Source organism: Paenibacillus rhizolycopersici, assembly GCF_014947195.2.
Taxonomy (GTDB): Bacteria; Bacillota; Bacilli; order Paenibacillales; family Paenibacillaceae; genus Fontibacillus; species Fontibacillus rhizolycopersici.
In genome coordinates this window covers 286,709-340,068 of record NZ_JADCNN020000004.1, presented here as the reverse complement: position 1 = coordinate 340,068, position 53,360 = coordinate 286,709, and the positions used below count along the sequence as shown (strand labels likewise).

56 protein-coding genes and 1 other RNA gene (1 of these 57 cut by a window edge) are annotated in these 53,360 nt (G+C 52.2%); 35 read left to right on the top strand and 22 right to left on the bottom strand.

The annotated features are described in order from the left end of the window. The first annotated feature begins 32 nt into the window (after positions 1–32). Complete coding sequence (locus IM700_RS07005) at positions 33–1,427, top strand: MATE family efflux transporter (RefSeq protein ID WP_193415366.1); 1,395 nt, start codon at positions 33–35, stop codon at positions 1,425–1,427. A 240-nt stretch (positions 1,428–1,667) separates the two neighbouring features. Here IM700_RS07005 and IM700_RS07000 read toward each other — a convergent pair whose 3' ends face one another. After that, entirely contained in the window at positions 1,668–5,879 is a 4,212-nt protein-coding gene (locus tag IM700_RS07000) for a 2-hydroxyacyl-CoA dehydratase (RefSeq protein ID WP_193414975.1), read from the bottom strand. Next, entirely contained in the window at positions 5,857–6,330 is a 474-nt protein-coding gene (locus IM700_RS06995) for a MarR family winged helix-turn-helix transcriptional regulator (RefSeq protein ID WP_193414976.1), read from the bottom strand. The genes IM700_RS07000 and IM700_RS06995 overlap by 23 nt, the downstream gene beginning before the upstream one ends. 337 nt (positions 6,331–6,667) lie before the next feature. Between IM700_RS06995 and IM700_RS06990 the strand changes: the two genes are divergently transcribed. The 7 genes from IM700_RS06990 to IM700_RS06960 all read left to right on the top strand — a co-directional run bounded on the left by IM700_RS06990 (position 6,668) and on the right by IM700_RS06960 (position 11,315). Continuing rightward, positions 6,668–7,024, top strand: coding sequence for a DUF1048 domain-containing protein (locus tag IM700_RS06990; RefSeq protein ID WP_193414977.1), 357 nt, complete (start codon positions 6,668–6,670; stop codon positions 7,022–7,024). 1 nt (position 7,025) lies between these two features. Further along, positions 7,026–7,376: a DUF1048 domain-containing protein gene (locus IM700_RS06985; protein WP_193414978.1), complete on the top strand. Its 351-nt coding sequence runs from the start codon at positions 7,026–7,028 to the stop codon at positions 7,374–7,376. Between the two features lie 13 nt (positions 7,377–7,389). Then, entirely contained in the window at positions 7,390–7,710 is a 321-nt protein-coding gene (locus IM700_RS06980) for a PadR family transcriptional regulator (protein WP_193414979.1), read from the top strand. Between the two features lie 69 nt (positions 7,711–7,779). Beyond that, on the top strand, positions 7,780–8,118 hold the full coding sequence (locus IM700_RS06975; protein ID WP_193414980.1) for a DUF1048 domain-containing protein: 339 nt from the start codon (positions 7,780–7,782) through the stop codon (positions 8,116–8,118). 153 nt (positions 8,119–8,271) lie between these two features. Continuing rightward, entirely contained in the window at positions 8,272–9,033 is a 762-nt protein-coding gene (locus tag IM700_RS06970; RefSeq protein WP_193414981.1) for an ABC transporter ATP-binding protein, read from the top strand. Continuing rightward, entirely contained in the window at positions 9,034–9,783 is a 750-nt protein-coding gene (locus tag IM700_RS06965; RefSeq protein WP_155605021.1) for an ABC transporter permease, read from the top strand. 203 nt (positions 9,784–9,986) lie between these two features. Next, complete coding sequence (locus IM700_RS06960) at positions 9,987–11,315, top strand: helix-turn-helix domain-containing protein (protein ID WP_239483667.1); 1,329 nt, start codon at positions 9,987–9,989, stop codon at positions 11,313–11,315. A gap of 380 nt (positions 11,316–11,695) precedes the next feature. Here the strand turns inward: IM700_RS06960 and IM700_RS06955 are convergent, their stop codons facing one another. The 6 genes from IM700_RS06955 to IM700_RS06930 form a co-directional block, all read right to left on the bottom strand. Next, a complete protein-coding gene (locus tag IM700_RS06955; protein ID WP_193414983.1) occupies positions 11,696–12,466 on the bottom strand; it encodes a hypothetical protein in 771 nt (256 codons plus the stop codon). Next, on the bottom strand, positions 12,453–13,490 hold the full coding sequence (locus IM700_RS06950; RefSeq protein ID WP_193414984.1) for a M42 family metallopeptidase: 1,038 nt from the start codon (positions 13,488–13,490) through the stop codon (positions 12,453–12,455). Before IM700_RS06950 ends, IM700_RS06955 begins: the two co-directional genes overlap by 14 nt. A 45-nt stretch (positions 13,491–13,535) precedes the next feature. Further along, on the bottom strand, positions 13,536–13,907 hold the full coding sequence (locus tag IM700_RS06945; RefSeq protein ID WP_193414985.1) for a LapA family protein: 372 nt from the start codon (positions 13,905–13,907) through the stop codon (positions 13,536–13,538). 81 nt (positions 13,908–13,988) lie between these two features. Next, on the bottom strand, positions 13,989–15,779 hold the full coding sequence (pepF, locus tag IM700_RS06940; protein WP_193415367.1) for an oligoendopeptidase F: 1,791 nt from the start codon (positions 15,777–15,779) through the stop codon (positions 13,989–13,991). A gap of 249 nt (positions 15,780–16,028) precedes the next feature. Beyond that, positions 16,029–16,199 (bottom strand): hypothetical protein, encoded by a 171-nt coding sequence (locus IM700_RS06935; protein ID WP_204801126.1) that lies wholly within the window; start codon positions 16,197–16,199, stop codon positions 16,029–16,031. Positions 16,200–16,245: 46 nt separating this feature from the next. After that, positions 16,246–16,479, bottom strand: coding sequence for a hypothetical protein (locus IM700_RS06930; protein WP_193414986.1), 234 nt, complete (start codon positions 16,477–16,479; stop codon positions 16,246–16,248). A 237-nt stretch (positions 16,480–16,716) separates the two neighbouring features. Here IM700_RS06930 and IM700_RS06925 point away from each other — a divergent pair, with 237 nt between their 5' ends. The 4 genes from IM700_RS06925 to IM700_RS06910 all read left to right on the top strand — a co-directional run bounded on the left by IM700_RS06925 (position 16,717) and on the right by IM700_RS06910 (position 19,422). Continuing rightward, positions 16,717–16,914 (top strand): cold shock domain-containing protein, encoded by a 198-nt coding sequence (locus IM700_RS06925; protein ID WP_018750471.1) that lies wholly within the window; start codon positions 16,717–16,719, stop codon positions 16,912–16,914. 167 nt (positions 16,915–17,081) lie between these two features. Further along, entirely contained in the window at positions 17,082–18,101 is a 1,020-nt protein-coding gene (locus tag IM700_RS06920; protein WP_193414987.1) for a helix-turn-helix transcriptional regulator, read from the top strand. After that, a complete protein-coding gene (locus IM700_RS06915; protein WP_193415368.1) occupies positions 18,091–18,513 on the top strand; it encodes a VOC family protein in 423 nt (140 codons plus the stop codon). Before IM700_RS06920 ends, IM700_RS06915 begins: the two co-directional genes overlap by 11 nt. Before the next feature lie 21 nt (positions 18,514–18,534). Then, complete coding sequence (locus IM700_RS06910) at positions 18,535–19,422, top strand: alpha/beta hydrolase family protein (protein WP_193414988.1); 888 nt, start codon at positions 18,535–18,537, stop codon at positions 19,420–19,422. A gap of 62 nt (positions 19,423–19,484) precedes the next feature. Here the strand turns inward: IM700_RS06910 and IM700_RS06905 are convergent, their stop codons facing one another. Then, the gene (locus IM700_RS06905; protein WP_193414989.1) at positions 19,485–20,132 is read right to left on the bottom strand and encodes a nitroreductase family protein; all 648 of its coding nucleotides are present in this window, start codon (positions 20,130–20,132) and stop codon (positions 19,485–19,487) included. 409 nt (positions 20,133–20,541) lie between these two features. Beyond that, the gene (locus IM700_RS06900; protein WP_155605032.1) at positions 20,542–21,735 is read right to left on the bottom strand and encodes an MFS transporter; all 1,194 of its coding nucleotides are present in this window, start codon (positions 21,733–21,735) and stop codon (positions 20,542–20,544) included. 159 nt (positions 21,736–21,894) lie between these two features. On the opposite strand from IM700_RS06900, the gene IM700_RS06895 reads away from it, so the two are divergent. From IM700_RS06895 to IM700_RS06880, 4 genes are all read left to right on the top strand, one after another. Further along, positions 21,895–22,212, top strand: coding sequence for a hypothetical protein (locus tag IM700_RS06895; protein ID WP_155605033.1), 318 nt, complete (start codon positions 21,895–21,897; stop codon positions 22,210–22,212). 92 nt (positions 22,213–22,304) lie between these two features. Beyond that, on the top strand, positions 22,305–23,384 hold the full coding sequence (locus tag IM700_RS06890) for a tetraprenyl-beta-curcumene synthase family protein (RefSeq protein ID WP_193414990.1): 1,080 nt from the start codon (positions 22,305–22,307) through the stop codon (positions 23,382–23,384). A gap of 51 nt (positions 23,385–23,435) precedes the next feature. Further along, positions 23,436–24,407: a 6-phosphofructokinase gene (gene pfkA, locus IM700_RS06885; RefSeq protein ID WP_155605035.1), complete on the top strand. Its 972-nt coding sequence runs from the start codon at positions 23,436–23,438 to the stop codon at positions 24,405–24,407. Between the two features lie 213 nt (positions 24,408–24,620). Next, positions 24,621–24,836 (top strand): DUF3906 family protein, encoded by a 216-nt coding sequence (locus IM700_RS06880; RefSeq protein WP_155605036.1) that lies wholly within the window; start codon positions 24,621–24,623, stop codon positions 24,834–24,836. A 45-nt stretch (positions 24,837–24,881) separates the two neighbouring features. Here IM700_RS06880 and IM700_RS06875 read toward each other — a convergent pair whose 3' ends face one another. The 4 genes from IM700_RS06875 to IM700_RS06860 form a co-directional block, all read right to left on the bottom strand. Beyond that, positions 24,882–26,255 carry an MATE family efflux transporter gene (locus IM700_RS06875; RefSeq protein ID WP_193414991.1) on the bottom strand — a complete coding sequence of 458 codons (1,374 nt, stop codon included), beginning with the start codon at positions 26,253–26,255 and terminating at the stop codon, positions 24,882–24,884. Positions 26,256–26,351: 96 nt separating this feature from the next. Then, a complete protein-coding gene (locus tag IM700_RS06870; protein WP_193414992.1) occupies positions 26,352–27,539 on the bottom strand; it encodes a putative glycoside hydrolase in 1,188 nt (395 codons plus the stop codon). A gap of 181 nt (positions 27,540–27,720) precedes the next feature. Then, entirely contained in the window at positions 27,721–27,915 is a 195-nt protein-coding gene (locus tag IM700_RS06865) for a hypothetical protein (RefSeq protein ID WP_155605250.1), read from the bottom strand. A 183-nt stretch (positions 27,916–28,098) separates the two neighbouring features. After that, a complete protein-coding gene (locus tag IM700_RS06860) occupies positions 28,099–28,926 on the bottom strand; it encodes a YitT family protein (RefSeq protein ID WP_193414993.1) in 828 nt (275 codons plus the stop codon). Between the two features lie 270 nt (positions 28,927–29,196). On the opposite strand from IM700_RS06860, the gene cshA reads away from it, so the two are divergent. Continuing rightward, positions 29,197–30,783, top strand: a complete 1,587-nt coding sequence (gene cshA, locus IM700_RS06855) for a degradosome RNA helicase CshA (protein ID WP_193414994.1) — start codon at positions 29,197–29,199, stop codon at positions 30,781–30,783. Positions 30,784–30,849: 66 nt separating this feature from the next. Here the strand turns inward: cshA and IM700_RS06850 are convergent, their stop codons facing one another. Next, entirely contained in the window at positions 30,850–30,951 is a 102-nt protein-coding gene (locus tag IM700_RS06850) for a sporulation protein YjcZ (protein WP_082691542.1), read from the bottom strand. A gap of 187 nt (positions 30,952–31,138) precedes the next feature. Between IM700_RS06850 and IM700_RS06845 the strand changes: the two genes are divergently transcribed. The 3 genes from IM700_RS06845 to IM700_RS06835 all read left to right on the top strand — a co-directional run bounded on the left by IM700_RS06845 (position 31,139) and on the right by IM700_RS06835 (position 32,789). Beyond that, positions 31,139–31,945, top strand: a complete 807-nt coding sequence (locus tag IM700_RS06845) for a YesL family protein (RefSeq protein WP_155605040.1) — start codon at positions 31,139–31,141, stop codon at positions 31,943–31,945. 76 nt (positions 31,946–32,021) lie between these two features. Further along, positions 32,022–32,211, top strand: a non-coding RNA gene (ssrS, locus tag IM700_RS06840) — 6S RNA. Between the two features lie 179 nt (positions 32,212–32,390). Next, positions 32,391–32,789: a DUF1499 domain-containing protein gene (locus tag IM700_RS06835; protein WP_155605041.1), complete on the top strand. Its 399-nt coding sequence runs from the start codon at positions 32,391–32,393 to the stop codon at positions 32,787–32,789. A gap of 74 nt (positions 32,790–32,863) precedes the next feature. Here IM700_RS06835 and tpx read toward each other — a convergent pair whose 3' ends face one another. After that, entirely contained in the window at positions 32,864–33,385 is a 522-nt protein-coding gene (tpx, locus tag IM700_RS06830) for a thiol peroxidase (protein WP_193414995.1), read from the bottom strand. Positions 33,386–33,492: 107 nt separating this feature from the next. Between tpx and IM700_RS06825 the strand changes: the two genes are divergently transcribed. Further along, positions 33,493–34,107 (top strand): rhomboid family intramembrane serine protease, encoded by a 615-nt coding sequence (locus IM700_RS06825; RefSeq protein WP_155605043.1) that lies wholly within the window; start codon positions 33,493–33,495, stop codon positions 34,105–34,107. A 72-nt stretch (positions 34,108–34,179) separates the two neighbouring features. Continuing rightward, positions 34,180–35,091, top strand: a complete 912-nt coding sequence (locus tag IM700_RS06820) for a LysR family transcriptional regulator (RefSeq protein WP_193414996.1) — start codon at positions 34,180–34,182, stop codon at positions 35,089–35,091. A gap of 108 nt (positions 35,092–35,199) precedes the next feature. Here IM700_RS06820 and IM700_RS06815 read toward each other — a convergent pair whose 3' ends face one another. Both IM700_RS06815 and IM700_RS06810 read right to left on the bottom strand, forming a co-directional pair. Further along, positions 35,200–35,880 (bottom strand): zinc metallopeptidase, encoded by a 681-nt coding sequence (locus IM700_RS06815; protein ID WP_155605045.1) that lies wholly within the window; start codon positions 35,878–35,880, stop codon positions 35,200–35,202. Positions 35,881–35,943: 63 nt separating this feature from the next. Continuing rightward, positions 35,944–36,384, bottom strand: coding sequence for a helix-turn-helix domain-containing protein (locus tag IM700_RS06810; RefSeq protein ID WP_193415369.1), 441 nt, complete (start codon positions 36,382–36,384; stop codon positions 35,944–35,946). A gap of 276 nt (positions 36,385–36,660) precedes the next feature. Between IM700_RS06810 and IM700_RS06805 the strand changes: the two genes are divergently transcribed. Genes IM700_RS06805 through IM700_RS06795 form a run of 3 tightly spaced genes read left to right on the top strand, consistent with a single transcriptional unit; the run spans position 36,661 to position 39,912 of the window. Further along, a complete protein-coding gene (locus IM700_RS06805) occupies positions 36,661–38,061 on the top strand; it encodes an ammonium transporter (RefSeq protein ID WP_155605047.1) in 1,401 nt (466 codons plus the stop codon). A 25-nt stretch (positions 38,062–38,086) separates the two neighbouring features. Further along, positions 38,087–39,178, top strand: a complete 1,092-nt coding sequence (locus IM700_RS06800) for a DUF294 nucleotidyltransferase-like domain-containing protein (RefSeq protein ID WP_193414997.1) — start codon at positions 38,087–38,089, stop codon at positions 39,176–39,178. Next, entirely contained in the window at positions 39,175–39,912 is a 738-nt protein-coding gene (locus IM700_RS06795; RefSeq protein ID WP_193414998.1) for an exonuclease domain-containing protein, read from the top strand. The genes IM700_RS06800 and IM700_RS06795 overlap by 4 nt, the downstream gene beginning before the upstream one ends. Positions 39,913–39,935: 23 nt before the next feature. Here IM700_RS06795 and IM700_RS06790 read toward each other — a convergent pair whose 3' ends face one another. After that, positions 39,936–40,400 (bottom strand): M67 family metallopeptidase, encoded by a 465-nt coding sequence (locus IM700_RS06790; protein WP_193414999.1) that lies wholly within the window; start codon positions 40,398–40,400, stop codon positions 39,936–39,938. A gap of 141 nt (positions 40,401–40,541) precedes the next feature. On the opposite strand from IM700_RS06790, the gene IM700_RS06785 reads away from it, so the two are divergent. Next, positions 40,542–41,120 (top strand): TlpA family protein disulfide reductase, encoded by a 579-nt coding sequence (locus tag IM700_RS06785; protein WP_193415000.1) that lies wholly within the window; start codon positions 40,542–40,544, stop codon positions 41,118–41,120. Positions 41,121–41,191: 71 nt separating this feature from the next. Here the strand turns inward: IM700_RS06785 and cimA are convergent, their stop codons facing one another. Next, a complete protein-coding gene (cimA, locus tag IM700_RS06780) occupies positions 41,192–42,811 on the bottom strand; it encodes a citramalate synthase (protein ID WP_193415001.1) in 1,620 nt (539 codons plus the stop codon). A 199-nt stretch (positions 42,812–43,010) separates the two neighbouring features. Here cimA and IM700_RS06775 point away from each other — a divergent pair, with 199 nt between their 5' ends. From IM700_RS06775 to IM700_RS06765, 3 genes are all read left to right on the top strand, one after another. Then, on the top strand, positions 43,011–44,327 hold the full coding sequence (locus IM700_RS06775; RefSeq protein WP_193415002.1) for a DNA polymerase IV: 1,317 nt from the start codon (positions 43,011–43,013) through the stop codon (positions 44,325–44,327). A 138-nt stretch (positions 44,328–44,465) separates the two neighbouring features. Further along, the gene (locus tag IM700_RS06770) at positions 44,466–44,708 is read left to right on the top strand and encodes a ferredoxin (protein ID WP_155605054.1); all 243 of its coding nucleotides are present in this window, start codon (positions 44,466–44,468) and stop codon (positions 44,706–44,708) included. 141 nt (positions 44,709–44,849) lie between these two features. Beyond that, positions 44,850–45,590 (top strand): Bax inhibitor-1/YccA family protein, encoded by a 741-nt coding sequence (locus IM700_RS06765; protein WP_155605055.1) that lies wholly within the window; start codon positions 44,850–44,852, stop codon positions 45,588–45,590. 400 nt (positions 45,591–45,990) lie between these two features. Here the strand turns inward: IM700_RS06765 and IM700_RS06760 are convergent, their stop codons facing one another. Next, positions 45,991–46,899, bottom strand: coding sequence for a transposase (locus IM700_RS06760; RefSeq protein WP_193415003.1), 909 nt, complete (start codon positions 46,897–46,899; stop codon positions 45,991–45,993). A gap of 378 nt (positions 46,900–47,277) precedes the next feature. On the opposite strand from IM700_RS06760, the gene IM700_RS06755 reads away from it, so the two are divergent. After that, complete coding sequence (locus IM700_RS06755; RefSeq protein ID WP_193415004.1) at positions 47,278–48,717, top strand: L,D-transpeptidase family protein; 1,440 nt, start codon at positions 47,278–47,280, stop codon at positions 48,715–48,717. Between the two features lies 1 nt (position 48,718). Here IM700_RS06755 and IM700_RS23360 read toward each other — a convergent pair whose 3' ends face one another. Continuing rightward, on the bottom strand, positions 48,719–48,850 hold the full coding sequence (locus tag IM700_RS23360; RefSeq protein WP_272491417.1) for a hypothetical protein: 132 nt from the start codon (positions 48,848–48,850) through the stop codon (positions 48,719–48,721). Positions 48,851–49,046: 196 nt separating this feature from the next. Here IM700_RS23360 and IM700_RS06750 point away from each other — a divergent pair, with 196 nt between their 5' ends. The 5 genes from IM700_RS06750 to IM700_RS06730 all read left to right on the top strand — a co-directional run. After that, the gene (locus tag IM700_RS06750; protein WP_193415005.1) at positions 49,047–50,141 is read left to right on the top strand and encodes a quinone-dependent dihydroorotate dehydrogenase; all 1,095 of its coding nucleotides are present in this window, start codon (positions 49,047–49,049) and stop codon (positions 50,139–50,141) included. 49 nt (positions 50,142–50,190) lie between these two features. Beyond that, complete coding sequence (gene yjbM, locus IM700_RS06745) at positions 50,191–51,006, top strand: GTP diphosphokinase (RefSeq protein WP_193415006.1); 816 nt, start codon at positions 50,191–50,193, stop codon at positions 51,004–51,006. Continuing rightward, a complete protein-coding gene (locus tag IM700_RS06740) occupies positions 50,996–51,478 on the top strand; it encodes a DUF309 domain-containing protein (RefSeq protein WP_193415007.1) in 483 nt (160 codons plus the stop codon). The genes yjbM and IM700_RS06740 overlap by 11 nt, the downstream gene beginning before the upstream one ends. Positions 51,479–51,572: 94 nt before the next feature. Beyond that, complete coding sequence (locus IM700_RS06735; RefSeq protein WP_193415008.1) at positions 51,573–53,114, top strand: RsmB/NOP family class I SAM-dependent RNA methyltransferase; 1,542 nt, start codon at positions 51,573–51,575, stop codon at positions 53,112–53,114. Position 53,115: 1 nt separating this feature from the next. Further along, on the top strand, positions 53,116–53,360 hold the 5' portion of the coding sequence (locus IM700_RS06730; RefSeq protein WP_193415009.1) for a pseudouridine synthase. Its footprint extends 529 nt past the window's final position; only the first 245 of its 774 coding nucleotides appear in the window; its start codon is at positions 53,116–53,118; the stop codon falls past the right edge of the window.

Genomic DNA, 53,360 nt, shown 5'->3' with positions numbered 1-53,360 from the left:
TGCATAAATTTAATGAAAAAGAAGTTGATATCATGGTAAGCGCAGCTAGGAAAGCATCAACGCATCGCTTTTTGGATCGGCATTTCTCCGGCCAATCGATAGATTATAGGCAAATTATCGCACTTATTCTCCCAATTTTGATCGACCAGGCGTTTATCATCGGCTTGAACCTGGTGAATACCGCCATGATCAGCTCCTCCGGGGTAGCTGCGGTGAGCGCCGTCAATATGGTCGATTCGCTGAATATTTTCTTGATCAACGTATTTGTCGCCGTGGCCACCGGCGGAACGGTTGTGGTGGCGCAGTACAAGGGGAGCCGCAACGACGCGATGGTATCCAAGGCCTCCTCCGGGTCCGTCTCCTCGGTCGTGCTACTGGCGCTTGCCATCAGCCTGCTGATCATCGCTTTGCATGCGCCCACCTTGAACCTGTTGTTTGGTTCAGCGGAGGCCGAGGTGTTTCAGAACGCCAAATCGTATCTGATCGGCAGCAGCCTGTCGTTTTGCGGGATCGCGATCGTCGAAGCGGTATGCGGGGTGCTGCGGGGGATCGGGAAGTCGCGAGCCTCCTTGATGCTGTCGCTGATCATGAACCTAACCTATGTGGCGCTGAACTTTGTCCTCATCAACTTGGCGGACATGGGCATCATGGGGATGAACATTTCAGTGAACGTCTCCCGATACTTAGCCGCGGCCTGCGCCATTTATTATTTGGTCAAGATGGACGAATCGCTGAGAGTACGTTTGCGGGACATGCTTCAGGTTAATTGGGGGATGCTCAAAAAAATCCTCTCCATCGGCATGCCGTTTGCCGCGGAGCAAATGTTCTTTAACGGCGGCAAAATTCTGACGCAAATCTTCATCGTCAGCCTGGGCACCTACGCCATCGCCGCCAATGCGATCAGCGCTTCGCTGGCGATGGTGATTCAAATTCCGGCCAACGCGTTGTCCATTGCGATCGTAACCGTGGTTGGGCAATGCATCGGCCGCCGGGAGATCGAGGACGCCCGGAAGCTGACGCGCTCGTTTCTGTGGCTCTCCTCGGCGACCTTCGTCGTCATGGGGCTCATCATCCTTCCTTTGTACCATCCGCTCGTATCGCTGTTTCACCCGCCGGCAGAGATTGTGGATGAGATCTTCACCATCGTGTTGATCAATACGATCGCACAAATTCCGTTGTGGGCAATCAGCTTCATCACGCCGTCGGCGCTGCGCGCGGCCGGAGACGCGAAATACACTTCCGTCGTATCGATGTTGTCGATGTGGCTGTTCCGCGTCGTGCTTGGCTATATTTTAGGCGTGGTGCTACCGTTTGGCGTCGTTGGTGTCTGGCTGGCGATGGACATCGAATGGGGAATCCGCGGTCTCATCTTCCTGCGCCGCTTCCGCGGAACGAAGTGGTACCGGCATCGGCTGGTAGAGGACTAACTTGTATTCGATTTTTCGCATACAAATTTTCAATTGCTTCGGGAGATTCGGATTTTATTCGATTTTTCATATAGAAACAGGCACTTGCTCTCTCGGGAGCCTAAATCTGTTCGGAATTTCATATATATGTCGTCAAAAATACCCCAATCGGCGATTTCTATTCGATTTATCGCATAAAAAACCTTTAAGCCTCACACCGGCCCACCTGGGCAGGTCTTGGCTTAAAGGTTTTTTACTTGCTTAGCACAACACGCCGCTGGCTACCGACATCATCAGCTTGATACGGTTGATCTGATTCACCTCGCTGGCGCCGGCGTCGTAATCGATCGCCGCGATATTGGCGTCCGGATATAGCTCCTTCAGCCCTTTGATCATTCCGCGGCCGGTGATGTGGTTCGGTAAGCAGGCGAACGGCTGGATGCAAACGATGTTGTTCACGCCGTGATCGAGCAACTCCATCATTTCCGCCGTAAGGAACCAGCCTTCGCCCATTTGGTTGCCGACCGACAGCAGGCGTCCGGCTTTCTCCGCCAGCGTGTAGATGCTCTCCGGAGGGGTGAGGCAACGGCTGGATTCCAGCGCCTGCTTCACCGGTTTTCGGTACATTTCGATATATCGGATCACTATCGGGTTCAGGAAACCCAACATTTTGCTCTTCCCTAAGTGATCCGCCTTATAAATCGGGTTGTATAAGCAATAGAACATGAAGTCGAGAAAATCGGGCACTACCGCTTCGCCGCCTTCGGCTTCGATCACCTCTACGATCCGGTTATTGGCATCGGGATGGAATTTGATCAGAATTTCACCGACGATACCAACCCGTGGTTTGGTAGCCCCCGTTTGCGGAAGAGCTTCGAACTCCGCAACCATACTTCGGATATTCCCCTTGTATTCCTGAGAAGAGAACTCCCGCAGGGAATGCTTGCATAGTACCATCCATTTGCGGAACAACAGCTCGGTATCGCCAGAGTTGCGCTCGTTTGGCCGGAAGCGGTACAAGAGCCGCATCAGCAAATCGCCGTAGCAGGCTGCCGCAATTAACCGGTTGATCAGCTTTAAATTAAGCTTGAAGCCCGGCTGGCTTTCGATCCCCGTCGCGTTTAACGAAATAACCGGGATTTGCGACATTCCCGCTTCCTTCAGCGCCTTGCGCAGCAAAGCGATATAGTTCGTCGCCCGGCAACCACCCCCGGTTTGGGTCAGAATGACGGCCGTTCGTTCCGGATCGTAGTCGCCGCCGCGCAGCGCCGCCATGATTTGCCCAATCGTCATGATCGCTGGATAGCAGGCGTCGTTGTTTACGAACTTCAGGCCTTCCTCCGTCGAATGCTTGCTGGCCTTCTCCAGCACCTTCAGCCGGTAACCGGCCCCGCGGAATACCGTTTCGAACAGCTCGAAATGGATCGGCGAGAGCTGCGGGGCAAGAATCGTGTATCCGCTTTTCATTTCTTTGGTAAAAGAGGCCGGCGAAACCGGTACGGACACCGTCCGGGCGGTATTCTGCGACGGTTCCCGTTCCTTCATCGCCGCGAGCAGCGAGCGCAGCCGGATCCGTGCCGCCCCTAGGTTGCTGATCTCATCCACCTTAATCAGGGTGAACGTCTTATGGTGACGCTCCAAGATCTCCTGAATCGTATCCGCGGTAATCGCATCGATCCCGCAGCCAAACGAAGTGAGCTGCACCAGCTCCAGGTCGGCCCGACCGCTAACGAAATAAGCCGCGCGGTACATCCGCCCATGGTACGTCCATTGATTGACGACGGGTAGGGGATGCTTGACGCTGCCCAGATGGCACACCGCATCCTCCGTCAACACCGCCAACCCCATCCCGGCAATCAGATCGGCGATACCGTGATTGATCTCGGGATCGCTGTGGTACGGGTGGCCGCAGAGCACGACGCCTTTGGCTCCCGTCTCCTCCAGCAGCTTCAGCGTCGCTTCGCCTTGAGCGCGGATATCGCCGCGAGCCCGCTCTGCTTCTTGCAGCCCCGCGTCAACCGCCGCCTCCAGTTCCTCTGTCGGAATGCGAGGAAACGTGGTTTGCAGTGTTTTTTTCAAAGCCGGCACATGATCGATGTTCAGGAATGGACTTATCAACGGAATGCCTTGCTCCCTCAACCGGTCCATATTGGTCCGGATGACCTCGGGATACGAGGCGACGACCGGACAGTTGAAATGATTGTCGGCCGAGGCGTCTTCCTTCTTCTCATAAATGACCGCAGGATAGAAGATGAAGTCGACTTTGCTGCGAATGAGGCTTTCAATATGGCCGTGCACCAGCTTAGCAGGATAACAGACGGACTCCGACGGAATGGTCTCCATGCCGGTTTCGTACAGTTTTTTCGAGGACTTCGGCGAGAGAACAACCCTGTACCCCAGCTGCGTAAAAAACGTGTGCCAAAACGGGTAGTTTTCGAATAGATTCAGCACCCGCGGTAAGCCGACTGTCCCTCGCGTGGCCTGCTCCGGAGGGAGCGAGGCGTAGCTGAACATCCGCTCGTATTTGGATTCGACGAGATTGGGAAGACCGGTCTTCGACGTCTTTTGCGTCGCGCCGCGTTCGCAGCGGTTGCCGCTGACATGGAAGCTCTTGTCGGGAAACCGATTGATCGTCATGGCACAATAGTTACTGCATAACGAGCAGCGGGCATGCGAGACCTCATAGGTGAACGAATGCAGTTCTTCGCAAGGCAGCAGGCTGCTGCAACCTACTCCGTCATATTGCTCGCGAGCTAGCAGCGCGCAACCATAAGCGCCCATGATGCCGGCGATATCGGGGCGAACGGCTTCCCTGCCCGTGAGTAGTTCAAAGGCGCGCAGCACGGCATCATTGTAGAAGGTTCCGCCCTGCACGACGATGCGCCGTCCGAGCTCCTCAGGATTGCGGATTTTGATTACTTTTTGCAGTGCGTTCTTTACGACAGAATAAGCCAGGCCAGCCGAAAGGTCGGGCAGGGACGCACCTTCCTTCTGCACCTGCTTAACCTTGGAGTTCATAAACACCGTGCACCGCGAGCCGAGATCCACCGGATGGACCGACTCCAGGGCGGCGGAGGCAAACTCTTCGATACCCAGCCCAAGCGCCCCGGCAAAACTCTCGAGAAAAGAACCGCAGCCCGCCGAGCAGGCTTCATTTAGCAGCAAGCTGTCGATTGTACCTCCGCGGATTTTGATACATTTCATATCCTGGCCGCCGATATCGAGAATAAAGTCGACATCCGGCATAAAGCGGGCCGCCGCTTTATAGTGGGCTACCGTCTCGACCTCGCCGGCATCCACGCGGAACGCGGCCTTCATCAAGCTTTCGCCGTAACCCGTAACACAGGCGCGAGCAACATACGCATTCTCCGGCAACCGGGCATACATCTCCTGCAGCGCTTCCGCTAGGGAAGCTAGCGGGTTGCCTTTATTGCCACGATAAAACGTATGTAGAATTTGGTCTTTAGCGCCGGTCAATACCAGCTTGGTCGTGGTCGATCCGGCATCGATGCCGAGAAAGCAGGGACCGCTATAGCTTGCCAAGTCCGCTTGGGATGCGCTTGCCGCATCGTGCCGCTTCCGGAAGTCGGTGTACTCCTGTTCGTCCGCGAACAGGGGGGCAAGCCGGTTCTCGCCGTCAGGAGCAATCGTCCATTCGGCATTCTCCATGCGCTCCAGCCAATCGCTGAGCGGGAGAGATAAAGGGCCGGAGCCTTGGAATGCGGCTCCGATCGCCACGAAATATTGGGCATCGTCCGGGAACACGACATCTTCCGGCGCGAGCTGAAGAGTTTCAATGAAACGCTTCCGCAATTGCGGCAGGAACGTGAGCGGCCCGCCGAGAAAAGCCACCTTGCCTCGGATCGGGCGCCCGCAGGCTAGCCCGCTGATCGTCTGCGTGACGATGCTCTGAAAGATTGAGGCGGAGATATCCTCGCGACGCGCTCCTTCGTTCAGGAGCGGCTGGACGTCCGTTTTGGCGAACACCCCGCAGCGGGAGGCGATCGGGTAGATCGTTTCGCAGCGGGCAGCCCATTCGTCCAGCCCCGCCGGATCGGTCTCCAGCAGCGCGGCCATTTGGTCGATAAACGCACCGGTTCCGCCAGCGCAGGCGTTGTTCATGCGTTGATCAATGCCGCCGCGCAAATAGATGATCTTGGCGTCCTCGCCGCCGAGCTCGATCGCAGTATCCGTTTCCGGTGCCAGCCGTTGAATCGCCTTCGTGCAGGCGACAACCTCCTGCAGAAACGGAATGCCGGTCAACTCCGCCAGCTTTAGCCCGGACGAGCCGCTGATGCAAAGGCTGGCCTCCGCGTTAGGAAAGCGCTCCATGACTTCCCGCCATAATGCCGGTACTGCGTTGCGGATATCCGAATAATGGCGGACATACGCCCGGTGCACGATGCGCCCTTCGCGCAATGCTACGATTTTTGCCGTGGTGGATCCGATATCAAGTCCGATCTGCAGCAACATGATGTTCCTCCGTCTCCGTAATTCCTACGGCAAATTTATCCCGAATCGTCAGCAAAGACTGCAAAAACACCTGCAGTTGTTGCTCAGGAAAATCGCCGAGGATCGTTTGAAAGAGATGGTTGCGCTTGGCTATCATCTCTTCAAGGACCAAGCGGCCGTTCGCCGTCAAATCGATCCAGCAGATGCGTTTATCCACGGTATCCCGAACCCGGTCCAGCAATCCTTCCTTGACCATTTTATTAATGGCGATCGTATTGGCACTGGACGATAAACCAACCAGCTCGGCGATTTGGGTTACCGTCGATTTACCGTTCCGGTAAACCGCGAGTAAGATAAAAAACTTGCTAGGCAATATCTGCTCCCCATCGTTAAAAAACAACCGACCCATGCTGTGGGCGATATCCAATGTCGTCTCGCAGATTCCGATGCACATTTCCTGATGCTCCTTCATCGCGATTCCTACCCTCCCCAGACAAAAAAACTTTTACCGTAAAGCTTTATATTCAAACCATATCACCGGGCGGGAACCCACGAATATTAAAAATGTAATAAGGACAAGGAAATTCGGGGTACGCTAGCCGCGAAAAGTTTATTGAGAAATCCAGTTGACACCCCTGCTACTCGGTGTTACAATGTACCTGTAATAAGCAATACTGAATAGCGGGAGTGAGGTACTCAGAAAGCTATTCGGTTCCTTTTTCCCAGGTACTAAGTTATACAGAATATTAGTCAGACAGAATAGTGGGCTTTCATTGCCCCGAACTTTCGAGATAAAGGAGAAGAGCGTCATGAATTTTTGGGACAAAATTACGGGCAACGACATGACAAGGGAATTTAAAGGGTTTGAGGCGCGTGCCCACAAGCTGCCGGCCGATTATCAAGCGGCATGGGTGGAGATTAAAACGAATCTTTGGGCACACTCCGATTTCACCGGCCGCAACCTCATGCCCATTCTTGACGGAGCGCTTAGTTGGCTCGAAGAAACGGCGGCGGACGGTCAGCGCGTTCATGAGGTGTTGGGTGACGATATCCAAGGTTTCTGTTCATCGCTAGCCGGCGAAGAAGGGGCAAAGTCGCTTCGCGACAAATGGCGCGAGCAGCTCAATCGAAATGTCGCGAGAAAATTAGGAAAATTGGAGGGATAACATGAATATTCAACAAATGCTCCAAGGCAAAAAAGAATGGCGAGCCCACGTCGCGCGGGTCAAAGCACTTCCGCAGGATTATCAAATCGTCTATAACGAGATTCAGAAATATCTGTTTAAGGTTGGCCCCGCTGAACTCATGGACGGATTCGGCTTGCTTGCGGGGATTGTTGATCTGTTCGAAGAGGGCGCGCACTTGGGGAAAGGCGTCCTTGAAGTCACGGGGAATGATGTGGCAGCTTTCTGCGACGATCTGATCAAAGATTCAAAAACTTACGCCGATATTTATCAAGACTCCGTTAACCAAGCAATGAACAAGGCCACGAAAAAGGTGACCGACAAAACGAAATAAAAGGGTGTAAAATATGGAAAATTTAACTGAAATGCTGAAGGGTTCGCTGGAAGGTTGCGTACTGGAAATCATCAGCCGCCGTGAAACGTACGGTTACGAGATTACCCGGCGCCTGAACGATCTGGGATTTACTGAAGTGGTGGAAGGGACGGTATACACCATCCTTGTGCGATTAGAGAAGAAAAACCTGGTGAATATCGAAAAGAAACCGTCGGATATGGGGCCGCCGCGCAAATTCTACACCCTCAATCAGGCGGGGCGCCAAGAACTTGATCTATTTTGGGAAAAATGGGATTTCCTATCGTCAAAAATCAACGCTTTGAAGTCCAATTAGTGTCATAAGATATTCCGAACGCTAATTGGAACATCTCATGAAGATTCGACCCAAAGGAGGAGAAGCAACATGATGGAAATGTTCAAAAAATTAATCGGCGATAAGAGAGAATACAAGATGATGATGGCAAGGGTGGATGCTTTGCCGGAGGATTACCAGTATGTGTTTAAGAAAATCCAAAACTATATGTGGAATTTCTCGGCGGGCAACGGGATGGATATGCTGCACATGCAATACGAATTAATCGATTTGTTTGAGGCCGGCGCGGCGGAAGGAAGACAAGTGCTGGAGATCACCGGGGAAGACGTGGCGTCGTTTGCCGATGGCCTCGTGACCAATGCGAAGACCTACTTCGCTAAATATCGGGAAGATTTAAATCAAAGCATTCTGGAGCGATTAAAAAAATAAAAACTAGGCCAGATCATATCGTAGATCAAACCGACTGAATGGCTGGTTCCGAATGGATACTTTCACCTTTGCTATTCAGTTTCATTTTAACTCGGTAGTAAGTGATACGTGTTACCAGTGCTACTAAATAGTTGAATATGGGAGGAAAAAAGGATGAGCAATGCAGTGATTTCCGTAAAAGGGCTTAAAAAATCATTTAAAGATAAGGAAGTCTTGAAGGGAGTGGATTTTGAGGTGCGACGCGGCGAAATTTTCGCGTTGCTGGGCTCCAATGGAGCGGGGAAAACGACAACCGTTAACATCCTATCGACGCTGATGAAGGCGGATGACGGTGAAGCGACGGTCAGTGGCTTAGACGTGAAGCGCCAGCCGGATTCGGTTCGCCAAACCATTAGCCTGACGGGGCAATTCGCCGCTTTAGACGGGATGCTTACCGGTCGGGAGAATCTGGTGATGATCGCTAAGCTGCGCGGAGTCCCGAAGCCGGCACAAGTTGCCGACAGTCTGCTTGCCAGATTCAGCCTAAACGATGCCGCTAACCTCCGGGCGGATAAATACTCCGGGGGAATGAAACGCAGGCTGGATATTGCCATGAGCTTGATCGGTACGCCGGCCGTTATTTTTCTTGACGAACCGACGACAGGGCTTGACCCCGAAGCTCGGATTGAGGTGTGGAATACCGTCAAAGAGCTCGCAGGGAGCGGTACAACCATCTTGCTGACGACCCAATACCTAGAAGAAGCCGAACAATTGGCGGATCGAATCGCCATCCTGCATGGTGGTAAGGTCATTACGACCGGAACGCTCGCAGAGCTCAAAGAGATGTTCCCCCCGGCGAAAGTAGAATATATCGAGAAGCAGCCGAGCTTGGAGGAAATCTTCCTCGCGATCATCGGCAAGAAGGAGGAGAAATAAATGAAGAACAAAACAGGGGTATTGCTCGGTCGATTAATGCGCAACATCCTGCGCAGCCCAGATACGATCATCACGGTCGCGATCACGCCGATTATGATGATGCTGTTGTTTGTTTATGTTTTTGGCGGAGCCATTGATTCAGGTACGAACAACTATGTGAATTATTTGTTGCCGGGAATCCTGTTGATGGCGATCGCTTCCGGCGTTGCTTACACTTCCTTAAGGTTGTTTAATGATATCAAAAGCGGGCTGATGTCGCGTTTCATCACCATGCCGATCAAGCGTTCTTCGGTGCTGTGGGCTCATGTGTTGACCTCGCTCTTTTCCAATGCGTTAACTCTCGTGGTGGTGTTCCTTGTCGCACTCTTGATGGGCTTCCGTTCGGGCGCTCCACTCCTGGATTGGCTTGCGGTAGTTGGGATTCTTGGCCTGTTCACGCTGGCGCTGACCTGGTTGTCGATTATTCCCGGATTAACCGCGAAGTCGATGGAAGGAGCGACAGCCTACTCGTACCCGCTGATTTTCCTTCCATTTATCAGCTCGGCTTTTGTTCCTACCGAAACCATGCCTAAAGTTATCCGTGCATTCGCCGAGAACCAGCCCGTCACCTCCATCGTGAATGCCGTTCGTACCCTTCTCTACGGAGGTACGGTGGGGAACGAGATTTGGATCGCGCTTGGCTGGTGCTGCGGAATCATGTTCCTCGCGTACATCTTTGCGAGCAGAGCATTTAAACGCAAGTTAGGGTAAGCAAGCAAGCAAGCCCTTGCCCTCTCCTCAAACGGAGAGGGCAAGGGCTTCTATATTTCATCAGCTTTAGAATGTTAATTGACCGCAGTATGAAAAGAAGATATATTAACTTTATACATATAATTCCAGACCTCGTGTATCAAAGGAATGTGTGGTGATAACGAATGAGTACATCGACGATCCTGGAGGAAGTTCATTCCTTTATGAAAGACAATGAATTGAATCTGAGTCAATTCTCGATGAGGTTAAATATTAACGTGGGAACGCTGAGTTATTTGCTGAACGGGAACCGAACCTTAACCATGGATCACTTGGACCGGATTTCGGAGATCATGGGCGTACCCATAGGACATTATTACGAGAATTACATTCATGATTATCTTCAGGAGAGGAATCCCGACTGGCGGAGAGTGGGCCCTTTCCTACGTAAATGCGCCGAACTGGACAAGCTGGATTGTATACGAAGAACGATTAGCTTACTTATGGATAATTTGATGTACTCCACCTCGTTATTTGAACTGGCGGAGGAGTTTTATGAGAAAGGGCTGTACGCTGCCGCAGAAATCCTGTATGAGAATGTGGCGATGAGCGAAACCAGGCAATATTCCGAGCGGCTCGCGGTATGCCAGTATCGCCTGTTCAAGATCCGAATCGGAACGGACCAGGCCCATAACCTCAAAATCGCCTATCAGTTCGAACCTTATGTGGATCGGTTGGATGAAGTTCTGCAGCTGGATGCGCTCAAGGATTTGGCTAACTTATTCCGTTCACTTCGTAATTGGGATCGGCTTGAGGTTTTAGCTCTCGAGATGGAACGTAAGGCGCGCCTCCTCTATTTCAGTACCAGACGCTCGGAAAAAGAATTTCACGAAATGCAACGTCGCCTTAGCAGACCGATGTTTGTATACATTGTTTATGCCAAATTATTGTGTGCAGAAGTATATGAGGGTAGAGAAGACTATGCTAAAGCTTTGGAATACACTTATCAATATGCCGATTTAAGTTGGGTACAGGAAGAGGACGAGGATACTCTATATTGGTTAAGGTTATTTCAAAAATGGTCGAGTGCCAATATCTATGTCAATCGACTCATGAGCGGTGAAATTGAATATCTTTCCGATTACGTATCATTTATGATAGAAAATCCTGATGAAGTAATATCGTCGATTTCAAACGTTATGTCTGCAGCTAACCGACACCATATTGATGTAGATCATATATTACTTCAATTTAATTCGGAGATCGAAGCATACATAAACCGTAAACAAACTAACGACTTGTATAAAGACCAGGTTCTACTTGATAAGTACAATCAATTTCTGTACGATCTGACTTATTACTATCTACACCAAAATGATTTCACATTGGGGTTTAATTATTTGATGCAAGGACTTGAGAATTCAGTTAAAATGAATAATAAGGAAACACTTCTTGATTTTATGATATTATTAGAACATCATAGGCAGTTTGCTACAATAGATATATGTGAGAAGTATAAGAATATCGTATGTGAGGTGAAAAGGAGTTTATGAAATCTAAAGTCGTTGTTGTTTTAGCGGTTCTTTTTTCTTTAATCTTTACTACTCCCGGTACGATTAATGTTGATCAACCAATTTTCACTGCCTTTGGTCAAAATGGTGGCGCATAAAAATCTACATAAGAGGACATAAGTGAAAACGCCTATTCGTTTATTTATAACGAATAGGCGTTTTTATTAAGATATCGAAAAGTATATAATTCGAGGCTTTACACGATTATCCCCTTTGATCAGATATCTCTAAGAACTGGAGAAGAGTTCGCCCTCACTCTGGGCCCCTGTCCCCCTGAATAAAAGGGATAATCGCGCAAAGGCAGCATAAGAGGGACATCAAGGATACCTACCGAGGACACCGCCACACGGCGTCTTTTTCGTTCACCTTATCACAATAATCTGCCGCAAATCGCGGGAATCTCCGTTCAGCTTGGTTTCGGTAGCGTTGAGCTGCGCCGAACCGTCGCCGTCAAGGAAGATGCCATCGACGAGCTGGCCGTCCGCGAGCGTCGCCTTGACGGCGCTGCGGAACGCTTCGGCCGTGCAGCGCGTAGGCGTGACGATCAGCCATAGCTGACCGTCCGCATCATAGGCGAGACCGGAGCGGAGCCGGTCTTCATCCGGATTTGGCAGATGCTCCGCCTCAACCGCCGCTCGCCAGCCGGCAGCATCCTGTAGTTTCATGCTAACGCCGCCTTGAGCGAAATAGCGAGAGCGATCCGTGACGGAAAGCTCGTCTGCGGCGGAAGCCACCTGGACCGAGAAGCCGCCTGTGGCGCCGTCCCATACGAGCGTGCCGCGGGCGTATTTGGCGTTGTACCAGCCGGAGCCGTAAGCGCCAGCCGTGCCTTGAATCGGCTGGTCATTGTTCACCGCGATCGACAATACGGCATCGTTGTAGAAAAAACCGCCGTTGATGCCGTACACGCGGTAACGCCCTAGTGGTTGATCCGCCGCTCGGAGCTCAATCCGTTCCGGATCGACGACCAAGACATGCAGCTTGACGCCGTTCACCGCAGTAAGCTTATGATATTCATAATGATGGGGGAGCAAATAGCGGCTGCCCCAGCCGATCATCAGCAGGATACCGAGAAAGATCGCCCCAGCCGAAGCCGTGGCGATCCCCCAGCGCCGCCAATTAATCGGCCACATACGCGGCCAACAGGCGGGTTGTATTGATGACCGCCTGTTTATGGGTCCGTTCCATGGCATGCGAAGCATGCACGCCCGGCCCGATCAATGCGGCGCGAATATTGTGACCACCGTGCAACGCTGCCGAGGCATCGGAACCGTAGTGCGGATAAATATCGACCGCATGAGGGATGCCAAGGCCACGGGCGAGCTCGATCAACCGGCTGGTCATGTCATAGTCGTAAGGGCCGGTGGAGTCCTTGGCGCAAATGGAGACATCGGTCTCTTTGCAACTCAAATCATCGCCCATCGCGCCCATGTCGACGGCGATCATTTCATTCACGCCGTCCGGGATCCAGGAGGCGCCATGCCCAACTTCTTCATAGTTGGAGATAAGGAAGACGAGGTCGTGCCGCGGCGTCCAGGCTTCTCGGCGGCTCGATTCCATCAGGCCGAACAGAGCAGCCACGCTGGCTTTGTCGTCCAGATGGCGGGACTTGATGTATCCGCTGGGTGTCATTACGGCACGGGCATCAAACGAAATGAAGTCGCCAACGGCAATGCCTAGCTTCAATACGTCGTCTTTGTTCTCCACGAGCTCGTCGATCCGCACCTCCATGTTCTTCTCCTCGCGTTTGAAGTCACGCGCATCGCTGTACACGTGAACGGAAGGATGGGTCGACAGGATTGTGCCGGTAAAGACCTGGCCGCTGCGGGTGTGGATCTGGCAGTATTCGTTCTCGATACTGTGCATCATAAATCCGCCAACGGATGTGATTGCCAGCGTCCCGTTCGAGCGGATGGCGCGCACCATGGCGCCGAGCGTATCAACATGGGCGCTGAGGGCGATGCGCCGGGAGGAATCACGGCCGGGCAGAGTCAAGATCGCACCGCCCTTTTCGTTAAAGCTGCAAGGCACGCCCAGCGCTTCGGCTTCACGCTCAATCAGCGACATGATCCCACGCGTGAACCCGCTTGGGCTTGGCGTATCCAGCAAGGTTTTCAGTAAATTTAACATATAGGTTTCATTTGGTTGAATATTCATGGGAAACCTCCTTCAGGGGTTTAGTCCGTGGTGCTCCATAACAGATTACGGCTGGTTAGAATCCTCTGCCGACTCGGTACCATTTCCGGTCTCCGTGTCGGTATCGGCAGTTCTCTTCTTCTTGCCGCGTTCCGTTTTCTCTGGTTCCGGGAAGACATAGCCGGTTGCTTCTTGGATATGTACAAGCTTGGCATGCAAGCCTTTGACTTCGCGTTGCAGCCGGTAACCGCGGTATATGCCAAACGACCCGACGATAATGCCGCCGAGCAGCGTACTGCCGAGAATCAGCAAAATCAGCGGGAAGCTGACCGAGCCAAACAGCAGATTCACCTGGACCGGGTCGACGTTGATCACGGCAAACACAGCGGTAATCAAGGCGAAGATCAGAGCTAAAATCAAGGACCATTGAATTTTCATGAGGGTACACCTCCTTCTAGAACAGTATAAAATCCCTTGTCCGCTTGGGGCAAGGGATTTTGTGGAAGCCTTTAGCCTAGGTTACTTCGTCAATTGTTCCATTTGCTCGATGACGTTCTCGAACACGCTCATCGCTTCGCGGATCGGCTCCGGCGAGGACATGTCGACACCGGCTTTTTTCAGAATATTAATCGAGTAGTCGCTGCCACCGCTCTTCAGGAAACCGAGGTAACGCTCAACCGCCGGCTTGCCATCTTCAAGGATTTGTTTAGAGAAGCTCGTCGCTGCGGAAAAACCGGTAGCGTACTTATACACGTAAAAGCTCGTATAGAAATGGGGGATACGTGCCCATTCCATTTCGATATCTTGGTCAACGACCATGTCTTTACCGTGGTATTTTATGTTCAACTTGTAGTAAATCTCAGACAGCTCTTGCGGCGTCAGCGATTCTCCGGCTTCGGCGCGCTCGTGGATGAGCTTCTCGAATTCGGCGAACATCGTTTGCCGGAATAACGTCGTCCGGAACTGATCGGCGTAGTAGGTCAGCAGGTACAGCTTTTGCTTCGGATCGGTTGATTTTTTCAATAAGTAATCCATTAACAGCGCTTCATTGGTCGTCGAAGCGACCTCGGCCAGGAAGATGGTGTATTGAGCGTCCCGGTATTTCAAAGCTTCGTCCGAAAAATAAGAATGCAGCGCGTGGCCCATCTCATGCGCCAACGTGAACATGCTGTTCAGATTGTCCTTGTGGTTGAGCAGCACGTAAGGATGGGTGCCGTAGGCGCCCCAGCTGTATGCGCCGGTACGTTTGCCTTCGTTCTCGTACACGTCGATCCAGCGGTTCTCGAAGCCCTCGCGCAGCACCTTCAGGTAATCCTCACCCAGCGGCTGAAGGCCTTCCTCGACCATGCTCTTCGCATCATCATAAGTGATATCCCACTTGTATTCCTCGACTAACGGGGCGAACAGGTCATACATATGAAGTTCGTCGACGCCTAATAGCTTCTTGCGCAGCTTCATATAGCGTTGCAGGAGCGGCAAGCTCTCATGGACGGCATCGATCAGGTTCGTATACACTTCCTTCGGAATGTTGTCGCCATATAGGGACATTTCCAGCACAGAAGGGTATTTGCGGACCCGCGAATAGAACATGTTCTTATTCACATTCGCGCTCAGCGTGGAGGCGATGGTATTTTTTTGCTTACGATAGGTTTCGTAAACGGCTTTGAATGCCCGCTCGCGTACTTCGCGGTTGGGGTTCTCCAGGAACTGAATGTAGCTGCCGTGGGTTAAATCTACTTCGTTCCCGTTTTCGTCCTTGATTTTCGGGAATTTCATATCGGCATTGTTGATCATGCCAAAAATTTGCTGCGGCGCTTGCGACAAATTGCCAACCTGGGCGAGCAGCGCTTCTTCCGTTTTGCTCAGCACATGCGCTTTCTCGCGTTTGATTTCCTGCAAGGTGAACTTGTAGTCCGCAAGGGCAGGATCTTGAATCAGCTTGTCGAGCTCCTGCTCCGACAAAGCCAGAATTTCCGGGGTAATAAAAGACAAGGCCTCGCTGACTTCCACGCTTAATTTCTTGGCTTTTTGCACAAGGGCCTGATATGTAGGGTTCGTTGTATCCTCGTCGTGATTGAGATGGGCGTAAACGTAAAGCCGCTCAATTTGCAACGATAACTCGTCTTCCAGCTCGAATACGGCTTTGATGCTCTCCGCATTGGTGAGCTTGCCTTCGAATTCGGCGGCTTTGTCTTTCAGCGTCTTAAGATCGTTGTACGATTTGTCCCAAGCGGCTTGGTCGGAAAACAAATCTTGCAGCTTCCACGTATTCTCCTGTGGTACCTCTGAACGTTTCAATACGGTGCTCATCGGAATCCTCCTTTGGGTTGGGTAAGATGATGAGGCAGGCTGACCAATCGCGGCGCTGCCTGGGAATGCGGCTGCCAGAAGGCAACCGGTCAACAGCAGGGGAATCGCACGTGGGGTGCGCTTGTGTCTCATACCGGAAAACCTCCCTTATTCGTGTCGGGAGCCCGATGTTAAGCTGGATCTCATGATCCAGTTGGCTTTGGGCATTTTCCTAGTATGGCCGTCTGCTGCAGGAAATATAGGGAATTGTCAGGCAAGGAAGCTGTAAATCATCAGCCCAAACGCCACCGCGATCATAATGACGGAGGCTAGGGCCAGGCCGCGCCGAAGGCGAGGCTGCAGGCGATCCTTGTTTAGGACAACCACGACGCCTAGCGCAAACGCGCAGATGATAAAAATAAGAAGGTTGGAACTATCCATCATAATTAATACTCCGTTTCGTACTGGAATGGTCCGGAGGGACGGGTTAAACCTGCTTAAAGGCGTTCATGATATCATCCCATTCCGCCTCGTTACCCGCGTATTCCTCCTTGGGAAACCGGCGTTTCACCCAATCCATGAGCGCGGGACGGCTAAGGAACGTATGCGACTCCTCGCCCCACTGGTCGGAAATTTCACGGAGTACGATGTACTTGCCTTGAACCTCTACCGTCATCATGTTCCATTTGTCTTTTTTGTATATCTCGTGCTTTTTGATCATCTCAGGCGTTCTCCAATCTTTGGCTTCGGTTTGCAGGTATGAAACCCGCGGATTAATGGTAATATTTTATGTAAAATGATAACTCACGCCCCCGAGGAAAGCAAATGAAACCGTACGTTCTAGCGCGGGTTTTGGACCGTAAAGTTTGGGCGAACTGACACGTTGCATTGTCGTTGGGCATAGAGTATAATATGGGTATTCGTCAAAGATGACGATTATTTTTAGGAGGTTGTTCATTTGAAAGGTACAGTTAAATGGTTTAACGCAGAAAAAGGCTATGGCTTCATCCAAGTTGAAGGTGGCGAAGACGTATTCGTACACTTCTCCGCAATTCAAGGCGACGGATTCAAAACTCTAGAAGAAGGCCAAGCCGTTGAGTTCGAAATCACTGACGGTAACCGTGGTCCTCAAGCTGCTAATGTAATCAAATTATAAGATCACTTCCGTTTAACGGATCACTTATAAAGTTTGGTTCCAAGCGCGATAATGAAAGGCACAGCTCTTTATAGGGCTGTGTTTTTTTGTATACATAGGATAATGGGTGACATTCTGTTGTCACCATTGCTTTGTTAAAGTGGAATTAACGGGAGGGGACGTAAGCGATGAAGCGGATGGATCGGATGATGGCGATCGTGATAGCGTTGCAGCAGCGGCCGGAGACGGCTCAGTCCTTGGCTGACAAGCTGGAGGTGTCCAAGCGGACGGTGCTCCGCGATATGCAGGCTCTGGCTGAGATCGGCATTCCGTTGTATGCGCTCTCAGGCCCTGGCGGCGGCTTCCGCCTCATGGACGGCTTCCGGCTGCCGCCGCTGCAGCTTGACGCCGGCGAGGCCCTGACCGTCCTGCTGGCCTTGGACGGCATGGGCAAATACAGCGGCAGTCCCTTCCGCGAGGCGAAATGGACCGTCGCCGACAAGATCCGCTCCGCTTTGCCCGAGCAGATGCTAGGGCAAATAGCTCCATTGCTCCGGCACGTGGAGATGGAGGTGCCGGAGCGCGGGACCCAGGCGCCGTTCCTCAGCGCCTTGATGGCTTATGCCGCCGGCGGGCAGTGGATCCGAGCGGAGTATCGCTCGGTGAATTATCGCCGGCAGCTGACGCTGAAACCTTTGCGCGTGTACGCTGCGCACGGGTTCTGGTATTGCGAAGCCGAGTCGCTTGCGCACGGCGAGAAGCGAACGTTCCGCGTCGACCGGTTCGTAGAGGTCGACGAGACGTCTCCCCCACCGGATGCGGGTGCGGGAAGGGGAGAGGCCGCCATGCAGAGGCAACCCCTAACACGGGCCCCAAGGGAGGACTTCCGACTCCTTGTAAAACTGACGTACCGGGGCTCACTGCTGGCGGAGCAGGATCCGCATTTTGGCCAGGAGGTGCACCAAATAGGAGAGGAAGAATGGCGACTCGATTGCATCCTGCCAGGCTCGGAATGGGATTGGGCCGTATCGCATTTCTTCAGTTTAGGTCATGATGCGGAAGTGCTTGAGCCTTTGGCTCTGCGCGAGGAGCTTCATCAGCGGGCTGCGGAGCTGGCCGAGCTGTACCGGACAGGCCGGGTTACTCCGGCCCGTGAGACGGACGTAGGATACGAGAAGACTGGAGGGAGCAAGAATGATGAAACCTAGAATGACGGTGTTAACGATCGGTGTGGAGGATTTGGAAAGGGCGCTGCGATTTTACCGGGATGGACTCGGCTGGGCGACCGACGGGATCGTGGGCCAGGAGTTCGAGCACGGGGCCGTCGCCTTTTTCGATTTGCAGGCGGGACTGAAGCTGGCGTTGTGGAAACGGGAAAGTATCGCGCATGATACCGGCCTTATCGTGCATGCTCCAAGCTCCACGGAGTTTACGCTAGGCCACAATGTGGCGAGCAAATCGGAAGTGGATCAGGTCATGGAGCAAGCTGAAGCGGCAGGGGCCAAGATTGCCGTTCCTCCCCATGATACGTTCTGGGGCGGGTACTCAGGGTATTTTCAAGATCCGGACGGACATTTGTGGGAGGTTGTCTGGAATCCCGAGTGGATATTCGAAGCTTAATTGGCGAGGAGGAAGAGGGTTATGAGTGAACGGGGAGTGTTGGAACGGGCCGCAACTTTCATTTATTCGAATGCCCGGTTGTTGGATCGCAAACGGTTTGCTTATCATTTTGATGGAGGGACTGCGGAGGAGGTGCTGGGTGCGCTTCGACCGTACCAGAACGAGGATGGCGGCTTCGGCCATGCGCTTGAGGCGGATATGCGCGGCCCGCACAGCCAGCCGGTGGCCACTGAAACGGCGTTGTTGGTGATGCGTGAGGTCGGCGGTTTTGGATCGGATCTGCTGGACGGGGTGATCCGATATTTGCGCAGCATCACGCTTCCGGGCGGCGGCCTGCCGCGGGCAACGACGGAAGTGAACCGATATCCGCATGCGCCATGGTGGGTCACTGAACAGGACGGGGTTCCTTCCATCAACCCGACCGGAAGTATCGTGGGCATGTTGCTGGAGCAGCAGGAACGTACGGATATCATTCGCGAGGAATGGTTTCAAAGACATATCGACTTTTTGTGGAACCACGTCGAACAGGGACTGCCCGGAGATTATCACGATGCTGCCCAGTGGATCTCCTTCTTGCAGCATGTTCCCGACCGCGAGCGGGCGGCCATGCATCTATCTAGGTTGGATGAATGGCTGACAGGTCCAAGCGGAATCGAAACCAATCCCTTGGCCGAAGGGTACGTCCACAAAGTGCTGGACTACGCGCCAACGCCGGATAGTTATGCGGCCAAGCTTGTCTCGGATCAGGAGGTGCAGCGGCATTTGGATTGGATGCTGAGCACGCAGCAGGAAGATGGCGGTTGGGCGCTTACGTTTCCGGGGACGAGCCCGGCTGCCGAGCAGGAATGGCGCGGCTGGCTTACCGTGGAAAATTTGAAAATACTGAGGGCTTACGGTCGTTTGTCCTAAGCGCAACAAAAAAAGAGGTTCCTTCCAGCATCAAGCTGAAAGGAGCCTCTTTGGGTTATCGATTAATCGACGATCCGCAAAATATCAGCGATTTCCTTGCGGGGCACCGGCTTCGGCGAAATCGCCGGATGACCCAGCGCGATCACCATGTTCACTCCACGGTTGGCGGGGATGTCGAGGAATTCGCGCAGCTTCTTTTCCGCCAGCAGCACCGGACCGGTCATCGGGCAAGTGGCCAGGCCTTTGGCATGCGCGGCGAGCATCAGGTTCTGGGCGGCTAGACAGCTGCTCTTCAGTCCTTCCTCTTCCCAAACCTCGGGAGCCACGAAGGCAATCGGGTCAAAAATTCTTTCCCGGAACTTGGACGTGTACGGGGTGGACAAGCACACGATTAACGCCGGCGCACCGGAAAAGGCGGTAGCGTAAGGGCCAAATGACTTCACCAATAGCTTGGCTTCCCGTTCCAGCCCTTGCTCCGCGGCGCGCGCTGCGGTTTCATGCAGGCTCTCCCAGGTGAAGTCCTCGATTTGTTTGATTTTATCGGTGTTCGTAACGACGATGAATTCCCAGGTTTGCGAATTCGTGTCGCTGGGCGCATAACGGGCGCAATCGATGAGATCCTCAATATCGGCGAGGCTGACGGTTTCTTCGGTAAATTCCCGGATACTGCGGCGGGTTTTTAAGGTGTCCCGGAACAAAGCGAAATCCATGCGTTTTCACCTGCTTCTTCATATTTAATACCAGGTACTATCATCTGATAGTAACTATTATATAGGAAGATATGTCCTTTGAACAGAGATAGAGTTAGAGTAGGGCCTGGTGAATGAGAAAGCCATATTTGGGGAGGGAGATCCGCATAGCGTGGACTCAGTTGACCAATCCGGGTACCGAAAAAGCTTAAGCGAGTAATGTATATGAAATATCGAATAGAAGTCGACATTTCAGGCGATTTCGGCAGAATGAGTATGAAATTTCATATAGAATTGTGTTCAAGGAAGACGGTGGTCGGAATTCTATATGAAATATCGAATAGAAATTGCTTTTTTGGGCTTCAGCGGAAAATTGGATATGAAAAATCGAATATAATTCAACATCGTATCGAATTTTCCATTTCTTAAGCTAAGCCTTATGTTCGAATTTCGAGGGACTGTTCGCTCCCGGCCCCTTCTGGAAATATCGGCTACCGAACCCGATGAACGCGACCGCTGCCGCGCCCATCGCGGTCAGGTAGAACGGCTGGCGGCCAAGCTGTTCGAACATCACACCGCCGAAGGTGCCGCTAAGAAGCCCGGCCAAGCTGGACCATACGATGGTGTACAAGGCCATGCCGGTCGCCCGGAATTCATCGGGGATCAGCCGGGTGAGCATGCGGATGGCCGTGACATAGAAGATGCCGAACGTTACGCCGTGCATCGCCTGGATGGCGAGGATGCCGTAGGCGGATCCGGTTAGTCCCATCAACAGGAACCGGACGGCGAACAGCAGGCTGGCTAGCAGTAGGAGCGGCAGTTCCTTATATTTTTCCCCATGGAAGCTGAGGTAGATGAACACAGGGATTTCCGACAGCGACGAGGCGAGCATCGCCCAGCCGATGAGATTTTCGCTCGCGCCGAGCTCCTTCAGGCTGATCGAGATAAACGCTTCGTTCATCCGCATGCCAATGGCCAGGCAGAAGACGCAGCCGAAGAACCAAAGAAGCTCTTTTTGACGCAGGATCGCCCAAATGCCCGACAGGTCCATCTTGGCTACGGATGTAGGCTGGTCCTTCACGAACAGGATGAACCCCAGCGCGAGTCCGGCGATCGCGATCGATACCCACATCGTGTTTGAGGAGCCTACCCGGGTCAAAACGTAACCGATAAGTAAGGCAAAGAAGGCGTATCCGAACGAACCAAACAGGCGGATGGAGATGAAATGGATGCCGTGCTGCTTGGCCGTAGAGATCACGATGGTGTCGGACAACGGGAAGACCGGATAGAAGAAGAAGTAAAATACGGTTATAACCGCCATGATGATAGAAAATGAGGTGGAGGCGGATAAGATAAACGTCAACGCGATTTGGCCGACCAGCAAGATGAGCAGGATCTTCTTAATCGTTTGGTAACGGTCGCTGGCTATACTCCACAGTAAATTGGAGACAAGCGAAATCATGGGGCCTAGGGCGTATAGCAAACCGATTTGGCTGGTCGAAAATCCAAGCTGGGCGTAAAATAGTGGGAAATAGGAGGAAACAAGGACACTTGTTCCGTATATTGTAAAGGTAAAGGCTCGTAGCCATCCGATTTCGGGGCTGACCGTAGTTTTCCGATTCATGGGGTTCTGTACTCCGTTTCTGCAGTCAGATCATTGTGCGCTTAGTGCGGTTATGGTTAGTATGCTTGCAAGTATACCAGAAATTAAGAGGTTCGGCGGCAACAAATTTACGCTCCGTTTATGTAAAACCCTTATACTGATCTCTAGGAGGTTATCGCCATGAAGGATTGTTTTGTTTACGATGAGCGCCTGGGCATTCACGTGCCGGTGCTGGAGCGTCCCTTTGACGAATACGAGCGGGAGGAACGGCTGGCGATGATCGCCTATTGGGAAGAGATCCGCGGACGGATTCCAAGCAAAGTCATGGTGCTGGAACGGTCGATTGAGCACATGCTGGGCGAGATGAGTAATGAGTCCGATTTCGAGCGCAGCTGTCGTCTCAACGGCGAAATCGCCGAGCTGGCCAGCCGAATTAACGATCTGCATATTTGGTACCGGACAACCCAGGATGAGCCCTCCGTCAAAAGGCATTTGTGATTTTGTTTATTTGTGCTAAAAGTTGGATCATATTATAATATAGAATGGTTTTCAGAAAGGCCGTTTTTTAACAACGCAGTGGAGGCAGGCCATTGATTGAACTTGAGCAAAGCCGAAACCAATTCCCGAAGGAGCCGATCCGGCTGATGAGTCGGGTTTATAAGTTTATTTTGCCGGATGTCCGTCAGGAACTGGATCGTTGGAGGAAGGATGCCGAGGAGATCCCCGATCCTGAGCTGCGGCGGCAAGCTTTGGCCAGCATCGCCACGAAAGAGTTCCATTGCCAGGGCGGTGCCGTATATGCGGCCGCAAACTTGCGGATGCGCCACGTATTGATCCCTCTCATCGTTGCGTTCCAAACCATCAGCGATTATTTGGACAATTTATGCGACCGAAGCACTTCCAAGGACCCTGAGGATTTCCGACTCTTGCACCAGAGTATGCTGGATGCGGTAGACCCTGATGCGGCGCTGCGGAACTACTATGCCCTTCGCGAGGAGCAGGACGATGGTGGTTATCTGCACCGGCTGGTTGGGACTTGCCAAGCGAACATCGATGAGCTCCGCGGATACCCGGCGGCGATGCCGTACATCGTTGACCTTGTAGGACTTTATACGGATCTGCAGGTGTACAAGCACATCGACCCGCAGGAGCGCGAGGCTAAGCTGCTAAGCTGGTGGGCGAACCACGAGTATCGTGCGCCGCAATTGCGATGGAACGAGTTCGCGGCAGCGACGGGTTCAACTCTCGGGGTGTTTATGTTGTTCTTGGCGGCAAGTCACGACGGGTTGGACGAGAAAAGCGCAAAAACGATCCACGACGCTTATTTTCCGTATGTTTGCGGGCTACATATTATGTTGGACTATCTGATCGATCAAGCGGAAGATGAGCTTGGCGGGGATTTGAACTTTTGCAGTTACTACGATAGCAAGGAAACGATGTTGGGCCGAATTACGTTGATCGTCGAGGGAGCGCGGCAGGATATTCGGAAGTTGCCCGCTTCCTCGTTTCATAGGATGATCATTGAAGGCTTGCTGGCCCTCTATTTATCCGACCCGAAGGTCAGCCAGCAGGACGAAATTCGCGAGGTATCCAAACGGTTGATGCGGCGAAGCCCGCTTATGCGGTTGTTCTTCTTCGCTAACAGCCTGTGGATTCGCAAGCATCTTTAGAAAACTGGAGCAATGCTAACTTTACTTACAACCGAATTAGGAGGAATTATCATGTCAGCAGTTAAAAAAATCGCAGTCCTTACCAGCGGAGGAGACTCCCAGGGCATGAACGCGGCCTTACGCGCCGTTGTACGAAGCGGGTTGTTCTACGGCCTGGAAGTGTACGGCATTCAACGCGGATATCAAGGTTTGCTCAACAATGATATTTTTCAAATGGACATCCGCAGCGTCGGCGATATCATTCAACGTGGGGGGACGATTCTCCAATCCGCACGTTGCCTGGAGTTCAAAACGCCGGAAGGCCAACAACGGGGCGCGGAGATTCTGCGCGAACACGGGATCGATGGTCTGGTCGTTATCGGCGGCGACGGTTCTTATCAAGGTGCTGAGAAGCTGAGCAAGCTCGGTATCAAAACGATGGGGCTGCCAGGGACCATCGACAATGACATCTCCTTTACGGATTACACCATCGGTTTCGATACGGCGGTGAGCATCGTGGTGGATGCGGTGAACAAGCTGCGTGACACGATGTCCTCCCATGAACGGGCTTCGGTTGTGGAAGTGATGGGCCGTCATTGCGGCGACATCGCATTGCATGCCGGGTTGGCTGCCGGTGCGGAAACGATCCTCGTACCAGAGGTACCGTTTGACCTGAACGAAGTAGCGGACCGCATGAAGCAGAATTTTGAAAAAGGCAAACGCCACAGTATCGTGATCGTAGCCGAAGGCGTGGGCAGCGGCGAGGACGTGGTGCAGGCGATCAAGCAACGCCAGCCTTCCGTGGAGCCGCGTGCAACCGTGTTGGGTCATATCCAACGCGGCGGATCGCCAACGCCGTTCGACCGCAACCTGGCCAGCCGCCTCGGCGACTTCGCCGTGCGCAGCCTGATCGCCGGCGAGTCGAACAAAGCCTGCGGCATGATTGGCGGCGAAATGATCTTGACCGACATCGAGAAGGTTGTCAGCACGAAGAAGCCGTTTAACATGGAGCTGTACGAGCTGGCATCGCGTTTGTCGCAATAAATAGATGAGTTAGATCGTTAGAGGAGCCGAGCCGGGAGGAATCCCGGCTCGGCGTGTTGTTCTGGAGTATGGCGGAGCCTCTACCTTTTCGGGTGGAAATGTTGCAAATTAGGCAAAATGATCAATTTGTTCGGAGCGGAAAAGCTCAGTCTAGGCGAACCCTCCCGCTTCTGCTACAATCGAACGCATAGCTGATAAAGGGGGAAGGTACATATGTATCTGTATCGATTGGAGGCGGAAACCTCCGCCGGTGCATTCGTGATCGTCATCGCCGCCGAGGAAGAGGAGAAGGCATTTGCCGCAGCCGAGGGGCATTTGCAGCGGCAGGTGTTGCCCGCACCCGCAGTCACGGAGTTGTCGATCGTGGAGAAGAAACGGATCGCGCCCGGGGCCGGCTACGTAGTGGCAACCGACAGCATGCCGCGTTAAAAAGAGAAGCCCGTGACCTTCCATCGGTCACGGGCTTCTCATCATTTATTGCGCATCCGCCGGACGAATCTGTCGGCTGCTAAACCGACGCTGGATCACGACCAGACGATACAGCAACAGGACGGCGGCTACGGCTAGGCCGGTAATGAGGCCAATCCAGTAGCCGTATGGGCCCTGCGGAGTGTAGTTGGCTAGGACGAAGCCAAACGGCAGCCCGATGACCCAATAGGCCAACAGAGAGATCCAGAAGCCGGGGCTAACGTCCTTGTACCCACGCAGCACGCCTTGCGTTGGCGTGGCGATGGCATCCGAGATCTGGAAGAAGATCGCATACACCAGGAAGTGCTTGATCAGCGAGACGACTTCGAGTTCGCTCGAATAGAGCTGCGCGACACCTTGGCGGAACAACAGCAACAGGACGGCGGTGGCCAAAGACAAGGCCGCGGCAGTCCCAATGCCAAGGGCCGCGTATTGCCGGGCATCCTTCAGCCGGGAAGCGCCGGTCTCGAAGCCGACGAGGATCGTTAGCGCCAGACAGATGCTGAGCGGGATCATATATAGCGTCGAGGCGAAATTGTTCGCCGCTTGATGAGCAGCGATCGTCAGCGTGTCGAATCGGCTCATCAGCAGCGTTACGGCGGCGAAAACGGCCGTCTCGAAGAAGATCGCGAAGCCGATCGGCACACCCAGTTTCATCAGTTCGCTCCATTTGGCCAGCGAGATGCGATGCAGCTTGCGAAAGACGCCGTATGAGGCGAACGGTTCTTGCCGATGTACGATCCACAAAGCGATAAGAAAGATGCACCAATACGTAAAGGCCGTGGCGATTCCGGAACCGATGCCGCCAAGACGAGGGAAGCCGCCGTGTCCAAATATAAGCAAGTATCCAGCGCCCACGTTTAGCGGGAGGGAGATCAGCGTAATCATCATCGATATCCGGGTTTGTCCCAGCGCATCGATAAACGAGCGCAGTACGATATAGCCGAACAACGGAACAATTCCCGTGGAAATCGCCACTAGGAAATAGAAGGCGACATGATGCACCTTGGGTTCCAGGTCCATCGTGTTCAGCAGGGGAGAGATCGAGAATGCCCCGACGAGCAGCACGACCAAGCTCACAGCCACCGACAACCATATTGCCTGGATGACGTGATAGCCGACCTTGTTACTCTGACCGCCGCCAACCAATTGCGAAACGATGGGCGTGATGCCCATGAGGATACCGCTAAGTCCGGTTTGTACCGGGATCCAAAGGCTTGAGCCGATGGCCGTACCCGCAAGGTCAGCCGGACTGGCATGGCCGGACATCATCGTATCGAAGAAGGTCATCAGGGACATCGTCACCTGGGTGACCAGGATGGGGATCAAAATGCGTAAAAATTGCCCATATTTTTGTTTTAACGTGTATGTTTGATTCATAAGCCGACATATCTCCGATCCTCAAAGGGTTACTTTACGTTCAAGCGAAACCAAACCCGGGCAGAAAGGCCCGGGTTTGATGGCTTTGCAGCATTATTATTCATAAGCGACGCCGGAAGTATAACGGTTGGAGGCGTTCCACAACAGAAACTCATCCACCTTCATTTCCTTCAGCGCCCGGATTTGTTCTTCCACTTCATGTTTGCCGTATTTGATGTAATGTCCGCTTCCCAGCCAACTGGCGGTAAAGTCCTGAATCCAAGGCCGGATAATCGGCTGCTTTTCTCCCAACTCCGAAAGCTTTGTTTGCGTATCCTGTACCGCGCCCTTGATCGTCTGATAAGGGGCTTTGTCGGGATCCTTGGCATTAAACCATCCGGTTGTGTAATGGCTTGGATAGATCATCGGACAAATCACGTCGACATTGTCGGAGATTTTCACGAAATCCTGACCAATTCCTTCGGCCGCTGGCACCGATGCCGCGTATCCGAAGATATCCACCGAAACCCGGATCCCTAACGGTTCGAGCTCATCTTTGGCATACTTGACGAAGGAGGAGACGGCGTCGACGCGGCTCATCTCACTTTTTGTATAGCTCAGACTATCCGCCCGTTTCTCAAAGCCTTCGGGGAACCGAACGTAGTCAAATTGGATTTCCTTGAAGCCGAGCTTAGCCGCTTCCTTGGCGATGGCGATATTATAGTCCCAAACCTCTTTACTGTAGGGATTCACAAAGCTGTCGCCTTTGCCGTTGCTCCACACGGATCCATCCTTGTGACGGAACGAGAGCTCCGGATGCTTCTTGGCCAGAATCGTATCCTTAAACACCACGATTCGGGCGATCGGATAAATATCATGCTTCTGCAAGCGAGCCATTAATGCATCGATGTCACGGATGAATGGCTGCGGTTTCCCCAATTTATTCAGCTCGGCGTTATCCGTCTTGTACGTGATATAACCCAGATCATCCTTGATATCGATCACCATCGCGTTCAGCTCGGTCTTGTCGACGAGATCGACCAGTTGGCTCATACGGGATCCCCCGGCACTGTATGCAGTAACATAAATGCCTTTGACTTTGGGAGCGTCGACCTGAGGATCTTCTTTCAGATCGGATGGTTTGATAGGATTGTCCAGGCGCCCCTCCGCTAGATTCACCGAGAAGGTGTGGGTAACGGATGCCATCATGGAGTTCGCCGGTTCCATCCCCGCGGCTTGCTCCTGCGGCGCTGCTCCACTGCCTGTACTCAAGGCCAGAAGTAGTAGTGTCCAGATGATGTTCATGATATCTCTCCCTTGTTTGCAATCGCTACTTATTATATCGGAAGAACGGCCTTCAGAAGGAACAGGAATGTCACAATTGGTAAAAAGTTTCAGAGATTCATAGAAGAAAAAAACGCAAAAAAGTCGTTTCCTTTGCCGAAGCAAAAGAAACGACTCCGTCGTGCTTGTAAGCGTTACATATTTAATGAAGAAACGCCGGGTTTTGATGCTCGCAGATGCTGAATTGAATAATCTCCAGCGCGTCCTGCGGTTCCAAGATGGTCATGCCATCCCGGAGGAGGATCGTCGAATTCAGTTCCCTTTGGTTCAGAAATAGCAACATATCCGGAAACCACTTCTTAACGATCTGTTCCAGTTTTACCGTTTCCATTTCCATTTCCACATCCATCACCCTTTCCTTTCAGAATCATTCACTGCGGAATCAATCCTAAATCGGAAAAGCAAAAAGCCTGTGAAATACGGGGTAAAGCTGAACCCTTTGAAGTTACAAAGGAACCGCTGTGATTATTATAACAAAGAAGCAGCCGATTGGAAACGGCCGCTTCTTTCAGGAAAACGCTTAACGACGGCGGAACGAGCCCATTACCCCGACGGTTTCCACAATATTGACGAAGGCGCTGGAATCGGTTTGTTTGATGATTTCCCGCAGTTCCGCCAGTTCATAACGGGTTGTGACGGTCATCAGCATATCTTTTTCTTTATGGGAAAAAGCGCCCTGAGTCTTGATCAATGTCACGCCGCGGGGCAGCGACAATAGCCGCTCGAGCATCACTTCCGTTTTGTCGGTGATAATAAACAACGTCACTTTGATATGGCTGATATGGATCAGATCGACGACCTTGCCGGAAATATAGATGGAGACCATCGAGGCCAACGCCAGATCCCAATTCCCTTCCAGATAGCCCATCGCTAGAATGACGATGCCGTTAAGTCCGACAATGACGTTGCCGACCGGAAAATCGCGAAAGCGGGTTACGATCGAACCCACAATGTCGAATCCGCCGGACGAGCCCCCGACGCGGAACGAGATGCCGCTGCCGATGCCCACCAGCACACCGCCAAATACTGCCGAGAGCAGCGTATCCGATGACAAAAGCTTGTCCGGTGTCGGAATCAGGGCAATGAGCCAGGTCGTGGTCGCAACCGATAAGATGCTTAAACCGATAAACCGTTTCCCCAGCAAGAATAATCCGGCGATTAAAAGCGGCACGTTATATGCCAGATACATCGTACTGATGCTGAGCGGAGAAAAATAGGCGGTCAGCATCGCCAAACCGGACACTCCGCCGCTGAGCAAATGGAGCGGTACGAGGAACAGATTAAAACCCGCGGCGATCATGGCAGCCCCGAGCACAATGACTATTGCATTCCTAATTTCCTTAAACACAATCTTTCACCTCACGAAAATAAAGGAAGTATCCCAACCCGCTTGCTGGTATTCCGTTTATATTTTGTGCTATAATACTTGAGATGTTCTTGAGTAGGTACTCTTTTCCAGTTTTCAGACTAGACCTATGTAAAATTTACAGGCGGATTGGACAGCCTATAAACGATTAAATTGAAGTTCAAAAGATGTTTTTTGAACAACCTTTTAAACGCTACTTAAGAATACCGTTAAGCCGGTGGAATGTCCACTATATAGAAGGAGCATGATACATTGAACACATTCACAGATTTCGGCCTAGAGCCTAAAGTATTGCAAGCCATTACGGAACTTGGATTTGAAGAAGCGACGCCGATTCAGGCCAAATCGATCCCGATCGCTATGGCAGGGCGCGACATGATCGGACAGGCGCAAACCGGGACAGGAAAGACCGCAGCCTTCGGCTTGCCGCTCATTAACAAAATTCCTAAAGAAGAAGATCGTATCGTCGCACTGATTATGACGCCAACCCGCGAGCTGGCCATTCAGGTCGCCGAAGAAATCGGTAAGCTCTCCCGTTTTAAAGGTACGCGTTCTCTTCCCATCTACGGCGGACAAGACATCGTACGCCAAATTCGCGCTTTGAAGAAGAAGCCTCAAATTATTATCGGCACACCGGGCCGTTTGCTTGACCACATTAACCGGAAAACGATTAAACTTGACGATGTACAAACCGTCGTTCTCGACGAAGCCGACGAAATGTTGGATATGGGCTTCATGGAGGACATTCAATCGATCCTGAAGCTGGTGCCTGAAGAGCGTCAAACCATGCTGTTCTCCGCAACGATGCCGGCGAATATCCAGAAGTTAGCCCAACAATTCCTGAAGGATCCGGAGCATGTGTCGGTCATTCCGAAACAAGTTAGCGCCCCGTTGATTGACCAAGCGTACATCGAGGTTCAAGAACGCCAGAAATTCGACGCTTTGACCCGTTTGCTTGACATGGAATCGCCGGAGCTCGCGATCGTGTTCGGCCGGACGAAACGCCGTGTCGACGAATTGTCCGAAGCCTTGCAGAAACAAGGCTATTCCGCCGATGGTCTGCACGGCGACCTGTCGCAGAACCAGCGCGATAACGTGATGCGTAAATTCCGTGACGGAAGTATCGACGTGCTGGTAGCAACCGACGTAGCCGCACGTGGTTTGGACGTATCCGGCGTGACCCACGTCGTGAACTTCGACCTGCCGCAGGATCCGGAAAGTTATGTGCATCGGATCGGCCGTACCGGCCGTGCCGGCAAAGAAGGGGCGGCTTGGTCCTTTGTGACGCCGCGCGAAATCGATCACCTGCGCTTTATCGAGCGGATTACACGCCATAAGATCGCCCGCAAGCCGCTGCCGAGCATCGCTGAAGCGATTGAAGGCAAACAGCGCATTATTGCTGAGCGTTTGATTGAGCTGGTGGAGAACAATGAAATGAACGAAAATAAAGGCATCGCGATCCAATTGCTGGAGCAATACGATTCGGTGAACCTGCTGGCAGCTGCATTCAAGCTGATTACAGGGGACAAGAACGAGAAAACCAATGTTGAACTGACTCCGGAAGAACCGATTCGCGTCAAACGTCGCAATCCGGATATCCGTTCCAGCGGACGGAAGCCGTCGGGTTACGGCAACCGCACGGGCGGAGGCGGAGGCGGGGGCTACCGCCGCGATTCCCAAAGCGGCAGCCGCGGGGGTTACAACAAAGGCGGAGGCTATAGCCGCGATGGTGGACGCGACTCCTACCGTTCTTCTGACCGCAAGCCACGGACCGGTTCGGGGGGCGGAGAACGCAGACCTTCTTCCAAATACAATGACAACCCTTCGTTCGACAACTAAGGTGAGTCTGTCATAATCTCAACAAAAAGAAGACGGAGGAATCTCCGTCTTCTTCGTTTTTGTTCATTACAGAAGGATCGTACGGCTCACGATAACGAGCAGAATGAACAATACCAGAATCGTACCCGTAGAGGTCCAGAAACCTCCGCCATATCCTACACCGGACATGTGATAACCTCCTTTGATGATGTTGAAGTTTTGAAGTTACGGTATATACTATGGCACAGGGGCCCTCTTAGATTAGACGCTTACCCAAAGCAGAGCAAATTAGGCGCTGGAACGAGTTGGACGAATCATGTATAGTTAATATAGGCAGAGCTATTGCACTATACAATGCTTGAGAGGAGATCTTTACTTGGAATACAAAGGTTTTATGGGTGGATTTTATAGAATCACCGAATGGATTATGCGGATCGCCGGCAGTAACCTGTTGTGGCTGCTGTGTTCGTCGCCGTTTATGATCGTACTTGCGATGAAGCTGTTGCTGGTGCTGCAGTCGCCGACTCCTCAGCCGGAGACGTTGACGATTTGGATTATGGGTATATTGGCACCGTTTACACTGTTTCCGGCAACCGCCGCTTTATTTTCCGTGACTCGGAAATGGGTGATGGGAGAAAGCGATTTGAGCATCATCAAAGTCTATTTCAAAGGATACAAGGAAAACTACAAGCAGAGCATGATCGGCGGCATTTTCTATACGGTTTTGTTTGCGATTATGTACGTGGATTATGAAGTCTACATGAACCAGATGAACAATCTGCAGATGATCGGCATGGTGATGCTGTTCTTCCTGTTGATTCTGTTCCTGTCTTTGTTTAACTTCTTTTCGCTTGTTGCACATTACCATCTTGGAGCGTTTCAACTGATCAAAAATGCAATCCTGTTCACCATTCTCCGGCCGTTCCGAACCTTGTCCACGCTCATTTGTGCGGGCGTACTTGGGTTTCTGACCTTACGCTTTGGCTGGTTGATCTTCTTTGGTTTTGGCAGCTTGACCGCATTCGTTGCGTTCTACAATTTCTATATTGCTTACAACAAGATACAGGAGAAGGTAGAGCGGATGCGCCAATCTGAAGATGCGTCGAATGTCAGCAATTCGGCACAGGACGACGAGGATTTGGCCCTGGATTTGCCGACAAGCGAGGAGAAGGAAAAGGATTGACTTTACGGCCTGACTTTACCATCATCTTCCTTGCCCGGTGAGTTTACAATTGCTTAACGAAGCCGTATAATAGGTTTACGTCCTGCGATGTGCGTTTCGATTTCTGTTATTTTGAACCAATGACGGTTATCTCGGGAGACCTATATTGCGCCATGGCTGAAAGGCCCTATCCATTGGATGCGGGGACTTCAAAAACGTCGCTGCGGTCACCCACCTGCGGGTGCAGGTTCGAGATAATGTAATCGGACGGCATAGGCGGGTCTATGATGAAACATGTGAGCGGCACCTTGTACTCTTTTCATAAAGAAAAGGGACAAGGTGCTTTTTTTGTTTGCGCCGAAATGCGCATGCTCGCTTTTGTTTGTCATCCAAGAATGTTAAACTAATAATTAAGAAAACGCATACCCATGCAAATGGGGTCAGGAACGTGAAGGAGGAAGAACCGTTGTCATTCAAGAGAACACTTACCGGCATTTTCCGCAGCCAGGAAGGAACCAGCGACCGCGCGAAAGTGCCCGAACTCAAAACCAGGTATTATTCATTGTCCAAAGAGAAATGCTGGGAGGAAGTCTCCTCGACTTTGAAGAAAATCCCCGGCTATAAAGTTCTACACGAGGTGCAGTCCGTTGGCGAGATTACGTTGGAGAAACGGACCAGCCTTGGGCGCGTGATGGATATCACCGTATCGATCGTATCCACCGGCCCGGTGCGAAGCGCGGTTGATATTTATTCCGCGACGCGTGGATCGATGGGAGACCTAGGCGCGAATTATCGCAACATCCTCCAGCTCTTCTCGGTGTTGGACAAGAAGCTGGCAGCTCACAAAGTGTCCTCGAACTTGTAAAATTCGTTAAGCAACGCAAAAAAAAGCGAGCAGGGAGAATCCTCTCCTACTCGCTTTTCGTTTGGGCTCTGGAATTAAGAGAGCAGCGCTTTAACGGCAGCTACCGGTTTTTCGTAATCCGGATGCTCCGTCATTTCCTTCAATACTTCCACGTATTGGATTTTGTTGTCTTTATCCAGTACAAACACGGCACGCATGTCGAGCGCGAACTCTTTGATCAGCACGCCATAGGCTTTGCCGAAGGAATTGTCTTTGTAATCCGACAAGGTGACCACCCGATCAACGCCGGCGGCACCGCACCAGCGGGCTTGGGCAAATGGAAGATCGGCGCTGACGGTCAGGATAACCACGTCTTCGCCAAGGCCAGCGGCCTCTTGGTTAAATCGGCGCGTTTGCGCGTCGCAGACACCCGTATCGAGCGAAGGTACAACGCTGATCAGCTTGATTTTGCCGGCGTAGTCCTGCAGTGTTGCTTCTTCAAGCAGGTTTTTATTCAAGCGGAAATCGGGAGCCGTATCGCCGAATTTGAGTTCCGGGCCGATCAGCGTGATCGGATTGCCTTTAAATGTAGCTACATTTGCGCGTTCTTGGGCCATGTTCATTTCCTCCTAGACAGATGGATTTATTCACTCAAATTTAATTATAATCGTTTTGAAAAGAAAATGTCCAACATAAGGAAAAACCAAGGTAAAGGAAGGTTCCGATGATTTTCATAAGATACGAAAACTGGAGAAGTTATCTGCGGTATTATCCCGTGACCTGCTTGCTCCTGGCTGCCAACATCATCATGTTTATCGTGTTGGCGGTGAATGGAGGATCGACGAATCCCTATACACTACTCAAGTTTGGAGCGTTGACCAATATTCCGGAATTAGCCGGCGAGAGCTGGCGATTGTTCTCCTCCATGTTCCTGCACCGGGGCTTTGATCACCTGTTCTCGAATTCCTTTGCGATCCTGGTGTTTGCGCCGCCGCTGGAGCGTCTGTTGGGTTGGTGGCGATACGCGTTGCTCTATTTGGGGAGCGGGCTCGTCGGGAACCTCATCAGCATGGGAATCTATCAGGTTGGTGCGGATGTTCATATCTCCGTAGGGGCTTCAGGCGCCGTCTATGGGGTCTATGGCGCATTTCTCTACATTGCTTTACTGCAGCGAAATCTGATGGATGAAAGCTCGCGTAAAACGCTATACAGCCTGCTCATTATCGGCGTGATCTATTCGGTGTTGGTTCCACAGATCAACCTGGCAGCTCATCTCGGCGGACTCGTTGGTGGTTTCTTTATCTACGGGTTGATTATCCGGTTGTTAAAACGGCGTTGAACCTAAGGAGTGTAAATGGTACATTAAATTTAGAATAGGTTCGAGCACATGCGAAATGGAGCGATCAGATTCGTGGAATTAAGACAACTGCAGTATTTTGTGAAAGTGGCGAGAAAAGAGCACGTGACTCAGGCTGCCGAGGAGCTGCACGTCGCCCAATCGGCGGTAAGCCGGCAAATTCACCAGCTCGAGCAGGAGCTTGGCGTTAATTTGTTTATGCAGAAGGGCAGGAATCTCCATCTCACCGCCGTTGGGCAACTGTTCTGCAGCCGAGTGGAGATGATTCTTAAGGATCTCGACCGGGCCGTGAGCGAGGTGCACGAATTTCTTGATCCGGAGCAGGGGGAAATCCGTTTAGGATTCCCGAACAGTCTGGGGATTCATATGATTCCCAGCGTAGTGGCGGAGTTCCGCAAGCTGTATCCCAATGTGAAGTTTCGTTTTAGACAAGGCACTTATCCTACATTAATTCGCGATGTCGTATCCGGGGAAATTGATTTAGCTTTTATCTCTCCATTTCCAGAAAATCATGATCAAGTCACCGGCAATGTGGTGTTGACGGAGGATTTGGTAGGCATTCTTCCGCCGGGGCATCCATTGGCTGGCGAGCAAAGCATCAAGCTAAGCCAACTCAAGGATGAGAAGTTCATTTTGTTCAGCAAGGGCTATTCGCTGCGACCGATTGTTTGGCATGCCTGTCTGGAGGCCGGTTTTACGCCGAAAATCGCTTTCGAAGGCGAAGAAACCGATACGATAAGAGGATTGGTTGCCGCCGGCATGGGCGTTAGCTTGTTGCCGGAGATGGCGTTGTTTCAAAGCTTTACGCTCCAGCCGATCCGCGTACGGATCTCCGAACCGAAGGTGACGCGCACGATCGGATTGATTCACCGTGCCGACGAGAAGCTGCCGCTTGTGGCGCAATCGTTCCGGATGTTCCTGCTGGAATACTTTGGCCTTCAGGTCGATACGCTGCCAAATCCGTGAATGGATTGTTATGTAAACGTTTGCTGAATCGGCTGAAAACAAAAAAAGGCTGCACGATTCCGAGCCGATGGGCTCGGAAACCGTGCAGCCTTTGTTACGTGAAGTCGATTAGTCGCGGTTACTCGTGAAAATCAGAATGTAGCGAAGCAATTCCAGAATGGAGATCAAAGCGGCAGCTACATAAGTTAAAGCCGCGGCGTTTAACACTTTGCCGACTCCGCGCGATTCATTCGGAGAGATAAAGCCCTGCTCGAGCATCACCTTTCGAGCCCGGCTGCTGGCGTTAAATTCGACCGGCAGGGTGACGATCTGGAACAAGACGGCGGCGGAGAAGAAGATAATCCCGAGTCCGATCAAGTTCAGCGCGCCAAAGAGGAAACCGGCCAACAGCAGGAAGGGGGCAACTCCGGAAGCGAAGTTCACCAGCGGGAACATCCGATGGCGAAGCACCAGCATGGGGTATTTCTGCTTGTGCTGAATTGCGTGTCCGACTTCGTGACAGGCGACGGCGACGGCGGATATGGAACTCTCGTAGTATACCGGCTCTGACAACCGGACTACACGGTGAATTGGATCATAGTGGTCTGTCAGGGCACCGCGTACCGGCTCGATCGGGACATCATAGAGGCCGTTGGCGTCGAGCATACGTCTTGCTGCGTCGTGACCAGTTAAACCATAAAGGTTTGAAACTTTTGCCCATTTGTTAAAAGTGCCTTTGACCCGAAACTGCGCCCATAGCGAGAGCCCAAATGCGATCAGAATCGGGATAAGCATCACGTCTGAATACATGAATCATTCCTCCATATGATTTAGTTGTCAAGGATGCAAACAGAGGTTGATTAGAAATATAGGTTAGGAAAAAGGCCCGTGGTTCATTAACAGCCGGATCGCTTCCATACAGGCTAAGCTTTGCGGTAACAAATTCGCGAATGCGCGTTTGGCCTGATTCGGCTGTAAGCTGGAAATGAGCGGCTCCAGCTCCTTGACCTCGCGTTCCAACTGCTGCATATGGAGCTCCAGCGAACTCAACTTCTCGGTCACTTGTACCTCGTGAGTCACCCGGTTCCATTGGTCCAGCTTCTCGCGGATCTCTTCCAACGTATATTTCTCCTGTTTCATTTGATTAATACGTTCAAGCCTGGTCAAGGTTTCAGCACTGTATAAACGATAGTTGGTCTGGGTACGCTTCTCCGGGGAGATCAGCCCTAGTTTCGTGTAATAATCGATCGTCCGCTCACTGACGTCGGCGGCTTTAGCCAATTCTCCGATCCGGTACAGTTTATTTACTCCAATTCCATCACCTCTTCCGACATATCCAAAAGATTGCTTCTATATTTATTTTATTTATCCTCATGATACTTAACAACAAGCATACAGTCAAACGTTATGCTTTATTTTTATCAGTAACTATAAGACGATATAACCATAAACCTAACATAATATGTTAGGAAGTATGTAGTAAATCTATTTTTTTTCAAAAAACTATTGTCATTCCTGCGCCTTTCGTCTTATAATCACTTTAACAATTCATTTTGTGTAAGGAAACTTAACATTAGGGGAGTGTTAAAGATGAAGAAGAAGTGGCTTTATGGTGGACTCATTTTTCTCGCGTCATTTGCTTTTCCGGTCTCGGCATTCGCAGCGGAGGGAGAGGTTACTGCCCCGGTTCTGGAGCTGGGCCTGAATTCGCTTTTCGTATTCGTCGCAGCCATGCTGGTGTTCTTTATGCAAGCCGGCTTCGCTTTACTTGAAGCAGGTACCGTTCGGATGAAGAACGCCGGGCACGTAGCCGGCAAAACGGTCCTTACTCTGGGAATATCCGTTCTTGCTTGGTGGCTGCTTGGCTTCGGTTTCGCTTTCGGCGACGGGAACAGCTTCCTGGGTACGACCGGATTCCTGTTCGGCGGCGAAGGGGATATCGGTTCCTTTAGCGTATTCTCCGAAATTGGTGTACCGCTCAATTTGATGTTCTTGTTCCAAATGGCGTTTGCGGCTGTATCGCTCGCGATCGCTTGCGGCGGGATGGCGGAACGCGCCAAACTTAGCGTTTATATCATCTTCGGTACGATCTTCATTGTCCTGATTTATCCGATCGTAGCTCACTGGGTATGGGGCGGCGGTTGGCTTGGTAATCTGGGGATGCAAGATTACGCCGGTTCGACGGTCGTTCACTTAACCGGTGCTACAGCGGCTCTTGCAGCAACTATTCTGCTTAAACCACGTCTGGGTAAATACAATAAAGATGGGAAACCGAACAACATTCCTGGCCATAACCAAGTGTTGACGGTACTCGGCGTCATTATCCTGTGGATCGGCTGGTTCGGTTTCAACCCGGGCAGCGCATTAACTCCTTTGAACGATGGATTCTTTGGTTATGTCCTGATGACAACCAATCTGGCCGCAGCCGCCGGTGCGGTTGCCGCACTGCTCATTTCCTGGGCGGTAATGGGCAAATCGGATATTCCGAGCATGCTGAACGGCGTGCTGGCCGCTCTTGTAGCAATTACCGGTTCTTGTGCTTTCGTTGACGCTTGGGCTTCCATTATCATCGGTGCGGTTGCCGGGATTTTGACCTTCTTTACGGCAAGATGGTTTGAACGCGCTGGGTTGGATGATCCGATTTACGCTTTCTCCGTACACGGGATCGCCGGGGTATGGGGTGCGATTTCCACCGGTTTGTTCGCAACGCCGGAATTGGCTGAGAAGACGGGCGTAGGCAAAGCTGGCTTGTTCTATGGCGGCGGCTTCGGACAATTAGGCGTACAGCTGCTTGGGGTGATCGGTACTTTCGCCTTCGTACTGGTTGTTTCCTTCTTAGTCTTAGGGATCATGAAGTGGACGACTGGGCTACGTGTCACGGAGGAAGAAGAAACAATGGGTCTGGATATCAGCGAGCATGGCACTTACGGTTATCCAGAACAAATGAACTTGCTGAACAAGAATACTTCGTCCGGCATTCCTGCCGAATAAGAGAGAGGAAAGGAAGTTGGGGGCCATGAGTCATGACACGGCCATGAACAACGCAAGCTTGAACGCGATCCGGTCCGCTGCGACTCCCGCTATGCTAAAGGCGGCCCGAGTCGATGAGCAGGACCGCTTATACGGCAAGCTGACATCGATGCCGATTCAAGCATGGAACCGGGAGGTCTCGGACCTGCATGATGCTGTCATGACCCAAGCTTGCCGATGCTGCGAAGAAGAGATGATCCGGGAGGGCTACGGCCCTCCTCCTTCGCATTATGCCTTTATTGCTTTTGGAAGCGCTGGTCGAGCGGAACCGACTTTATGGAGCGACCAGGATAACGGATTGATCTACGGGGAGGGCGACGTAGAGCAGTTGGAGCTCTATTTTGAACGATTCAGCCACAAGCTTTCAGCGATTCTTGAGCAGGTCGGCTATCCTCCGTGCCCTGGCAGCGTCATGTTGTCTAATAAGTTATGGCGAGGCAACCTAGTTTCGTGGGAGAGACAGTTGCTAGAGTGGCGAAATATTCTAGCCTGGGAACAAGTTCGCTATTTGATGATTGCCGCTGATTTGCGCCATGTATACGGTGATGCGGCGCTGACAGCCGCTTTGCGCAAAAAGATGAAGACCGTCATGGAAGAAGATCAAGGTAACGATCGCGATGTCGTGGCAGCGATCCTGCGAAATACCGTCCGTCACAAAGCAGCATTAAATATTCTGGGTCAGGTGATAACGGAACAGAGCGGCGAGCATGCCGGTGATTTTGACGTCAAGTACGGCTTGTACATTCCGATTGTTAATGCCGTTCGTTATTTGGCTTTGCAATATGGGGTCGAATCCTCGTCAACTTGGGAACGCATTTCTCAGCTGGTTCAGCTTGAGGCGGTTCCTACCCGTTGGCTGGAATCCTGTAGTCGGGCGTTTGAGACGGCGGTGAGGCTTAGGTCCCTTGTTCCCCCGGAAACGGACAACGGGTTGCTGACAGGAACCCATTATTTGCCTCAAGAGATGTTAAAACAGAAAGAGCTCCGGCGCGAACTGCGGGAATCACTTAGCACGGTCAAGGTCATGTACCGCACTCTCCAAAGGCAGCACCGGTATGCGGAAAGGAAATGGTTATGAAAGAACCGATGAAGGGAAACGGTGGTTTTTGGGATGCCTTCAAGGGCGGCGGAGTGTCGCCAAGGATCGCCTCGATGCTTGGCGCGCCCAGCGCGCAGCAAATCGCATTCGTTCGTTCTTTGACCAAAGGGCAGCGTCGTCCCGAGACGCTTCACGTTCCGCTGAGCGAATTAAAAACGGCAGTCTTCGATTTGGAGACGACAGGATTTCATTACCATTACGGTGATGAAATTTTGTCCTTTGGGGCGGTTAAGGTGGAGGGGGAGCGCATCAGCGAAGAAGTGTATTATTCCCTCGCTAAACCGGTTTGCCAAATTCCCGAACGGATTATCGAGTTAACCGGAATTACGCCGGAGATGACCCAATCTGCCCCCACTTTGCTGGAGGCGCTGCGTGAATTCATGGCTTTTGTTGATGACCGGGTGCTCGTCGCGCACGGGAGTGCACATGATAAAGCCTTCCTGGACGTGGCGTTATGGAAAACAACTAAAGCCCATCTCGGGCACCGGGTGCTGGATACGATGATGATTGCCCGCAAGCTGGAACCGGAGCGCCGCATCTCGGGAGGGCTGGACGAATGGCTGGCTGTATATGGGATCCCGGTTACCCAGCGTCATCACGCATTGGAGGATTCCAAAATGACCGCTCGTCTTTGGATCGCGTTAATCGACCGGTTGAGAGAACAAAACGTCTTAACCTTAGGTGATCTGTATACTTTTTTGAGTAAAACGTAACGTAACCTCTTATCGGCTTGTACTTATTCACCATTCTGATTTTCCTGATGTACGGGCAAAAGGGTATACCCCGTGCCGTTCGAATCGATCCCATAAGCTTGAATCCTGAAGCCGTCCGGTCCGCTGGGCGGCTTATCGTTTGCGAAGGAAACCCTGCCCCCAATCAGGTAGAGGCGAATTTGGGCAGCGAAGATGGGCAGTTGACGCAGATCCTCCGGCGATGGCAGTGGTGGTGAGCTGGGGTGGGTATGGTAAAGCCCGATCAATTGCGGATCAAAGCAACTTCGGACCCACACGGCCGGATCGAGCTCAAAAGCGTGCTGCGGAGTCTTGGAGTGATTGGCGACGGAAAGGTAACGTTGGATTGTTCCTTGGCGGCCGTCAAACGTACCGAACAGGAGGCCGCAAGCCTCCTCGGGGTGCCGCTGTAGCCCATCTCGTAGCATTTCGTCCCGAATTTTCGCTGGCAACATCCAGAACTGATTCATTTTGCGAACTCCTGTCCATGAATTAAGTTTCAAAGGTTCACCTTTTTCACGCTCCATTGTAACAAATCGTTAAAAAAGGGTACAATATTTACGGTAAACGTAATCTTAAAACAATTGAGGGCATAAAAGGACGGACATACGATGAATCGTAATCGATGGATATTGGCTGCGCTATTGGTGTTGCTGGCGATCGCCTTGCTAGATCGTGGGGGACAGGACGGCTGGTTTTCGAGCCTGAGCGGCGACTCCAAGGGAAGTGAGAAGGAACCTTCCCTCAGTGCTATGGCGGCGGAGGGGGCACCTAAGCCTGGGACGGCTGCGCCGGCCTTTTCCTTGCCGGGACTGGATGGGAAAACATACGAAGTTGGAGGCAAGCGGGACAAAGTGCTGTTGCTGAACTTCTGGGCTTCCTGGTGTGATCCGTGTAAGGAAGAAGCTCCTGAGTTGAAGGCGCTGGCTGAGAAATATAAAGACTCCCTGGATATTTATGCCGTTAATGTCACGCTATACGATAAGCTGGATGAGGCGAAGGCTTTCGTTAAGGAATATGGTTATACCTTCCCGGTGCTGTTGGATGAAAAAGAAGAGGCTTATCGGATGTTTAACGGTATCGCCTTCCCGACCAACGTATTGATCGACGAACAGGGTGTCATACGCGATGTTATCGTTGGGGTCATTCCACCGGAAGAACTGGAAGCCAAAATCAAAAACTTGATTTAGCGTGAAGAGGCCCGAATCACCAAGTAATAGCGGTGGTTCGGGCCTTCTTATGAATATGGCGTTTGTTGGTATTAGTGGTTGACTAATCCCCGACCGGCGGAAGGGATCTCTTCATAACCCTCGCGTTTGGTTTGCCCCAGCAAAGCATAACGAATACTGTCTACGAGCGCTTCCCAGCTGGCTTCGATCACGTTGCTCGAGACGCCGACGGTATTCCAGGAATTGTGGAAATCCTGGGACTCGATCAGTACGCGCACTTTCGAAGCGGTGGCGTCTTTGTCGTCGAGTACACGAACCTTATAGTCGGATAGGTGCATGTCTTTCAAGCCCGGGTAATACGTGATCAGCGCTTTACGGAGCGCATTGTCCAGCGCGTTAACCGGACCGTTGCCTTCCGCCGCGGTGTAGATGCTAGCCCCGTCAATCTTCAGCTTGACGAAAGCTTCGGATACGACTGGCCGGTCGGCAGTTTTCTCTACCAGCATCTTAAACGATTCGAAGATGAATAGTTCCTTTAAATCACCGTTAGCTTGGCGCAACAACAATTCGAGAGAAGCGTCCGCGCCTTCGAATTGATATCCTTGATGCTCCAAATCTTTGATCTTGGCGATGACCTGCTTGGTGTTCTCGTTTTCCGGATCGAAATCGATGCCCATCTCCTGCGCTTTGGATAGGATGTTGCTTTGTCCCGCCAATTCGGAGACGAGCACACGCTGACGGTTGCCCACGAGCTCGGGAGCGATGTGTTCGTACGTTCGCGAATCGCGAAGGATCGCGGAGACATGGATGCCGCCTTTGTGAGCGAACGCGGCGTTTCCGACGTAGGGCTGATTGACCTGCATATGCACGTTGGCAATCTCGCTGATATAGCGGGCGGTGTTGGTGAGTTGCTTCAACCGGTCCGCCTCGAGCACATCGTAACCAAGCTTGAGTTGTAGATTTGGTATGATCGAGCAAAGGTTGGCATTGCCGCAACGCTCGCCGTATCCGTTCATCGTACCCTGAATTTGCGTAGCTCCGGCGCGGACGGCGCTGATCGAGTTGGCAACAGCTAGCTCGCAATCGTTATGGGTATGGATCCCCAATTTTGAGCCGGAGATCGCTCCGGACAACGTGCTGACGATATCGAACACCTCATGCGGCATCGTGCCGCCGTTCGTATCGCACATCACCAACCAGTCGGCGCCGGCTTCTTCCGCTTTGCGCATGACGGCGAGAGCGTAATCAGGGTTATTTTTATACCCGTCAAAGAAATGCTCAGCGTCAAAAACAACCTCAAGCCCCTTCTGCTTCAAATAAGCGATGGAATCGAAGATCATGGCGAGGTTCTCTTCCAATGTCGTCTGCAGGGCGGTGTGTACATGAAAATCCCACGATTTTCCGACCAGGGTCGCCGCCTGAACACCGGCTTCCACCATCCGGTGAAGGTTAGCGTCGTGTTCAGCTAGGCTGTCTTTTCGACGCGTGCTGCCAAAAGCGGTGATCTTGGCCTGCAAGTTCAGTTCCTTGACCCGCTTGAAAAATTCAATGTCTTTCCCGTTGCTGCCCGGAATTCCACCTTCAATGTAATGAACCCCAAGCTGGTCCAGCTTTCTGGCGATCTTCAGCTTGTCGTCCGCCGACAGGCTGATGCCCTCGCCTTGAGTACCGTCGCGCAAGGTGGTGTCGAAGATGGATATTGGCTTTGACATGATCGAAGTATCCCCCTTTGGCAATGTATGAGGGTGGTTAGCTCTCACCGTGTGTTTGGTTTTTAATTAATAATTATAACACTTACATTTTAAATGTAACACGCTTTTTTGAGAAAATGGTTAGTGCCGATATTGACCGTCTTTCCGGGGACGGGTATGCTGAACTTAGGAGTAACGTATGATAAATGAGGGGAAGAAAGTGAGAGATACTGCTGATTTTTACCCTGCCCGGGGAAGAGTCGTTTTGCATGTCGATATGAACGCTTTTTATTGCTCGGTTCATGAGGCGGAAGAGCCCGACAAATATCGGAACCAACCCACAGCGGTGGCCGGAAGCGTGGAATTGCGAAAGGGCGTGATCGTCACCTGCTCGTATACCGCACGCAAATTAGGAGTGTCGACAGGGATGACCGTCAGCCAAGGGCTGAAGAAGTGCCCCGAGCTTATTGTTATCCAGCCGGACTTCCACCTCTATCGCAAATATTCCAGGGCGTTCATGGATATCGCATATGAATACACGCCGCTGCTCCAGGCTGTCTCCATCGACGAATGTTATCTGGATATCTCCGGCTCCAAACAATTTGGTACCCCGCTCGAGATCGCAAACGAAATCCAGCAGCGGATTCGGCACGAGCTAGGCCTTCCCTGCTCGATTGGCATTGCCCCGAATAAGCTGCTAGCCAAAATGGCTTCGGATATGAAAAAACCGAACGGCATTACCGTTCTGCGTATACGTGATGTGTCGAAGTTACTTTGGGATAAACCGTGCAGCGACTTGTTTGGCATCGGCCGGAAGACCGCGGATAAACTAAAGTCGATGCGGATCTATACGATTGGCCAGCTAGCGGCCGCCGAGGAACGAAAGCTCATCGAACGATTTGGAGTGGCTGGATCCTGGATGAAGCGGGCGGCGAACGGAATCGACGATTCGCCGGTTAATGATGAACGTGAAAAAAACAAGTCGATCGGTCATACGACTACGCTTCCGCGCGATATTAGCCGGATGGAGGACGTGCAGCGAGTGTTGTTGAACGTCGCCGACCAGGTGGCGCGTCGGTTACGTCGACAGAATCTGATGGCGCAAACGATTCAGATTACGATCCGCACCCCGGACATGAAGACGATCACCCGCTCGCAGAGTCTGGGTACAGTAACCGAGCAGGCAGAGGAGATATACCGTGAAGCTTGTGAATTGTATCGTCGCCATTGGAGCGAAGACAAGCCGGTACGACTGCTTGGGATTACATTGCAAAATTTGGTTCCCAAAGAGGAGTCTGCGTTGCAGTTGGATTTGTTCGATTACGAACGCCAGCCCAAAAAAGAGTCGCTAACCCGTACGATGGATATGCTAAGGGACAAGTTTGGTGAAGACGCAGTTCTGACCGCTGGCATGCTGACTGACGATCCGTCGGCGTTGATCCGTAATCATCGGATTCGCGGGACTTCGCTGCAGACGGATTTCCTTCGCGAGGAGCGTGACGAAAATGCGGACGGCCCTCGTTCGATCGAGGAATGAACGATCAAGGAATGATCACCTTTTGGAATTGGTATAATACGGAAAACGCATTGAAATTGCAAACTATTTATATTATATTGGTCATGGTGATATAAAACGCACCGGACTCGTACCGTTTATTCAGGAGGCAGATAAGAGATGGCGAAATATACTTGGGTTGAGAAAGACACTTGCATCGCTTGTGGCGCTTGCGGCGCGACAGCACCGGATATCTACGATTATGACGATGAGGGTTTGGCCGAAGTGATTTACGGCGAAGACGGCAATCGCGGGGTAACGGAGATTCCGGATGATTTGCACGACGATCTCCAGGACGCTTGCGACGGCTGCCCGACGGATTCCATCAAAATTGCGGATGAGCCGTTTAATAAAGAAGGTTAAACCTTGGAATAACTGGTTCAAGGAACGCCCTACGCCGATTTCGGCGGGGGCGTTCTTTTTTTATTCTTCTTGGGAGTAGAATGTGATATGATCATAGGAATGAATACTGAATACAAATTCATCAAACGAGGTGGTTATTCCTTGATCGGTAGAAGCGGAAATCCTACTCTTCGCGATTCATCCTTTGATCGTCCGGACTCGTACTCCGGGATGCAGCAAATGACGATTGAAGGTACGGTTAACAAGGCGTTTATCACGCTGATTATCCTTCTAGGTAGTGCGTTCAGCACGTGGATGCTTTATTTTGACGGCTATAGCGTGGGCGGCATGGCGGTAGCCGGTGCGATTATCGGCATGATCCTGGCTCTGATCGTTAGCTTTGTGCCCCGGACGTCGCCCTATCTGGTTCCTCTTTATGCGATAGCGGAAGGAATGTTCCTTGGCGCAATATCCGCGACCTACGAAACGCTGTACAACGGCATTATTCTTCAGGCTGCTTTGTTGACGATGGCCGTATTCTTGGCGTTACTCTTGGCTTACAAAACGCGTTTAATCAAAGCCACGGAGAATTTCAAGTTGGGTGTGTTTGCGGCAACCGCGGGGGTTGCGTTGGTGTATTTAGCTAGCTTTATCCTCGGATTCTTCGGCATTAACATCCCGTATCTGCACAGTAACGATTGGATTGGCATCGGTATTTCGCTGGTAATCGTGGTTATCGCGGCGCTGAATTTGGTGCTGGACTTTGATTTTATCGAAAACGGTGCCCAGCGGGGCGCTCCGAAATATATGGAATGGTACGGCGCCTTTGGCTTGATGGTGACGTTGGTATGGTTGTATCTGGAACTCGTCCGCCTGTTGGCGAAGTTGGCAAGCCGCGATTAAGAATAATTTAACTTGAGGACAGGATGGTATGGGGGAGGGCGGTAGCCTAACTCGTACTACCCTGTCCTCTCTCTTTGCACCATTATCCCGTTTGATCAGGCAGAAAAAGTAAAGAGAAACAGAGATGCAGAAATACAGAAGGTAGAAAGGTAGAAAGGCAGAAAGCAGAAGGGCAGAGAGGTACAAAAGCAGAAAGCAGAAATATAGAAAGCAGAAATATAGAAAGCAGAAATGCAGAAATGCAGAGTGAAACAGAGCGCCTCAGATACTCAGAAAATTAGGCGGGCGAGAAAAGTTATGTGAGAAAAATAAGTATTAAAGAAGACAGGATTATCCAAGAATAGTGCCTCGGAACAGTGAAGCAGGTTTTGGAGAACTGCAAGAAATCCTGTAATATATGTTAAGCTGCAGCTACAAGGGGCGGATTCGGTATACGCGCAATCAGTTGATGGTATGAAATGGTTGGAATCGCCACACAAATACACAGCAACTTATGCGACATCGTCGCTTTCCCTCCAGACAAGCGTAGACGCCTACGCACAGTGTACTCGTTCAAGTACGCTTGCAGATACTTCCGTCCTAAGGCCACATAGGTACTTCTCAGCGATCCCCACGCCTCTCTTACCACTTTCCGCAAGGGTGTATACAGCCGATAGGCAATAGGAAACGACTGTATCTCCGATGTACGAATCTCCACATTCTCAGTGATGAAGGCGGCGAGTTCGCGGCGGTTTGCCCTACGGATCTCTCTTCTATTTTGCGGGACGAGTTGGATTTTGACATGCTCAGGCTCGCCTGCATCCGTTACTGTACATCCTGCCACGACTGCCGAGGAACGAGAATATAAAAGCTGGCCGCGGGACGGATCAAATCCGTACAGGTCACTATTTACCTTTACGTCTCCACTCAACAACTCACGAGTATCAAACTCTCCGATGGCATGGCGTATTTTGTGCAGCATCAACCAAGCGGTCTTGTAGGTAACGTGGATCACCCGGCTCAGCCGCATAGCCGAGATGCCGTCGGGAAGCAAGAACAACTCCATTGCCTGGAACCATTTTAATAAGGGCAGGTGGGTTCCTTCAAAAATCGTACCCACCAGAGGTGACGTTTGATACGCGCATTTACCGCACTCGAACAAAGGAATGCGTCGTGTGGTCAGACGGCTGCAATGGGGGTGAGCACAGCGTGGGCAGATGTACCCGTTTGGCCACTTCAATGCAATCAGTGCCTCCACACAATCCTGTTCACTAGTATAACGGCAGCAGTTCAGGGGTGGCAGAATCGTTTCCGGATGACCACCTTCCATGTCGGCTTCCCTCCCTCATTATTAATATACGTACATACGTTCGTTAATTTGATTATACCAAACATACGTTCCTAATACAACCAAAATTCTTCCAAAAAAATCATTTATCTACAAAGTTTCTCTAGCCTCTTTTTCTCGCCACCACCACGTCCTGATCGAAGGGGATAATCGTGCAAAGAGGCGATCAGAGGCACGTAGCCCCGCATCGCCTCGCATCGCCCCGCATAACCTCTAATCCCGTATACCCGCTTCTAAACCTACGCTAGGTATTAAGTCGCAAAAATGCGTAATTGGCGAATAATGGGTTAGAATCCCTGATCTCTCTGCCGATATAAGTAAATAATGGTGATTTCTCGACTACCTGGCATGGAGGAACTGATGGGAAACTCAGCTTATCTTAAAAAATATGTAGAAAACCATCCTAACAATAAAATGGCCTGGTATTTACTGGGCAAGGAATATGAATCGAACGGGCAAGCGGGGAAAGCCCACTATTGCTATATTCAGGCGGGCAACGTGTACGAAGCGTTTGAATCCAGCAAAATCCCGCTTCCGGAAGAGGTACTGTCCGGCTACAAGGAAGGGCTGATGCAGGAGACGCACCGGCGGGAGAAACGAAGCCGGTTCCTACGCAAGTTCAGCCTGGCGCTGTTGATCGCGCTGCTGATGTGGATTCCCTCGGCCGATGCGCCGGGGAATCGGCCGGCGATCGTGCCCGCGTCAGCTGGCGTCGAGCTCGGAGAGACGCCGGCCGATGTGCCGCCACTCGCCGAGGATGAGGCGGTGGGCGGTGCGCCTCCGGTGGCGCCGGCCTTCTCGGGGCCGGCGTTCACCGCCATCGGCTACGCCGGCGATCCCGTCGGGACGCAGGCGGAGGCCGTGGGCGGTTTGCTCGCGCTGCAGCGGCAAACCGATTTTAGCCCGCTCCATGCGGCGGCGCTTGGCATGGAGCGGGCTGGCGACTGGCTGGTCTGGTCGGACGACCTGCCAGTCGTGTTCGGCTTGGAGCAAAGTCCGGCTGACGGTCGGACGACGCTCCAAGCCTATGATCCGGCGGCCTGCGAATGTACGCCGCCGGATCCAACAGAGCTGCAGAAGCACGCGAAGGTGTGGATTCCGCAGCAGGAATCGCTAGGCGTGCTGGCCTCAGCGATGACCCATTATAAGCAGGCCAAGGGAGCCTGGCCTTCCAGCCTGCAGGATCTAACCGGGCCGTATCCTGACAATTGGATCGCGGGGACTGATCCGACCATGGTGCAGGGGTTCGGCCCGCTGTTGGCGCAGCTGAAAAATAAAGGTATCGCCGCGACGGGAAAAGAAAATGAGACAGCGGTGCTCGCGGAGGGAATGGCTCCGGGGCAGCGGCCGTATTTTGCCGAGCCATATGAGATTATCGTCGATACACAAGCGCATGTACTGGCCGTGGTTAGTGGGAATGTGATAGTTCGGAGTTATCCGGTTGGCTTGGGCGGTGACAAAACACCGGAGGGCACATTTGCGATTTCCGAGAAAGTGATGAACCCGAACGGAAGGGATAACGGAGAGTTTGGCAGCCGCGGCATGCAGCTGTCGGATACGAATTACGCGATTCACGGAACAAATGAGCCGGACAGCATCGGGAAGGATGAGTCACTGGGATGCATCCGCATGGGGAAGAAGGACGTGGAGGAGCTGTTCGATCTCGTCCCGAAGGGAACGAAGGTGGAGATTGGAAAGGGGATCTTACCGAAGCTGAAAAACGTCCCGGCGGAGCGTTTCGCCCTGGGCGATAGACAGGATCAGACCAATCCCCACCGCACATACCATTGGTTGGACTAGTTTAGGTTACGATCAGAAGGACGGCAGTCACGACGACGAGCGCAGCTACGATGGAAATCGACCAGATGAGCGCTTTCTTGTTGACTTCGTCCTTTTTTTGCTGGAATGTAGGCGGTTTGCGTTTGGTTGACATGAATATTTCCCCTCTCTAACCTAGTCTGAAGCGATAATGGAGGTGCATTCCCCCTTATTGTAACGGCTTTCATCATAAAATTCCATCACCTTGTTGTTATGTTCACGCACCGTTTAACTTTTCTTTTCCAACGGAAAAGGCTAAACTGATAATAGCAAAATCATGCAAAGCATCGGATCGGAGTGAACAGAGAAACGTGTTGTATCGTGCATTGGGAAAACCGGTGTTTTTCCGGATGGATCCGGAGGATGCCCATCATCTCGTTATCAATGGATTACATACTGCCGCTGCTATTCCCGGAATGACATCGATGTTGCGCGGGATGTACGGCGTGCCGGAGGCGCCGGAGCTGGCGCCGAACTTATTCGGTATTCATTTTCCTTCCCCGGTGGGGTTAGCCGCCGGTCTTGATAAAAATGCTGACGCGGTGCCTGGTTTTTCCGCGATCGGATTTGGATTTATGGAAGTTGGCACGGTGACGCCGTTGGGGCAACCCGGCAACGATCGTCCCCGGTTGTTCCGGCTGCCTCCCGAGGAGGCGCTGATCAACCGGATGGGGTTCAATAACCGCGGGATGGAGGCGATGGCAGAGCGCTTGCAGGCGCTGAAGCTTCGTCCGATTCCGGTCGCCGTCAATATTGGAAAGAACAAAACAACGCCAAATGAAGAAGCTTTTCGCGATTATGAGAAATGCATTTCGGCATTATACGAATACGCTGATTTTTTCGTCGTAAACATCAGTTCACCAAATACGCCGGACCTGCGTAAATTGCAGCATGGTAACGAGCTGGCAACGCTGTTGACCGCCGTGATCGACCGGATGGCGGAAGAGGCGGAGCGACACGGTAAATCGAAGGCGGTGCTGGTCAAAATTGCACCAGACGTCAGCTTTGACGAGCTGGAATATATGGTCGATACGATCCAAAACAGTGGTGTTTCGGGTCTTATCGCCACGAATACGACGTTGTCCCGAGAGGGGATTACGCATAAGAACGCCCAGGAAACGGGAGGCCTGAGCGGCAAGCCGCTTGGTATGCGATCGACGGAGATCATTTCTCGGGTCTATCGGCAAACGGGCGGGCGATTGCCGATCATTGGCTCGGGCGGAATTTTCACGGCGGACGATGCCTACGCCAAGATCAAGGCAGGTGCCAGCTTGGTTGAAATCTACACCGCGCTGATTTACGAAGGCCCGGAGATTAACCGCAAGCTGCACCGTGGACTGCGGGAACTGCTGCGGCGGGACGGCTATCGCCATATTTCCGAGGCGGTTGGGGCGGACCACCGATAAGCGGCCGGCTGAAGCCAAGCCGGGGGGATAGAAGACAGGAGGCATAAGGATGGACAGTAGAGATTGGGGAACATTTTTGCTTCCATATGAACAAGCCGTTGAGGAGCTAAAGGTCAAATTCAAGACGATGCGCTCCGAACTGAAGAAACTTGAAGAGTATGCGCCAATCGAATTCGTGACCGGAAGGGTCAAGAAAATATCCAGCATTCTAGACAAGGCGAAGCGGTACAACGTGGCTCTGGAAGATCTGGAGACCGGGATTGAAGATATCGCCGGCATCCGGATCATGTGTCAGTTCGTAGAAGATATCCGCCGGGTGGCGGAGTACATTCGGATGCGCAAGGATCTTAAGGTCCTTTACGAGAAGGACTACATTACCAACTATAAAGAAAGCGGGTATCGCAGCTTTCATATGATCGTGGAATATCCGGTACAAACCGCGCTTGGCCAGAAGCAGGTGCTAGCCGAAATCCAGATTCGCACGCTGGCGATGAATTTCTGGGCTACCATCGAGCATTCGTTGAACTACAAGTATCGCGAGAGCCTGCCCGAGGAGATGCGGGGCCGGCTCAAAAAGGCCGCGGAAGCCGCCTTCGTACTCGATAACGAAATGTCCAGCATCCGCGAGGAGATTTTGGTTGCGCAGAAGAGCTTCGAGGACGACTCCAACATCGTCTCCTCGGTACTTGCGTCGATTCATCAGTTGTATTTTTACCATCTTGTGTCCGAAGCGATTGACGCGCAGGAGCGGTTCAACCGGCTGTGGGAAACGAAGGATTTCGAAGGGATGAAGCTACTGATGGGCGAAGTGAAAGGCCTCATCAAGCAGCACAAAAAAGTAGAGGAGCCCGGGGATGAGCTATGAGCCGCAGTTTGTGGCGTACCTCGTTTACTTCAACCGAGACCGCGATTACTTCGAGTGCCATGAGGTGCTCGAGGAGCTTTGGTTGGCGCGGGGACATGACCCGCTGTACAAAGGGTTGCTTCAGATCGCTGTCGGTTTGTTCCATGCCCGGCGCGGCAATTTGTCCGGGGGGCGGAAAATGCTGCTTTCGGCCTTAGAACAGCTGTCTCCGTATCCGGAACAGTCGCTTGGCATCGACCTTGGCAAGCTGCTGCGGGAGACGGAGGCGTACATCAGAGAGCTAGCAGATGAGGGGAAGCGGGATTTTGCCTTTTACGATCTGACGATCCGTTTGTTAGATTCGGAACTGGTCCGCATGGTGGAAGTGGGATCGGAGAACATCGCCCCGAATATTCCGCAGCGGCGTACACCGCAGCGCGGTGAGAAGCATGAGGAAAGGCAGCAAAAGTTGGATCAAAGGAAAGCGCGTTGACAAGGCTGATATCGGCCCGTCCCCCATTGTAGGGGAGACGGGCGTTTTGCGGTACGAAGCAAAATGACTGAAACGAAGAATGGATGGGACAGGCATGGCGGTACAACCACCAGAAGAATTTTTGGAGCGCATGCAGGAGCTGTTGGGAGAAGAAGAATATGCGGCTTTCCGTGCCTCTTACGACAATCCGCGGTTTGCGGGGGTCCGCGTCAATACGCTAAAAATTGATTCCGAGGCCTTCAGGGAAGCGGTGCCGTTCGAATTGCGGCCGATTCCCTGGTGTCAAACGGGGTACTATGTCGATGAGCAAACGAAGCCGGGCAAACATCCGTATTATCACGCCGGGCTCTACTACATCCAAGAGCCAAGCGCTATGGCGCCGGTGGAGCTGTTGGAGGTGGCTCGCGGGGAGCGAGTGCTCGACCTCTGTGCGGCCCCGGGAGGAAAGTCAACGCAAATCGCGGCCAAGCTGCGCGGAAGCGGCATGCTTGTAACCAATGATATTAACGCGGAACGGACCAAAGCCTTGGCTAAAAATATCGAGCTGTACGGCGTACGTAACGCGGTCGTGCTCGGCGAGACACCGGAGCGAATCGCACGTGCGTTCCCGAATTTTTTCGATAAAATTCTGATCGATGCACCTTGCTCGGGGGAAGGGATGTTCCGGAAAGACGAGGATATGGCCCGGCTATGGGAACCGGAATGGATTCGGAAGTATGCCGGCATGCAACGGGATATCTTGAAGGCAGCGGCGGCTCTGTTGGCGCCGGGCGGGAGAATGGTATACTCCACCTGCACGTTTGCGCCGGAAGAGAACGAGGCGACGATCGCGGATTTCCTGTTGGAGCATCCAGAGTTTAAGGTCGTACCGCTCAAGTGGGATCCCCGGATCTCCCCTGGACGTCCGGAGTGGCTGGAATGGCTAGCCAAGCGAGAGGAAGGCCGGATATATCCGGCGGAAGTCGCTGCGCAAACTGCCATGTGCGGCCGACTTTGGCCGCATAAGGTGGAGGGTGAGGGACATTTTCTCGCCGTGCTGGAGCGACAAGGGGAAGGACAACCCCAGGAGGAAACCATAGGATTGGGTAATGCCCCCTCGGAATGGGAGGGGGAATCCCGCAGTAAACGGGAATCCCGTCAAGGCCACCGGGGCCGCCAGGGAACTGGGCGCGATGCCAAAGGCGTAGACGAGAGGGAGTTGTTAGAGAGCTGGCGGGCTTTTTCCCGGGAGCATCTCAATGAGGCGGAACTACCGGGGGAACCTCTGCTTTTTGGGGGCAACGTCTACCTGTCTCCGCTTACCAAGGAGCGTCTGGACGGGTTGAAGGTTGTCCGGCCTGGCTGGTACGTCGGGAGCGTGAAAAATGGGCGCCTTATACCAGGGCAGCCCTTGGCCACAGCACTGTCTCCATCGGAAGCGGTGAGGGTGCTGGATTTGTCCGCTTCAGACGGCGAGGCAATTCGCTATCTGAAGGGAGAAACCCTGCAGGTGGAAGCGGCGAGGATTCAATGCTCGGAGAACGCTAGCCCCAAAGGATACGTGCTGATCACGGTCGACGGCTATTCGCTGGGTTGGGGCAAATGGCAGGATGGAATGCTGAAGAACGAATATCCCGCCGGGTGGAGGTGGACGTAAGATGAGTGCCGGCAAGAAAACGCAACGGTTGGATAAAATTCTGGGAAATCTCGGTTATGGAACCCGATCGGAAATCAAAAAATACGTCAAACAAGGCCGAGTCGCGATCAACGGAGCGGTCGTTAAGGACAGCGGCATCCAGTGCGATCCTGGAACGGATGTGGTGGAGCTGGACGGGGAGCGGATTTTTTATCGGGAGTTTGTCTACTTGATGCTTCATAAACCGCCCGGTGTCATCTCAGCTAC

Bases quoted from the DNA above. Each gene is read 5' to 3' on its own strand.
- IM700_RS07005 (WP_193415366.1), top strand. From the start codon at position 33: ATGGTAAGCGCAGCTAGGAAAGCATCAACGCATCGCTTTTTGGATCGG.
- IM700_RS07000 (WP_193414975.1), bottom strand. From the start codon at position 5,879: ATGTTGCTGCAGATCGGACTTGATATCGGATCCACCACGGCAAAAATC.
- IM700_RS06995 (WP_193414976.1), bottom strand. From the start codon at position 6,330: ATGAAGGAGCATCAGGAAATGTGCATCGGAATCTGCGAGACGACATTG.
- IM700_RS06990 (WP_193414977.1), top strand. From the start codon at position 6,668: ATGAATTTTTGGGACAAAATTACGGGCAACGACATGACAAGGGAATTT.
- IM700_RS06985 (WP_193414978.1), top strand. From the start codon at position 7,026: ATGAATATTCAACAAATGCTCCAAGGCAAAAAAGAATGGCGAGCCCAC.
- IM700_RS06980 (WP_193414979.1), top strand. From the start codon at position 7,390: ATGGAAAATTTAACTGAAATGCTGAAGGGTTCGCTGGAAGGTTGCGTA.
- IM700_RS06975 (WP_193414980.1), top strand. From the start codon at position 7,780: ATGATGGAAATGTTCAAAAAATTAATCGGCGATAAGAGAGAATACAAG.
- IM700_RS06970 (WP_193414981.1), top strand. From the start codon at position 8,272: ATGAGCAATGCAGTGATTTCCGTAAAAGGGCTTAAAAAATCATTTAAA.
- IM700_RS06965 (WP_155605021.1), top strand. From the start codon at position 9,034: ATGAAGAACAAAACAGGGGTATTGCTCGGTCGATTAATGCGCAACATC.
- IM700_RS06960 (WP_239483667.1), top strand. From the start codon at position 9,987: ATGAAAGACAATGAATTGAATCTGAGTCAATTCTCGATGAGGTTAAAT.
- IM700_RS06955 (WP_193414983.1), bottom strand. From the start codon at position 12,466: ATGTGGCCGATTAATTGGCGGCGCTGGGGGATCGCCACGGCTTCGGCT.
- IM700_RS06950 (WP_193414984.1), bottom strand. From the start codon at position 13,490: ATGAATATTCAACCAAATGAAACCTATATGTTAAATTTACTGAAAACC.
- IM700_RS06945 (WP_193414985.1), bottom strand. From the start codon at position 13,907: ATGAAAATTCAATGGTCCTTGATTTTAGCTCTGATCTTCGCCTTGATT.
- pepF (WP_193415367.1), bottom strand. From the start codon at position 15,779: ATGAGCACCGTATTGAAACGTTCAGAGGTACCACAGGAGAATACGTGG.
- IM700_RS06935 (WP_204801126.1), bottom strand. From the start codon at position 16,199: ATGGATAGTTCCAACCTTCTTATTTTTATCATCTGCGCGTTTGCGCTA.
- IM700_RS06930 (WP_193414986.1), bottom strand. From the start codon at position 16,479: ATGATCAAAAAGCACGAGATATACAAAAAAGACAAATGGAACATGATG.
- IM700_RS06920 (WP_193414987.1), top strand. From the start codon at position 17,082: ATGAAGCGGATGGATCGGATGATGGCGATCGTGATAGCGTTGCAGCAG.
- IM700_RS06915 (WP_193415368.1), top strand. From the start codon at position 18,091: ATGAAACCTAGAATGACGGTGTTAACGATCGGTGTGGAGGATTTGGAA.
- IM700_RS06910 (WP_193414988.1), top strand. From the start codon at position 18,535: ATGAGTGAACGGGGAGTGTTGGAACGGGCCGCAACTTTCATTTATTCG.
- IM700_RS06905 (WP_193414989.1), bottom strand. From the start codon at position 20,132: ATGGATTTCGCTTTGTTCCGGGACACCTTAAAAACCCGCCGCAGTATC.
- IM700_RS06900 (WP_155605032.1), bottom strand. From the start codon at position 21,735: ATGAATCGGAAAACTACGGTCAGCCCCGAAATCGGATGGCTACGAGCC.
- IM700_RS06895 (WP_155605033.1), top strand. From the start codon at position 21,895: ATGAAGGATTGTTTTGTTTACGATGAGCGCCTGGGCATTCACGTGCCG.
- pfkA (WP_155605035.1), top strand. From the start codon at position 23,436: ATGTCAGCAGTTAAAAAAATCGCAGTCCTTACCAGCGGAGGAGACTCC.
- IM700_RS06880 (WP_155605036.1), top strand. From the start codon at position 24,621: ATGTATCTGTATCGATTGGAGGCGGAAACCTCCGCCGGTGCATTCGTG.
- IM700_RS06875 (WP_193414991.1), bottom strand. From the start codon at position 26,255: ATGAATCAAACATACACGTTAAAACAAAAATATGGGCAATTTTTACGC.
- IM700_RS06870 (WP_193414992.1), bottom strand. From the start codon at position 27,539: ATGAACATCATCTGGACACTACTACTTCTGGCCTTGAGTACAGGCAGT.
- IM700_RS06865 (WP_155605250.1), bottom strand. From the start codon at position 27,915: ATGGAAATGGAAACGGTAAAACTGGAACAGATCGTTAAGAAGTGGTTT.
- IM700_RS06850 (WP_082691542.1), bottom strand. From the start codon at position 30,951: ATGTCCGGTGTAGGATATGGCGGAGGTTTCTGGACCTCTACGGGTACG.
- tpx (WP_193414995.1), bottom strand. From the start codon at position 33,385: ATGGCCCAAGAACGCGCAAATGTAGCTACATTTAAAGGCAATCCGATC.
- IM700_RS06825 (WP_155605043.1), top strand. From the start codon at position 33,493: ATGATTTTCATAAGATACGAAAACTGGAGAAGTTATCTGCGGTATTAT.
- IM700_RS06815 (WP_155605045.1), bottom strand. From the start codon at position 35,880: ATGTATTCAGACGTGATGCTTATCCCGATTCTGATCGCATTTGGGCTC.
- IM700_RS06805 (WP_155605047.1), top strand. From the start codon at position 36,661: ATGAAGAAGAAGTGGCTTTATGGTGGACTCATTTTTCTCGCGTCATTT.
- IM700_RS06800 (WP_193414997.1), top strand. From the start codon at position 38,087: ATGAGTCATGACACGGCCATGAACAACGCAAGCTTGAACGCGATCCGG.
- IM700_RS06795 (WP_193414998.1), top strand. From the start codon at position 39,175: ATGAAAGAACCGATGAAGGGAAACGGTGGTTTTTGGGATGCCTTCAAG.
- IM700_RS06790 (WP_193414999.1), bottom strand. From the start codon at position 40,400: ATGAATCAGTTCTGGATGTTGCCAGCGAAAATTCGGGACGAAATGCTA.
- IM700_RS06785 (WP_193415000.1), top strand. From the start codon at position 40,542: ATGAATCGTAATCGATGGATATTGGCTGCGCTATTGGTGTTGCTGGCG.
- cimA (WP_193415001.1), bottom strand. From the start codon at position 42,811: ATGTCAAAGCCAATATCCATCTTCGACACCACCTTGCGCGACGGTACT.
- IM700_RS06770 (WP_155605054.1), top strand. From the start codon at position 44,466: ATGGCGAAATATACTTGGGTTGAGAAAGACACTTGCATCGCTTGTGGC.
- IM700_RS06760 (WP_193415003.1), bottom strand. From the start codon at position 46,899: ATGGAAGGTGGTCATCCGGAAACGATTCTGCCACCCCTGAACTGCTGC.
- IM700_RS06755 (WP_193415004.1), top strand. From the start codon at position 47,278: ATGGGAAACTCAGCTTATCTTAAAAAATATGTAGAAAACCATCCTAAC.
- IM700_RS23360 (WP_272491417.1), bottom strand. From the start codon at position 48,850: ATGTCAACCAAACGCAAACCGCCTACATTCCAGCAAAAAAAGGACGAA.
- yjbM (WP_193415006.1), top strand. From the start codon at position 50,191: ATGGACAGTAGAGATTGGGGAACATTTTTGCTTCCATATGAACAAGCC.
- IM700_RS06740 (WP_193415007.1), top strand. From the start codon at position 50,996: ATGAGCTATGAGCCGCAGTTTGTGGCGTACCTCGTTTACTTCAACCGA.
- IM700_RS06735 (WP_193415008.1), top strand. From the start codon at position 51,573: ATGGCGGTACAACCACCAGAAGAATTTTTGGAGCGCATGCAGGAGCTG.